The 57,391-nt window shown below is 37.6% G+C and carries 66 protein-coding genes and 1 other annotated feature (2 of these 67 running past the window's edge); of the genes, 24 read left to right on the top strand and 42 right to left on the bottom strand.

Translation table 11 applies throughout. The features are described 5' to 3' along the window. Positions 1-130: the end of an NAD(P)/FAD-dependent oxidoreductase gene (locus ABM34_RS09315; protein WP_048705241.1), read on the top strand. The gene continues 1,055 nt to the left of window position 1, outside the view; 130 of the gene's 1,185 nt are visible here — the last part of the coding sequence; the start codon falls outside the window, past its left edge; it ends in the stop codon at positions 128-130. 120 nt (positions 131-250) lie between these two features. Here the strand turns inward: ABM34_RS09315 and ABM34_RS09310 are convergent, their stop codons facing one another. Next, positions 251-1,153 carry a Gfo/Idh/MocA family protein gene (locus ABM34_RS09310; RefSeq protein WP_048705240.1) on the bottom strand — a complete coding sequence of 301 codons (903 nt, stop codon included), beginning with the start codon at positions 1,151-1,153 and terminating at the stop codon, positions 251-253. 462 nt (positions 1,154-1,615) lie between these two features. After that, positions 1,616-2,812 carry an ammonium transporter gene (locus ABM34_RS09305; RefSeq protein ID WP_048705238.1) on the bottom strand — a complete coding sequence of 399 codons (1,197 nt, stop codon included), beginning with the start codon at positions 2,810-2,812 and terminating at the stop codon, positions 1,616-1,618. 145 nt (positions 2,813-2,957) lie between these two features. On the opposite strand from ABM34_RS09305, the gene ABM34_RS09300 reads away from it, so the two are divergent. Continuing rightward, positions 2,958-3,740, top strand: a complete 783-nt coding sequence (locus tag ABM34_RS09300; protein ID WP_048705236.1) for a DUF1003 domain-containing protein — start codon at positions 2,958-2,960, stop codon at positions 3,738-3,740. 196 nt (positions 3,741-3,936) lie between these two features. Here ABM34_RS09300 and ABM34_RS09295 read toward each other — a convergent pair whose 3' ends face one another. Then, the gene (locus ABM34_RS09295) at positions 3,937-4,494 is read right to left on the bottom strand and encodes a cysteine hydrolase family protein (RefSeq protein WP_048706509.1); all 558 of its coding nucleotides are present in this window, start codon (positions 4,492-4,494) and stop codon (positions 3,937-3,939) included. A gap of 153 nt (positions 4,495-4,647) precedes the next feature. Then, positions 4,648-5,478, bottom strand: coding sequence for an alpha/beta fold hydrolase (locus ABM34_RS09290; protein WP_048705235.1), 831 nt, complete (start codon positions 5,476-5,478; stop codon positions 4,648-4,650). Positions 5,479-5,784: 306 nt separating this feature from the next. On the opposite strand from ABM34_RS09290, the gene ABM34_RS13360 reads away from it, so the two are divergent. The 4 genes from ABM34_RS13360 (at position 5,785) to ABM34_RS09275 (ending at position 7,862) form a co-directional block, all read left to right on the top strand. Next, complete coding sequence (locus ABM34_RS13360) at positions 5,785-6,210, top strand: hypothetical protein (RefSeq protein ID WP_064505414.1); 426 nt, start codon at positions 5,785-5,787, stop codon at positions 6,208-6,210. Between the two features lie 152 nt (positions 6,211-6,362). Continuing rightward, positions 6,363-6,938 (top strand): hypothetical protein, encoded by a 576-nt coding sequence (locus ABM34_RS12950; protein WP_053084467.1) that lies wholly within the window; start codon positions 6,363-6,365, stop codon positions 6,936-6,938. 166 nt (positions 6,939-7,104) lie between these two features. Continuing rightward, complete coding sequence (locus ABM34_RS13260) at positions 7,105-7,266, top strand: DUF5993 family protein (RefSeq protein WP_157023295.1); 162 nt, start codon at positions 7,105-7,107, stop codon at positions 7,264-7,266. 11 nt (positions 7,267-7,277) lie between these two features. Continuing rightward, positions 7,278-7,862 (top strand): disulfide bond formation protein B, encoded by a 585-nt coding sequence (locus tag ABM34_RS09275; RefSeq protein WP_048705233.1) that lies wholly within the window; start codon positions 7,278-7,280, stop codon positions 7,860-7,862. Between the two features lie 41 nt (positions 7,863-7,903). On the opposite strand, the gene ABM34_RS09270 is transcribed toward ABM34_RS09275, so the two are convergent. Continuing rightward, the gene (locus ABM34_RS09270; RefSeq protein WP_048705231.1) at positions 7,904-8,323 is read right to left on the bottom strand and encodes an ImmA/IrrE family metallo-endopeptidase; all 420 of its coding nucleotides are present in this window, start codon (positions 8,321-8,323) and stop codon (positions 7,904-7,906) included. 3 nt (positions 8,324-8,326) lie between these two features. Then, positions 8,327-8,668, bottom strand: coding sequence for a helix-turn-helix domain-containing protein (locus ABM34_RS09265; RefSeq protein WP_048705229.1), 342 nt, complete (start codon positions 8,666-8,668; stop codon positions 8,327-8,329). Positions 8,669-8,960: 292 nt separating this feature from the next. Between ABM34_RS09265 and ABM34_RS09260 the strand changes: the two genes are divergently transcribed. Beyond that, a complete protein-coding gene (locus tag ABM34_RS09260) occupies positions 8,961-9,773 on the top strand; it encodes a hypothetical protein (protein ID WP_048705226.1) in 813 nt (270 codons plus the stop codon). Position 9,774: 1 nt separating this feature from the next. Then, positions 9,775-10,452, top strand: coding sequence for an alpha/beta fold hydrolase (locus ABM34_RS09255; RefSeq protein ID WP_048705225.1), 678 nt, complete (start codon positions 9,775-9,777; stop codon positions 10,450-10,452). A 36-nt stretch (positions 10,453-10,488) separates the two neighbouring features. Here the strand turns inward: ABM34_RS09255 and ABM34_RS09250 are convergent, their stop codons facing one another. From ABM34_RS09250 to ABM34_RS09210, 9 genes are all read right to left on the bottom strand, one after another. Further along, a complete protein-coding gene (locus ABM34_RS09250) occupies positions 10,489-11,439 on the bottom strand; it encodes a hypothetical protein (RefSeq protein ID WP_048705223.1) in 951 nt (316 codons plus the stop codon). A 137-nt stretch (positions 11,440-11,576) separates the two neighbouring features. Beyond that, positions 11,577-12,233 (bottom strand): hypothetical protein, encoded by a 657-nt coding sequence (locus tag ABM34_RS09245; protein ID WP_048705222.1) that lies wholly within the window; start codon positions 12,231-12,233, stop codon positions 11,577-11,579. A 36-nt stretch (positions 12,234-12,269) separates the two neighbouring features. Then, a complete protein-coding gene (locus tag ABM34_RS09240; RefSeq protein ID WP_048705220.1) occupies positions 12,270-12,515 on the bottom strand; it encodes a hypothetical protein in 246 nt (81 codons plus the stop codon). A gap of 47 nt (positions 12,516-12,562) precedes the next feature. After that, a complete protein-coding gene (locus tag ABM34_RS09235; RefSeq protein WP_048705218.1) occupies positions 12,563-13,885 on the bottom strand; it encodes an Nramp family divalent metal transporter in 1,323 nt (440 codons plus the stop codon). After that, positions 13,885-14,826 (bottom strand): ferrochelatase, encoded by a 942-nt coding sequence (gene hemH / locus ABM34_RS09230; protein WP_157023293.1) that lies wholly within the window; start codon positions 14,824-14,826, stop codon positions 13,885-13,887. The genes ABM34_RS09235 and hemH overlap by 1 nt, the downstream gene beginning before the upstream one ends. Positions 14,827-14,924: 98 nt before the next feature. Next, complete coding sequence (locus ABM34_RS09225) at positions 14,925-15,767, bottom strand: hypothetical protein (protein ID WP_048705215.1); 843 nt, start codon at positions 15,765-15,767, stop codon at positions 14,925-14,927. 108 nt (positions 15,768-15,875) lie between these two features. Beyond that, positions 15,876-17,096 carry an ABC transporter permease gene (locus ABM34_RS09220; protein WP_048705214.1) on the bottom strand — a complete coding sequence of 407 codons (1,221 nt, stop codon included), beginning with the start codon at positions 17,094-17,096 and terminating at the stop codon, positions 15,876-15,878. After that, a complete protein-coding gene (locus ABM34_RS09215) occupies positions 17,089-17,985 on the bottom strand; it encodes an ABC transporter ATP-binding protein (RefSeq protein WP_048705212.1) in 897 nt (298 codons plus the stop codon). The genes ABM34_RS09220 and ABM34_RS09215 overlap by 8 nt, the downstream gene beginning before the upstream one ends. A gap of 186 nt (positions 17,986-18,171) precedes the next feature. Next, positions 18,172-18,447 carry a type II toxin-antitoxin system RelB/DinJ family antitoxin gene (locus ABM34_RS09210; RefSeq protein ID WP_048705210.1) on the bottom strand — a complete coding sequence of 92 codons (276 nt, stop codon included), beginning with the start codon at positions 18,445-18,447 and terminating at the stop codon, positions 18,172-18,174. A gap of 365 nt (positions 18,448-18,812) precedes the next feature. On the opposite strand from ABM34_RS09210, the gene ABM34_RS09205 reads away from it, so the two are divergent. Both ABM34_RS09205 and ABM34_RS09200 read left to right on the top strand, forming a co-directional pair. Continuing rightward, complete coding sequence (locus ABM34_RS09205) at positions 18,813-19,088, top strand: LasU family protein (RefSeq protein WP_048705209.1); 276 nt, start codon at positions 18,813-18,815, stop codon at positions 19,086-19,088. An 83-nt stretch (positions 19,089-19,171) separates the two neighbouring features. Beyond that, a complete protein-coding gene (locus ABM34_RS09200; protein WP_048705207.1) occupies positions 19,172-19,483 on the top strand; it encodes a thioredoxin family protein in 312 nt (103 codons plus the stop codon). 379 nt (positions 19,484-19,862) lie between these two features. Here the strand turns inward: ABM34_RS09200 and ABM34_RS09195 are convergent, their stop codons facing one another. The 3 genes from ABM34_RS09195 to ABM34_RS09185 form a co-directional block, all read right to left on the bottom strand. Further along, a complete protein-coding gene (locus tag ABM34_RS09195) occupies positions 19,863-20,231 on the bottom strand; it encodes a type II toxin-antitoxin system PemK/MazF family toxin (protein ID WP_048705206.1) in 369 nt (122 codons plus the stop codon). Beyond that, positions 20,232-20,480, bottom strand: coding sequence for a hypothetical protein (locus tag ABM34_RS09190; RefSeq protein ID WP_048705204.1), 249 nt, complete (start codon positions 20,478-20,480; stop codon positions 20,232-20,234). Between the two features lie 151 nt (positions 20,481-20,631). Further along, positions 20,632-21,201 (bottom strand): LOG family protein, encoded by a 570-nt coding sequence (locus ABM34_RS09185; RefSeq protein ID WP_048705202.1) that lies wholly within the window; start codon positions 21,199-21,201, stop codon positions 20,632-20,634. 188 nt (positions 21,202-21,389) lie between these two features. Between ABM34_RS09185 and ABM34_RS09180 the strand changes: the two genes are divergently transcribed. Beyond that, on the top strand, positions 21,390-21,638 hold the full coding sequence (locus ABM34_RS09180; protein ID WP_048705200.1) for a hypothetical protein: 249 nt from the start codon (positions 21,390-21,392) through the stop codon (positions 21,636-21,638). Between the two features lie 388 nt (positions 21,639-22,026). Here ABM34_RS09180 and ABM34_RS09175 read toward each other — a convergent pair whose 3' ends face one another. From ABM34_RS09175 to ABM34_RS09135, 9 genes are all read right to left on the bottom strand, one after another. After that, positions 22,027-23,859, bottom strand: coding sequence for a CocE/NonD family hydrolase (locus tag ABM34_RS09175; RefSeq protein ID WP_048705199.1), 1,833 nt, complete (start codon positions 23,857-23,859; stop codon positions 22,027-22,029). Positions 23,860-24,052: 193 nt separating this feature from the next. Next, positions 24,053-24,622, bottom strand: coding sequence for a Fic/DOC family protein (locus ABM34_RS09170; RefSeq protein WP_048705197.1), 570 nt, complete (start codon positions 24,620-24,622; stop codon positions 24,053-24,055). Further along, positions 24,622-25,104: a hypothetical protein gene (locus tag ABM34_RS09165; RefSeq protein ID WP_053084466.1), complete on the bottom strand. Its 483-nt coding sequence runs from the start codon at positions 25,102-25,104 to the stop codon at positions 24,622-24,624. The genes ABM34_RS09170 and ABM34_RS09165 overlap by 1 nt, the downstream gene beginning before the upstream one ends. A 104-nt stretch (positions 25,105-25,208) precedes the next feature. Next, positions 25,209-25,658 carry a hypothetical protein gene (locus ABM34_RS09160; protein ID WP_048705195.1) on the bottom strand — a complete coding sequence of 150 codons (450 nt, stop codon included), beginning with the start codon at positions 25,656-25,658 and terminating at the stop codon, positions 25,209-25,211. A gap of 22 nt (positions 25,659-25,680) precedes the next feature. Then, positions 25,681-26,157 (bottom strand): hypothetical protein, encoded by a 477-nt coding sequence (locus ABM34_RS09155; RefSeq protein ID WP_048705194.1) that lies wholly within the window; start codon positions 26,155-26,157, stop codon positions 25,681-25,683. Continuing rightward, entirely contained in the window at positions 26,144-26,356 is a 213-nt protein-coding gene (locus tag ABM34_RS09150; protein WP_048705192.1) for a helix-turn-helix transcriptional regulator, read from the bottom strand. The genes ABM34_RS09155 and ABM34_RS09150 overlap by 14 nt, the downstream gene beginning before the upstream one ends. A 111-nt stretch (positions 26,357-26,467) precedes the next feature. Continuing rightward, positions 26,468-28,393 carry a copper-translocating P-type ATPase gene (locus ABM34_RS09145; RefSeq protein ID WP_048705190.1) on the bottom strand — a complete coding sequence of 642 codons (1,926 nt, stop codon included), beginning with the start codon at positions 28,391-28,393 and terminating at the stop codon, positions 26,468-26,470. Beyond that, the gene (locus tag ABM34_RS09140; RefSeq protein ID WP_048705189.1) at positions 28,393-28,665 is read right to left on the bottom strand and encodes a cupredoxin domain-containing protein; all 273 of its coding nucleotides are present in this window, start codon (positions 28,663-28,665) and stop codon (positions 28,393-28,395) included. The genes ABM34_RS09145 and ABM34_RS09140 overlap by 1 nt, the downstream gene beginning before the upstream one ends. A gap of 13 nt (positions 28,666-28,678) precedes the next feature. Further along, positions 28,679-29,050 (bottom strand): cupredoxin domain-containing protein, encoded by a 372-nt coding sequence (locus ABM34_RS09135; RefSeq protein ID WP_048705187.1) that lies wholly within the window; start codon positions 29,048-29,050, stop codon positions 28,679-28,681. A gap of 232 nt (positions 29,051-29,282) precedes the next feature. Here ABM34_RS09135 and ABM34_RS09130 point away from each other — a divergent pair, with 232 nt between their 5' ends. Further along, positions 29,283-30,731 (top strand): DUF6056 family protein, encoded by a 1,449-nt coding sequence (locus ABM34_RS09130; protein WP_048705186.1) that lies wholly within the window; start codon positions 29,283-29,285, stop codon positions 30,729-30,731. Between the two features lie 121 nt (positions 30,732-30,852). Here the strand turns inward: ABM34_RS09130 and ABM34_RS09125 are convergent, their stop codons facing one another. From ABM34_RS09125 to ABM34_RS09105, 5 genes are all read right to left on the bottom strand, one after another. Next, the gene (locus ABM34_RS09125) at positions 30,853-31,032 is read right to left on the bottom strand and encodes a hypothetical protein (protein WP_048705184.1); all 180 of its coding nucleotides are present in this window, start codon (positions 31,030-31,032) and stop codon (positions 30,853-30,855) included. Between the two features lie 19 nt (positions 31,033-31,051). Next, positions 31,052-31,753 carry a type II toxin-antitoxin system death-on-curing family toxin gene (locus ABM34_RS09120; protein WP_048705183.1) on the bottom strand — a complete coding sequence of 234 codons (702 nt, stop codon included), beginning with the start codon at positions 31,751-31,753 and terminating at the stop codon, positions 31,052-31,054. Positions 31,754-31,817: 64 nt separating this feature from the next. Continuing rightward, positions 31,818-32,696: an alpha/beta fold hydrolase gene (locus tag ABM34_RS09115; RefSeq protein WP_048705181.1), complete on the bottom strand. Its 879-nt coding sequence runs from the start codon at positions 32,694-32,696 to the stop codon at positions 31,818-31,820. A 23-nt stretch (positions 32,697-32,719) separates the two neighbouring features. Next, entirely contained in the window at positions 32,720-34,048 is a 1,329-nt protein-coding gene (locus ABM34_RS09110; protein WP_048705179.1) for a replication-associated recombination protein A, read from the bottom strand. A gap of 158 nt (positions 34,049-34,206) precedes the next feature. Further along, entirely contained in the window at positions 34,207-34,806 is a 600-nt protein-coding gene (locus ABM34_RS09105) for a TetR/AcrR family transcriptional regulator (RefSeq protein WP_048705178.1), read from the bottom strand. A gap of 240 nt (positions 34,807-35,046) precedes the next feature. Here ABM34_RS09105 and ABM34_RS09100 point away from each other — a divergent pair, with 240 nt between their 5' ends. The 3 genes from ABM34_RS09100 to asnS all read left to right on the top strand — a co-directional run bounded on the left by ABM34_RS09100 (position 35,047) and on the right by asnS (position 38,947). After that, positions 35,047-36,474, top strand: coding sequence for a DHA2 family efflux MFS transporter permease subunit (locus tag ABM34_RS09100; protein ID WP_064505413.1), 1,428 nt, complete (start codon positions 35,047-35,049; stop codon positions 36,472-36,474). Continuing rightward, positions 36,474-37,163: a DUF4811 domain-containing protein gene (locus tag ABM34_RS09095; protein ID WP_048705176.1), complete on the top strand. Its 690-nt coding sequence runs from the start codon at positions 36,474-36,476 to the stop codon at positions 37,161-37,163. Before ABM34_RS09100 ends, ABM34_RS09095 begins: the two co-directional genes overlap by 1 nt. A gap of 52 nt (positions 37,164-37,215) precedes the next feature. Next, positions 37,216-37,447 (top strand) — a binding site (T-box leader). A 111-nt stretch (positions 37,448-37,558) separates the two neighbouring features. Then, the gene (asnS, locus tag ABM34_RS09090; protein WP_048705174.1) at positions 37,559-38,947 is read left to right on the top strand and encodes an asparagine--tRNA ligase; all 1,389 of its coding nucleotides are present in this window, start codon (positions 37,559-37,561) and stop codon (positions 38,945-38,947) included. A 293-nt stretch (positions 38,948-39,240) separates the two neighbouring features. Here asnS and ABM34_RS09085 read toward each other — a convergent pair whose 3' ends face one another. Then, positions 39,241-40,044, bottom strand: coding sequence for a hypothetical protein (locus tag ABM34_RS09085; protein WP_048705172.1), 804 nt, complete (start codon positions 40,042-40,044; stop codon positions 39,241-39,243). Positions 40,045-40,127: 83 nt separating this feature from the next. Continuing rightward, positions 40,128-41,198 carry a DNA glycosylase AlkZ-like family protein gene (locus ABM34_RS09080; protein ID WP_048705171.1) on the bottom strand — a complete coding sequence of 357 codons (1,071 nt, stop codon included), beginning with the start codon at positions 41,196-41,198 and terminating at the stop codon, positions 40,128-40,130. A gap of 101 nt (positions 41,199-41,299) precedes the next feature. On the opposite strand from ABM34_RS09080, the gene map reads away from it, so the two are divergent. From map to ABM34_RS09060, 4 genes are all read left to right on the top strand, one after another. Beyond that, on the top strand, positions 41,300-42,133 hold the full coding sequence (gene map / locus ABM34_RS09075; protein WP_048705169.1) for a type I methionyl aminopeptidase: 834 nt from the start codon (positions 41,300-41,302) through the stop codon (positions 42,131-42,133). Positions 42,134-42,262: 129 nt separating this feature from the next. Beyond that, positions 42,263-42,475 carry a hypothetical protein gene (locus ABM34_RS09070; RefSeq protein ID WP_048705168.1) on the top strand — a complete coding sequence of 71 codons (213 nt, stop codon included), beginning with the start codon at positions 42,263-42,265 and terminating at the stop codon, positions 42,473-42,475. Positions 42,476-42,708: 233 nt separating this feature from the next. Next, a complete protein-coding gene (locus ABM34_RS09065; RefSeq protein ID WP_048705166.1) occupies positions 42,709-43,299 on the top strand; it encodes a nucleotidyltransferase family protein in 591 nt (196 codons plus the stop codon). Positions 43,300-43,308: 9 nt separating this feature from the next. Beyond that, positions 43,309-43,623, top strand: a complete 315-nt coding sequence (locus ABM34_RS09060; protein ID WP_048705164.1) for a hypothetical protein — start codon at positions 43,309-43,311, stop codon at positions 43,621-43,623. Between the two features lie 40 nt (positions 43,624-43,663). Here ABM34_RS09060 and ABM34_RS09055 read toward each other — a convergent pair whose 3' ends face one another. The 4 genes from ABM34_RS09055 to mmuM all read right to left on the bottom strand — a co-directional run bounded on the left by ABM34_RS09055 (position 43,664) and on the right by mmuM (position 48,367). Further along, positions 43,664-44,311, bottom strand: coding sequence for a nitroreductase family protein (locus ABM34_RS09055; protein WP_157023289.1), 648 nt, complete (start codon positions 44,309-44,311; stop codon positions 43,664-43,666). A gap of 141 nt (positions 44,312-44,452) precedes the next feature. Then, a complete protein-coding gene (locus ABM34_RS09050) occupies positions 44,453-44,878 on the bottom strand; it encodes a MarR family winged helix-turn-helix transcriptional regulator (protein WP_048705159.1) in 426 nt (141 codons plus the stop codon). Between the two features lie 123 nt (positions 44,879-45,001). Further along, a complete protein-coding gene (locus tag ABM34_RS09045; RefSeq protein WP_048705157.1) occupies positions 45,002-46,423 on the bottom strand; it encodes an NAD-dependent succinate-semialdehyde dehydrogenase in 1,422 nt (473 codons plus the stop codon). 1,014 nt (positions 46,424-47,437) lie between these two features. Then, positions 47,438-48,367 carry a homocysteine S-methyltransferase gene (gene mmuM / locus ABM34_RS09035; RefSeq protein ID WP_335337487.1) on the bottom strand — a complete coding sequence of 310 codons (930 nt, stop codon included), beginning with the start codon at positions 48,365-48,367 and terminating at the stop codon, positions 47,438-47,440. 163 nt (positions 48,368-48,530) lie between these two features. Here mmuM and ABM34_RS09030 point away from each other — a divergent pair, with 163 nt between their 5' ends. The 5 genes from ABM34_RS09030 (at position 48,531) to ABM34_RS13255 (ending at position 52,285) form a co-directional block, all read left to right on the top strand. Then, positions 48,531-49,898: an amino acid permease gene (locus ABM34_RS09030; RefSeq protein ID WP_048706497.1), complete on the top strand. Its 1,368-nt coding sequence runs from the start codon at positions 48,531-48,533 to the stop codon at positions 49,896-49,898. A gap of 43 nt (positions 49,899-49,941) precedes the next feature. Next, positions 49,942-50,223 (top strand): putative quinol monooxygenase, encoded by a 282-nt coding sequence (locus tag ABM34_RS09025; RefSeq protein ID WP_048705154.1) that lies wholly within the window; start codon positions 49,942-49,944, stop codon positions 50,221-50,223. Positions 50,224-50,293: 70 nt separating this feature from the next. After that, the gene (locus ABM34_RS09020) at positions 50,294-51,229 is read left to right on the top strand and encodes a DMT family transporter (protein WP_048705153.1); all 936 of its coding nucleotides are present in this window, start codon (positions 50,294-50,296) and stop codon (positions 51,227-51,229) included. Between the two features lie 297 nt (positions 51,230-51,526). Next, positions 51,527-52,126, top strand: a complete 600-nt coding sequence (locus ABM34_RS09015) for a hypothetical protein (protein ID WP_048705151.1) — start codon at positions 51,527-51,529, stop codon at positions 52,124-52,126. A gap of 21 nt (positions 52,127-52,147) precedes the next feature. Next, positions 52,148-52,285 carry a hypothetical protein gene (locus tag ABM34_RS13255; RefSeq protein ID WP_157023287.1) on the top strand — a complete coding sequence of 46 codons (138 nt, stop codon included), beginning with the start codon at positions 52,148-52,150 and terminating at the stop codon, positions 52,283-52,285. 538 nt (positions 52,286-52,823) lie between these two features. Here the strand turns inward: ABM34_RS13255 and ABM34_RS09010 are convergent. The 4 genes from ABM34_RS09010 to ABM34_RS08995 all read right to left on the bottom strand — a co-directional run. Next, positions 52,824-53,360: an SLAP domain-containing protein gene (locus tag ABM34_RS09010; protein ID WP_048705149.1), complete on the bottom strand. Its 537-nt coding sequence runs from the start codon at positions 53,358-53,360 to the stop codon at positions 52,824-52,826. Positions 53,361-53,562: 202 nt separating this feature from the next. Then, positions 53,563-55,467 (bottom strand): tRNA uridine-5-carboxymethylaminomethyl(34) synthesis enzyme MnmG, encoded by a 1,905-nt coding sequence (gene mnmG, locus ABM34_RS09005; protein ID WP_048705147.1) that lies wholly within the window; start codon positions 55,465-55,467, stop codon positions 53,563-53,565. Between the two features lie 13 nt (positions 55,468-55,480). Next, complete coding sequence (mnmE, locus tag ABM34_RS09000; protein WP_048705145.1) at positions 55,481-56,869, bottom strand: tRNA uridine-5-carboxymethylaminomethyl(34) synthesis GTPase MnmE; 1,389 nt, start codon at positions 56,867-56,869, stop codon at positions 55,481-55,483. A gap of 133 nt (positions 56,870-57,002) precedes the next feature. Then, positions 57,003-57,391: the final stretch of a YidC/Oxa1 family membrane protein insertase gene (locus ABM34_RS08995; RefSeq protein ID WP_048705143.1), read on the bottom strand. It continues 466 nt past the right edge of the window; the window shows 389 of its 855 coding nt (coding positions 467-855); its start codon lies beyond the right edge, outside the window — the gene reads right to left on this strand; the stop codon is at positions 57,003-57,005.

Here is a 57,391-nt window from a genome sequence, read left to right as displayed (position 1 = left end):
TGGTATTGCTCAAGTTGGTTCACGTAAGTTCAAAGGTGTTACAGCATCTCTTATCAAGCATCTTGCTGCTGACAGAAGTTTCCTTGAAATGGGTGGTTTGAAGACCGCTCTTAAAAAGGGTTCACTTTAAAATTAGATTACTATTGATGAAACCATTCCTTGCGGAATGGTTTTTTTGTTTCCGAAAAAATTTAGATTCAACGAAAAAATGGTGTCAAGCTAGTCTATAAAAACTAATTTGACACCATTTTTATTTACATGAATCAGTACAAATTTTATGCGTTAAAATTGACGATTCGGGTGAAACAGGATTAGCACCATTAGTAATCACTGCGTCTAAAAATACTTTGATCATAGGTTCAAAACCTCGAGAATACAAAGTACTCTCCCAATCAGGACGTTGAAATTGTTGTCTAGAGTTACTTTGAATTTTATCAAGGGTAGTTAAATTAGTCACACTTTCACACACCGAATCCGTCTGAACTAGTGCTTGTTCTAAGTTAACCCCACTTTCCATATTAGTAGTGACATTAACACGCGTCATTTTAGTATCTAGAGTTAAATAATGTTGAGCTAAATTCCCATCAGCATCAGTAATAACACGTGAGTTAACATCTTCAATTGTCTGATTACCTAACAAATATAAGGCAGTATCAACAGAATGAATGGCCAGGTCAAAAATAGCATCCTTAGGAGTCTGCAAAACCTTCTCACGAGTCTTGGTAACGTTAATAATTCTCTTATCAACTAGTCCATGAAGTTCATCATAAAAAGGAGCAAAACGACGATTGAATCCGCAAGTCAACAGAAGTCCCTTAGCTTTAGCCAGATCATACAATTGAACAACATCATCGAAATTATCAGAAACAGGTTTGTCGACAAATACATTTATATTCTCATTCAAAAGACGCTCAATAATTTGCGCATGAGTACTAGTCGGAGTATGCACAAAAACAGCCAAAGGATGCACAGCAATCAATTCATCAAGAGTTTGATGATGTTGAGTAAATCCATACTGACGAACCAGCTTATTCCCCTTATCAACATTTCGAGTAGTCAAATGCCATTCAAATTGATCCTGTAAAGACGCCATAACAGGTAAATATGCCTTTTGAGCAATATTACCCAAACCAATAACACCAATTTTTTTCATCTTGAACCCCTTCAAATTACGATTTGTTTAATAAACCAAGTATAAAGAAATACCTAATTAATTAATAGCTTTGCTTTTAACCCACGATGGTCCGCAGGACCGAGCACCAAAAAATGGGATGATCAACAATCAAATCATCTCATTTATTTTTTTTAATGGACCTATTCAGGTATAGGAGTGAATACACGAAGTTTCCTGTCACTGTTGCAGTATAAGCAAGAAAATCAGTGAACAACCAACCCACACCCAAACAAAAAGTCATATACAATTCCTAGCCCGCAGGTCAGGTTCTTGGGTGCCCGAGCCGTGGCGTTGTCCTTAGCTTGGCATCGGCCAAGGTTAGGACAAAACCGAGTTTCAAGATTTTCCCGAACTTGGAAAAGCTTGAAATCGTGTTCACAGCGACCACGGCACCCAAGAACCTGACCGGAGGGCGGCAGTGAACATAACATCAAAACATTCTTAGGCATGTACATGACCCAAAACATCATGATGAATATGACTACGACTAGAACTTTCCTTAAACACTTTCTTCAAAACTTTAACAATAATAAAGTTCATAACAAAGATAAATGCGAAAGCAAAAACAACCGCGAAAGCTTGGAGACCAAACTGTTTGAATCCGCCACCTTCGAGTAAACCATTGTTTACAACAGCCGGATTGATTGATTTTGTAGCAAATAATCCTGTGGCAAGAGATCCGATGATACCACTGACACCGTGTGATCCGAAGATATCAAGGTAATCGTGAACGTGCCATTTTTGCTTCAAAACGTTGATGAATAAGTAACTACCTGCAGCTGAAATTAATCCAATGATTAATGATGCTGGGAGCGTTACAAAACCTGTGGCTGGTGTAATACCAACTAATCCGCAGATAACACCTGTACAAATTCCGTTCATAGAAATTTGTTTCTTAAAGTGATCCTCTAGCAATGCATATGTAATCATTGCTGCAACCGGAGCCATGGTTGTTGTGAAGAATGCTTGGATACCTTGAGCACTTAATGCTAAGGCAGAACCAGCGTTGAATCCATACCAACCTATCCAGAGAAGAACTGTACCTAATAGAACCCAGAATGCATTTCCATGTGTTCCATCGTCTGTTTCCTTGTGCTTTGAAACGGCGAATGTTGAAAGAATCAATGCTGTAACACCAGCATCAATATGAATAACCGTGCCACCAGCAAAATCAAGTACTCCTAATTTTGCGAGAAATCCCGTGCTAGACCAAACCATGTGAACCATTGGGTAATAGACCAATAGTGACCAGATGGCGACGAAAGCTACAATATATTTTGTAGATTTCTTTGATGCAATTGAACCTAAGAATAGGCCTGGTGTTAAAATTGCGAACATCATTTGGAACAAAATAAAGATTGAATTTGAAATCTTTGTATTAGGATATAAGGCAGTTAAGCTGTATCCCCCTAAGAAAATATGCTTGATGTCACCAATAATTCCGAAATTATTACCCAAGAATGATAATGGATATCCAATTGTGAACCAAAGAAGTCCGACAACTCCAAACATTAAAAATATTTCTAACAACATTTTTGTTCTATCTTTAGCCGGTATAAATCCGCCGTAGTATATGGCGATACCGGGAGTCATTACCCATACCAATAGAACTGACAAAATCATAAATGCACTATCCATGGACTCTATCTCCTTTTAATATATAAATTGTTGTGAATTATAGCACCGTCTTGACGAATGTATACCAATTAAGCTTTCTGTAAACGTTGCCTATCTTTCATTAAATGTCTTATAATGAAATCAAATGCCTATAGGAGCGAGCGTTATGCCAAGTGAAAAAAATAAAGTTTGCGTAATTTGTGGAAAACATTTTTCAGCCTCCGAAGGTTTGTTCCTTCGAGACTTAAATTCTCGATTGAAAGCTAAAATTGTTGCCCGAGCAGATTTTGCTCGAAATTCATCGTTCATCTGCTTGAAAGATCTTCAGGCTATTCGAATAGAAGATATGCAATCTATCATCGATCAGGACCTTGAAGCTGACCAGAAAATGAACGCTGAATTACAGAAGGAATTAGCAAAAGATACTTACGTCATTCGAAATTTGAACGATACGGTCAATGGGCAATTGACGCGGGGCCAAAAAACAGCCGACGCAGTAGCCAAGTTTGGCGGTAGCTGGGGATTCATCATCACTTTTGTAATAATTTTGATTGTCTGGATGACGATTAACGTCGTGCATTTATTCGGCGTCAATTTCGATCCCTACCCCTTCATTTTGCTAAATCTATTTTTAAGTTGTGTGGCTGCGATTCAAGCACCAATTATCATGATGAGTCAAAACAGATCCGCAGAACGTGACCGTTTTGACGCTGAAAATGATTATCGCACCAACACTAAATCTGAAATGGAAATTAGAATATTACATAAAAAAATTGATCAAATGAACGAGGTTCAATGGCCTCACATTTTGGATATGGAAAAGATGCAGATTGAAGTACTTAGTGAAATCCAAAATGAAATTCAAACTATTAAGCTTGAACAAGAGACTCTTAAATCCAATTCGCGGAATAAGCGACACCCCTCACGGGTCACACACGAACGATTTTAGTCTCAGCACCAGAAATGTTCTGGTTATGGAGATTATATGACCACTAAGTAGATAAACACAAAAGAAAAGTATTAGAATTATACAAATTTATTTTTAATTAAATGCGTATCTAATTCGGTAAAAATAGTTTCTTAAAAAAGAAAAAGCGATGCGAATCTCAAGTGAGATTCGTATCGCTTATTTTGTTAACTGACACCTATTTAACTACTTTCGCACCTAAAACTTTTTCAAAATGGTCTAATGCCCAATCTTGTCCTGCGGGATTAAATGTGGCAACGCAGGATTTGTGAATGACAATGTTGTACGCCAAATTATAGGCGTCAATTGCAGTATGTAGCACACAAATATCGGTGCAAACACCGACTAAATGGAGTGTATCAACCCCACGCTCACGCAAACGTAGGTCTAAATCTGTCCCTGCAAAAGCGCTATAACGTGTCTTGTCGAATTCTTTGACAGTATCCTTCGAGGCATTGTCAGCGAACCACTTACCAGTCTCACCGTACAATTCACGTCCCCAAGTATCACGAACATTGTGAGCTGGGAAAAGCTTTGATTCAGGATGATAGTGATCAAATGGACGATGCACGTCAGTTGGGAACCATACCCAGTCGCCATCCTTACGCATATTGTCGGCCAATTTGGCAATTCCCTTGTCGATAGCTTGACCAGGTTCGCCACAAGTAAGAGCACCCTTGTCTGCCACGAAGTCGTTAGTGTAATCAATAATCAGTAAAGCTTGATGTGATGCCATATCCATACCCGCTTTCTGTATCTAGTTGTTAGTTAAATTATTGATGTTTATGTGGGTTGTGTCAAATAAATGTTTACTCTCCCAATTAACTCATATTTGGACAACAAAAAAATCCATCATCCCTAATCAGGACAACAGATTCTAATTTAACTATTATTCGCCCTTAGCAGCTGTAACAACATCGTTAAACGAAACGATTTGTTCAACTATTACCTCTGGCTTCTCTAACATTGCGGCATGGCCGGCACCTTCGATATCGAGAATCTTAACATCAGGCACACGCATTAATGATGCTTTGGCATCTTTAACTCCGGCTTCTGTTAGGATTTGGTCTTCATCACTATACAAAATGAGTGCTGGCTTTGGAATGGCGCGAAGGCGCTTGTTCAAAGCACTTGTTTCTAAGTATTCTGGAGCAATCTTTTGTAATTGTTTTGAAGTTTTGCGTTCGACTTTTTTCGAAGCTTCTTGAACGACTTTGGGATTAGGCAATGTTGATTGATCAAATTTTTTGGCAAAATACAATTTGGCTTTTACTTGGGAACTGGATACCATTCCACCTAATACAGATGTGTTTGTGTGGACGTGTGCATATTTCTCGTTGGCTGGTGTGTTTAGCATAACTAATCCTTTGACTGCGATGTCGTGCATTTCTGTCATACATGCCACGATCAAGCCACCAATCCCGTATCCGAACAAGATGACAGGTTTTACTACTTTCAACTTGCCGAGTGCTTCCCAAACAGCCCATGCTTCACTATCCATTTGATAATTTTCGTTTTTAGCAGGGGCAGATTCGCCATGTCCCAACAAATCAACGGCAACAACCGAATAATTTTTTTCGAGATATGGTGTGATTACGTCAAAGTATTCTAGTGATGCATCGATCCCGTGAACAAGAACAATAACGTCCTTGTCGCTTGATAGATCGCCAGTTACTTTAACATTTACTTCGCCATTTGATGTAATAAATTTTTGTTCCAAAGTTTTTTCCTCTTTAAAATTCAAACTAAATGTTGAATAGACTTTTCTTCATATATCTAATTTTAGTATACTTCTGCCAATTTCTAAACGATTTCACAGAAAAATCACATTTATAAAGGAAATTTCATATTAAATACTATACAATTTATGATTATCTTATCCTTATTTTGAGATGCTTGGGCAACATAATCGCTTAACGTCAACGATAACTCTAACATTCGTAACATATCTTTAAGTTTTGTTTATTATTCCTCGATTAATATAATCACCAGCATACGAGATATGCAATCAAGGAGGATTTACTACATGAAAAAATCTAGAAAAGCATTACTTATTTCAACCGTCGCAATTTTAGGATTGGCTCCAGCAGCAACTCTTGCTGTTACATCAAATGCTAACGCTGCAGTTCAACAACCATCAGCCCAAAAAGCACCTGGTCAATCACAACCAGCTAAGAAAGTAACTCCAACTGCTCCAAAAGCACCTGCTAAGGCCGCTACACAAGCTCCTGCTAAAAAAGTGACTACACCTGCACCAAAGGCACCTGCTAAGGCTGTAACTCCAGCTCCTGCCAAGAAAGTAACTACACCTGCACCAAAGGCACCCGCTCAACCTGCTAAGGCCGCAACACAAACTCCAGCAAAACAGCAAGCAGCTGCTCCAGCTCCACAACAAAACCAAGGTCAACCTAACAACAACCAATCATCACCAAAAACTGGCTTAGCTAGATAATAATTGAATAATATTCTACCTCAGGATCGTACGATCCTGAGGTATTTTTTTGGAGAAAAGCGCCTGTAATATATTTTTAAGTCCCATTTAACTTTTGCCAGTTAATATAGCTACATAGCATAAGAGATATGCAATCAAGGAGGATTCACTACATGAAGAAAACAAGAAAAACTTTATTAATATCATCAATCGTTTTATTGGGATGGATTCCAACAGCAACCATCGCCGCAAATTCAGCTTATACTGCACAGGCTGCTGTCGTAGGTAGTAGTAATAACGGTGGCAAAACTAACAACAGTCAGCCATCAAACAATAATTCAAATAACAACGTTCCATCTAATAACAATTCAAATCCAACAAATAACTCAAATAACAACGTTCCATCTAATAACAACAGCAATAATAATAATCCATCAAACAATAACAACAATATTAATAGCAACAACGGAAACTCCAACCCAGTTGGAACTAATAACAGCTCCAGTCAAAGTTCCGGCTTAACTAATATCCAAGAACTATCTTCTGGATCAAACACGGTCACACTTGCTGGTCCTTCTGGATTCGTATACTCACTTTATTTATCAACTGGTGCTAAGGCATCTCGTGGCCTTGCTGGCGACACTGCTTGGTACACTGACAAGAGTGCCCAAGACAGCTCTGGCAGTACTTACTACCGTGTTTCAACCGATGAATGGGTAAAAGCTGATACTGGTGTTTCCCTCGGCTAAAAAAAATTTCAAATTTATTTCCCCCCTCTAAAAAAACCTCTGATTACTGAAATCAGGGGCTTTTTGAATATATTTGACTGATTGAAAATCCATTTTCGATAAATGAATGTGTTCACATTTGCATTCATCTCTGGTAGAATTTTTTCTTGGGAAAGGAAGCGATTTCATGGACATTATCATAATGCTAATCATCACATTTATGTTCTTAAGGATGATTATTCGGGGAAAAGTGACAAAAGCTGATTTTGCAATGTGGGTAGTTACTGCAGTATTAGTTTTAGTCCTATTCAAATTGCACGCAACAAGCACTTTACCAATTAGTCTATAGGGGGAGAAACAATGAACGCACAAAGAAGTACTGTTACCTCAAAATTAGGCTTTTGGGGAGCAAACTTATTCTTATTTGCATATAACTTTGTATTGGCAGGAGGATTTTTCTTTCAATTCGCATTACACGAATTTCCATGTCCTCTTTGCATGATTCAAAGATATTTCATGATGTTGGCCAGCTTTGGTCCGCTATACATCATACTTTCAACAAAAAACGGCACCATCAATCCACAAAAATTTATGCGAGGCTATGGATTGTCAGTTTTAGCTGCCTTCATAGGGGCTACAGCTTCTACTAGACAAATTCTATTACACATCGCACCAAATGATCCTGGATATGGTTCAGCCGTCTTAGGGCTACACACATACACTTGGGCACTAATCAGTTTCTTAGTAGTCATCGTATTTTGTTCATTTATGATGATTTTTTCAAAAGAACTGTGTCCTTCAGGTAGCGAATACAATGTCATAGCCACAATTAATATTTGGATATTCGCAATATTAATCATCGCCAACCTATTCGCAATTATCGCTGAAGAAGGATTCCATTTCTTACTTCCAAGTGATCCAACTAAATATCTATTATTCCAGTAAATTAAAGAAGCCTTCCGATTTTATTTCGGAAGGCTTTTTGATTACTCAGCTATTGATTCGGACGAGTCCAAATTGAATTTACTACGGATTAAAGCTTGAAACTTGTCAGGAATGTCAAATTCATTCATAAATTCTAGTGGATTCTCAATTTCATTGTCGGTGAATCGACAATATTTCAATAATAATTCAATCGCAAACTCGTTAGCTTGCTTCTCACATTTCAACTTTACGGTATTGGAAACATTAGATTGAGGATAATCCTCATTACAGATCATATGACCAATTTCATGTGCAACTTGAAATGGCAATTCATTTTGATTAGCGATATTTCTATTAATAAAAATAAGACCACTGTCTGGAACTGATACAGATGGCCAGTTAGGTTTTGCATCCTTCATCATTACAAACCCAATACCGTGATCAATTGCATAGTTAAACAGGAATTCTAAAAGTTCATCCATCTTTTACTTATTCTTCCCTCCATCCAAAATACGTCTGATAATTTCCAATTCTTCTGGTGGAATCTGTTTACCATCCCAACTCATCATAGTGTGTTCACTATTCATGGCATTTTTCAGATCAATCTCCTTAGTTTGCTCACTAGAAGATTGATCCTCTGCTGTTCCCAAAAGATAGTCCGCTGATATATTTAGAGTTTTCGCAACCTTATTTAAATTTCCAATACTAGGGTTTTGAGTCTTCCAATGATAGATAGAATTTCTACCTATGCCAGACTTCTCGGCAACTTGTTGTAGACTCATTCCTCTTTTTTTTGAAATTTCTTTAGTTCGGTCAAAGACTGTCATATCAATACCTCAATATAAATTTATATCGCCTGATTATCTTTTTGGATAAATTAACGTTGACAATTTTCACCAATCGGATTATTATCAATTTGTATTCTAAATCAGCAACAAACACTGGCATGCCAATTCTTGAGTTTGAGGGCCTTCAAACTCAATACATTGTTTATTTATTATACATCATTTTTATCTTATTGGATAATATATATTCAAAAAGCTTTATTTTTCATCTTATTGAGTAAACTGCGAAGTGTTTGAAATATATTATTCAAAAAAATTTTACGGAGGAAATAAAATGATTAGAACATTTCATTTAGATTCACCAGGAATATTGAACATCACTTCAGACAGCAATGTTCCTTTATATAACCTACTTAGTAATCAGTTTGTACTAGCTAGCAGAAGTCTAGCCGCTCACTCAAGTTGGCAATTTGCAGATTATGCTTATGACGAAGACAATAATTACAAATATTTTGCAGTTGATGGAAGTGAGTGGGTTAAATTTGATTCAAACGAGCTAAATATTACAAGAGACTTTAACTCACTTGATGGTGATTATACAGTCACTATCGATAGGGATTTTGATTTTTTGAATGGAAGTTTATCAATTTGGCCCGTTAGTATCTGGAGTTCACAAATAGATTTCAATAATATTCCAACTACTTCATATCAAGATGGTACGGCATTTATCACAACTGGAGGAATTGAAATCGGTCCTCAAATACCTACTTATACATCCAGCATCGATTATTATGCCTGGAGAACTGGCTATAAAGTTGATCCTGAAGAATATTATGATGACCACGGTGTTTTTGCAAATTCTAAGTTAACCATTTCATCTGGATCCATCCCAAATGAAAACGTTACTTCTATTAATAAAATTATAAAGATTGATAGTGTTGCACCTGATTATTTTGACAAAGATGGTAATTCCATTTCAGGAATCGATTACAATTTAGGACATCAAATTCAATCTGACGGTATCTATAACTCAAATAAACGTACAGGATTTAAAATTGGCGACAATCAATATGTCAATATTGGCGATGCAACTGCAACGCCATTAATGTACGGTGGATTTTATCCATCAAGAAAGGGAGTAAACTAAAATGCTAAATGTTTTTGTAGGAGGTTCTGGTGTAAACGATGATTTCATCACCGGATATCTAAAAGGATTGGACATGCCTTTAGCTAACTATTGGGGTGCAAACACAAATGACTTTAAAACAATTCATATTAATAAATATGGAGTTCCATCATTTACTGATTTTAAATCGGGATGCAAAAATGCAAAAATCGTATTCGCGGAAAACAAGTATCTAGAAACTGATATCGAAGATATGGCTTTTGCGCTTGAAAATGCGATTCAGTTATTCATGGATTATGCAGGTCGAGACCAAATTAATATCTATGGACACTCAAATGGTGGAAACATTATCACTAGATGGCTAGAAACATATAAGCCCAATTATGTCCACAATATTTTAACAGTTGCTACACCGTACAATGGGAAATCTGTAAGTGTCACTCCAACAGGATTTCTAAAAGAAGCAATTGCTAATAAGGATAAAATTTCATACTCTGGTCAAGTTGATATGATTGTTGCAAGACTTGATAATCAACAATCTTATCCCTCAAATATTCCTAGTGATGGTGTTGTTGCCTATGATAGTGCACAATGTGGCACGCTTATTTATGGCAACAGAATGTCTGTTGTTGATGGATATAATCACAACACTGCCCAAGCATCACCTTTAGTTTCCAACCTAATTTCAAAATGGTTCTAAAATAATAGTCTCTGCACGTATGTGCAGGGACTATTTTTAGATATATGAGACTTGTGGGTTATTTACTCGTACCCATGCATTTGTTGATACTTGGTAGTACAAAAATCCATTTTGGTCCGTAGCAAATGCCGTTGTTTGCCAATCCGAATCGGTTGGCAATGTGTAATTCCAAACGCTTCCATCAGACTTGTATAAGTTTTCACCGGCAAATGATTTTCCAGTCACATGATATGTTGGTCTTAAGCCTTCAAACGGTGACGTTTTAAGATGTATATCTTGTTGATCATCCGATTTAATCGTCACATCTCCTTGCAACCATTCTGATGTTGATACACGATACTGATAATTGCCATTATTCAAATTTAGCTCCATTTTATCTGTGTACCAACCTGTCTCAGGAGCAACCGAACGGTTACTTTTACCATCAGCATTTGCCTCATCAATTAATGGCGACAGTTTATCATTATTGATAACTGTTCCTTTGAATTCGTGTACAGTCTTATTATTCAAAGTAACGTTGATTCTTGTCGAGGCCAAAATTTTATCCCCATCGGAAACGAAAAATTCCAATCCATCCTGAAGATGTGAATTCCCAATATTATTTACATCGGTTATTGGTTCCTTGGTCTTAGGATTCAATCTGTAAGCACCAAAGTTCAAATTATCATAATACTTTAAGTATGAACTATTTGTATAATCTTTAATTAAATATTCCGTAATACCATTCTTGTAAGAATCATTATATGCACTAAGTAACTTTCCACTCGTATAATAATTGTTATTTATGTTTCTTAAACTTAAGTCACCATTAGTAACTGTGATGTCTTTATTAACATAATTATCAACAAAGTCTTGGGCAGCCTGTTGATATTCACTTTGTTGGCTGGTCGTCGAATCTGTATTATCGGCTTGAGCAACGTTTTGTACTGTAAACGGAACAATCATTAAAAAAAAGGCTCCGATTATAGCAATTATTTTTTTATTCATATATGTATCCCCCCCTATGGTGAAATTATACATCCTAAATGGATTTGTTTAAATCACAAAAAATAATTGAATAACAGCGAAAAGCAATCTTCAAACATGAAGATTGCTTTTTGCTGGTTAAATATTAATACATTAAATTATTCCACTCTTACCCACGCGTCATTAGATACACGATAATACAAAAATCCATTATCATCAGTTCCTGTTGATGTGGCTTCCCAATCTGTGTCATTAGGAAGTGTAAAATCCCAAATATCACCATTGGATTTATATACAGTTTCACCTGCAACAGCATGGTTCTTAACATGATAGATTGGATTATTTGAAATAATATCATAAGAATCGCCATATATCTTTATACCGGTATTGTTACTAGATTTTACTGTAACATCTCCTTGCAACCATTCAGACGTGGATACACGATATTGATAATTTCCACTGTTAAGATTCAATTCAACTTTATCGGTATACCATCCAGTTCCTGGAGCTACAGACCGATTACTTTTACCATCAGGCTGAGATTCATCAACTAGTGGTGTTAAATTCTCATTATTTATCACAGTTCCTTCAAAAGGATGAACTGATTTATTATCCAATTTAACGTTAATATGAGCTGTAGCATATATTTTATTTCCGTCATCAACAAAGAATTCAAGTCCATCACTAAGGTTTGTATTCTTGATATTATTTACATCAGTAATAGGTTTCTTAGTTTTAGGATCTAATCGATATACCCCTAAATTTAAATTTTTCAAGGTGCTTAAATATTGATCATTGGAATAATTTTTAAACAAATACTTATCAAACCCATCGCCATCAGTCCCATATTCTTAATGGCCGTCAAGTGTCATTCCTGTCGTATACCAATCACTCAAACTTCGTATACTAAAACTACCATCTGTAACTGTGATGTCCTTATTAACATAATTATCAACGAAGTCTTGGGCAGCCTGTTGATATTCACTTTGTTTGCTTGTAGTCGAATCTGTAGTATCGGCTTGAACAACGTTTTGTGCTGTAAGTGGAACAATCATTAAAAGAAATGCTCCGATTATAGCAATTATTTTTTTATTCATATATGTATCCCCCTTATGGTGAAATTATGCATCGTATATAACCTTGTTTAAATCGTTGAAAAAATTAATTGTAGATTAAGGATTGTTATTATGCTGGCTAATATTAATCCGGTTATCATTACTAATTTGTTGTTAACGTGTTTTCCCATTAGTTTCTTGTTGCTAGTTAAGATAATCATCGGAAATAGTGTAAATGGCAGTGCAATGCTTAACGCAATTTGAGCATAGACTATCATATCTTCGAAATCTTGTTCTTTGAATCCAACCATGAACCCAATGATAAGGATCGGAATTAACGTTACGAATCTTGTTAGTAAGCGTCTTTGCCACAAGGGGAGGCGAATATTCAAGTATCCTTCCATAACAATTTGACCTGAAAGGGTACTGGTTATTGACGATATCATTCCGGTCAGTAGCAAGGCAAAGGCAAACATCCAACTCATTGCGGGGCTGGCTAGGGTGCCGACGATATTTGTATTTTTCAGGCCATCGAATACGTTTTGAAAGCTTGCTAGCTGTCCGTTGGTATGGAAAAATAGTGTGCCCCCGAGTACTAATAACAAGGCGTTGATAATGAAGGCTGCGATTAGATGAACATTTGAATCCCAGTTGGCAAATCTCAATGCTTCATTCACTTGAGCAGGATTATTGTAATCATAGCGTCTGCTTTGGGCCAAGGATGAGTGTAAATAAATATTGTGAGGCATAATTGTGGCACCCATTATTCCTAAACTGATAACCAACTTCTGGTGATTTTGGAAAATATCTGCCGTCGGTATGACGCCTTGTAAGATTCTGACAATTGGTGGATGCGCACGAAATACTTCAATTCCAAAAATCACTCCGACTATTAGAATTGCTGACAAAACGATGAACTCAATTCTCCTTATTCCAAATCGAAGGAATAGTAGGACGATAAGGACATCGAATACTGTCAGCAAAATTCCATAAACCAGTGGTAATCCGAACAATAATCTCAAGGCAATTGCTGTTCCGACCACTCCGGTTAAATCAGTCGCCATCATTGCTATTTCATTTAAAATCCAAAGAAAATAGCGGACGGACTTCGGTACTTTTAAAGCAATTGCTTGAGCTAAATCTTGCCGTGCGACCACTCCAAGTTTTATAGAGAGTGACTGCATGAACATCGCCACGATAATTGAAATGAGCAATACCGACAGTAACTCGTATCGATATTGGCTACCACCTGACAACGATGTCAACCAGTTTCCCGGATCCATGTATCCAACAGCCACCAAGGCACCCGGCCCACTGTATGCTAAAAATTTCTGAACAAATGAGCTTTCGTAGACACTGGGAACTTTAACACTCTCATTGATGTCATCGAGGCTCTTTTTAACATCGGTCATTATTGAACCTCATTTCTAACCGCAAGATCTGCCAGAAACTGACTAAACCTTTTGTCATCATTCATGGGTGGAACTAACTGGAATACATCCCCACCACTGGCTTTGAAAGTCTGATAGTTTTGAACATAATCCTCTTCCAGTGTCTCCAGACAGTCTGCAACAAATGAAGGTGTTGCAATCAAAATCTTACGCACACCCAGTTGGACCTCCTGCATCAGAGTATTTTTCAAATAAGGCTTCAGCCAAGGCATCGGACCAAATTTAGATTGAAAGACCATTTTGATTTTGTCATCGGGAATATTAAGCTGTTTTGAGACCGCGTTTGTGGTGTCAGCACACTCAGTAAGATACGGGTCACCATGTTTTACCATAGCTGTAGGAATACTATGATAGCTAATTAGCAACTCGTCGTAATTCCCCTGATCCCACGACTCCTGAATTTTAGCAGCCAGAATTTTTTGATACACAGGCTCTTGGTAAAAATCTTTAATGATGGTCAAGTCGACATTGGCGGACTCAGCTTGTTCGATTATCGATTTAGTCGTGCTCTGTGTGTACTGCGGAAATAGTGGCAACAATATTATGTTGTCGCAGCCGTCTTGTTTCATCTGTTGCAGAGTCTCAACAATATCAGGATGCTTATAAGTCATTGCCATTTTGACATTCCAGTCCGGCAAAAGTGCTTGTACCTGATTAGTGATTATTTGCGTGTAGACAATTAATGGCGAACCACTTTTTGTCCAAGAGTGCTTGTAAAAAGTAGCTGAACGCCAAGATCTCATTGGTAAAACAATTCCTTTCAAAATTGGTTGCCAAACTGCCTTTGGCATCTCAACTACATTTTGATCACTTAAGAATTCTTTTAAATAGCTCTTAACGTCTTTGGTTTCCGGAGAGTCTGGTGAACCTAAATTTACTAAAAGTAACCCCTGCACAAAAATTCCCCCTACTTAAATCTATTATTATCATTTTATCACTTTCGATAAATGAAAATGATTGTAAAAAAAGAGAGCTATTTCAGCTCTCTTACACAAATTCTCTATTTTTCTATCACAGGTGGTTTCATCTGTACATGCAACAAATCCCAAGCCTGCTCTTTTGGTGATCCTTTACCCTTATATAGAGTGAAAGTCTCTCCGGTTTCAGCATCTTGGAGTTTGTCCTTACCAATCTTACTCAAGGTAGTATATTTTTCATCATTTCCGTCGTCGTTGAACAAATTATAGCGACCCTTTTTGGCAACCAAATGATTGTATCGTTCCATAATCGACTCGGTCCCATCCGGGTTGATTTGCCACAATACATATGAAGCATAGTTACTACCTGCAACATCAAAATCATAATATCGAGTAAAATCATCGTCTGATGTGTAATAAGTATTATCCAAATCTGAAGGTGATAATCCAAAAGTGACATCTGGTTTATGATGATAAAATTCAGTCATATCTTCTGAATTGACGGCGTCGTCATAACGATTGAATTCATGGGAAATTTCAATATTACCTGACTTAGTTAGGATGACTTTGTTGTAGCGATCCCAATAATCTTGAATAATATAAACCCCTTTAGAAATCTTGTGGGAATATAACTTAGTCCCCTCAGACTGGGTTCCTTTGACACCATACTTTTTGATAAAAACGTCATTTTTATCAATCGACAATTTATAAAATTCATCGTCGGAGAACTTACCAGAGGATAATTCTGATCGATAATAAGTCCCTTGTATTTCTTTGGGTAAACCCGGTTTGAATGAAAAAGTCAATTTTGCGGGCGCACTAAAATGAGCACCTGAAACTCCACTTGCTTCACGAGAACAACCAACAATCAGCAGACCAAATAATGCGATGGAAAGAAATTTAATTAATTTATATGCAACTGTCAATCGTGTCTCCAATACTGGTATTTTTCGCCAGTTTAGCACATCAGCAATGTCGCAAGCTAACTAAATACTCGGATATATCAAGAAACAATATTCCTTTATTAACAGGGGTTATTTATAGCGAATTCCCGCTTTTAAACTACTAATAAATCCGCCACTATCTGTTTGAAGCATAAGACCCTTATACATTTTTCCAATGTAATATGAGGATAAAATTATTGTCGCAATTAAAATTACCAGTGAAATCATAACTTCGACTGGGCTGGCATTATTATTGATGATTCTCATTGGCATAAAGTAAGACGACAAAAATGGTACGTAGGAACATACTTTTACAAATACCGCATCGACATTATTCTGGAATGGGAACGTCGCAAAGAACGCTAGAATACTAAGCATTATTGACGGCTGTGCTGCCTTCGACGCATCTTCTGCTTTGGAGACCAAGGCGCCACTTAACGCTGCTAGAATCGTGTACATGACTACCCCAAGAAGTAGGAATAGCAAGTTAACATTCAATAGATTATGAACTATGTCGTTGACCAGTGAGCCATATTGATGCATGAAATCCTTTGTGGCACTTGCTTGCTGAGCATACATCAGACCAAGCTTTCCACCGATGATATAAACAAGAATCTGCGTCAAAATAACTAGCATTACTCCGGTGATTTTACCTATAAAATATTTCACAGCGCTGGTACTTGAGAATATAATCTCCATAATCTTGGTACCTTTTTCAGAGGCAATTTCTTGTGCCGTAATCGTCGAGTAGCTAATCAAAATCATGTAGACCATAACGACCAAGATCCAGAATGAAATTTGTTTGGCGGTATTAGATTTACCAGTATCCTTTTTGATGTGCTGGTCGAAGGAATATTTATTCTGCAGAGTTGCTAACTGAGTTCCAGTCATCTGTGAATTCTTAACGTTCAAACCTTGTTGTACCTGATTCAAGTACAAATTAACGTGGCTCTTCATGTCACCACTAATATCGTCATTTCCGTAGTACTCAGCCTTAATTTTAGTAGCACTTGTACTCAAAACTAGGTATCCAGCGATTTTGTCACCTTTTAAGGCTTTACTGGCGGCAGTTTCAGAAGTGTAAACCTTGTTCACATCGTCTTTATTCTGCCTGATATATTGCTCACGCAGACTGTCTTCAGAACTAATAACCGCAATCTTATCGTGATCACTACCGGAATTTGCACCAATGTAACCAATCCCAAATCCGACCCCTGCAAAGATAAACGGCATCAGAACAAGCATCACAAAGCTCCACGACTTAACTTGTCGCAAGTAGGTTTGACCAGCCACAATCCAAAATTTACGCATGAACCTCACCCACTTTCATTCTAAAAATTTCGTCCAAAGTAGGTGGTCTCTGACTAAATTCCTCAATGTAATGGCCATCAGTTAATTTGTCGAAAATTGATGGTCCAGCTGACTCATCATCTAGTTTCAACATATAGTGGTTAGCATGTTGATGTTCAACTTGGTTAACGTGCTCCAACTGCCCAAGCTTCTCAACTGACCAATTAGTTGTCACATACAATTCGGTCTTCCCAAAATGATTACGAACATCGTCGATACCGCCGTTCAGCACCACTTCTCCAGTACGAAGCATGACCAATGAGTCACAGACTTCCTCGACGTTAGACATATCGTGACTAGAAAAGATGATTGACGCACCATTTGACTGAGCCTCAACAACAGCTTTTTTCAAAAGATCCGAATTAACTGGATCGAGTCCACTGAAAGGCTCATCCAAAATTATGAGTGACGGCTGATGAATGAGTGTACAAATTAGTTGAACTTTTTGCTGGTTACCTTTTGAGAGGTCCTTAATCTTGTCGGAACGCTTTCCTTTGACGGCAAATTTCTCCATCCAAGCATCGATTTGTGGCTTGATTTCCTTGGAAGTTTTGCCTTTGAGACTTGCTAAATAAACGATTTGTTGTTCAATCGTCATCTTGGGCATCAGACTTCGTTCCTCTGGTAAGTAACCGATTTGGTCAAAAACATCCTCAGTAATTGGATTCCCGTTCCAAAGAATTTTCCCGTCATAATTTAGGAAATTCAAAATACTGTGAAAAGTAGTCGACTTCCCTGCACCATTTTGTCCGATAAGTCCCATGATCTCACCATCATGGACTGTAAAACTTACATCATTAAGTGCCTGAACATCCCCAAAGTTCTTAGAAATGTGCTCAATTTCTAACATCACACCGCCCCCTTTATATTTGATTCTAAGTATACAGGAACTTAAAAATTAGTAAAAAAAATAGGGACATTTGAGCCCCTGAATGTAAATCAAACATTATTTTTATAATTTAGAATGCGAACCTGTATCGGCTAATATCAACACAAGATCTTCTTGAATCTTTTGAAATATTTCGTATAGCGTACTCTATTCTTTATCTTGGCCATCAGTAAGATCTTTAATTAATTCTTCATGATTAGTGTGCGCCTTACTGATGTTGCCTTTTTTTATGTCCTCAATTGCCATCTCTAACTCGGTTTTGGTCGACGGCTTGAATGGTAATTCATGATCCTTGTCTAATCGAACGAGAAACATGGTAATTGCAGTGGATAAATCCATTCCCATATCCTCGCTCACCTTTGATGTTCGTTCTTTTAAGTCTTTATTGATTCTGAAGGTCATGGTCGTATCTTTATTTAACATGTTAGTCACCTCATGTACATTGTAAAGCATATTAAATACATTTCAATTATATAGCTCATTTAAATTGAGTTCACTGCCGCCTCCAGGAGCAAGAAAATTTAGGTTGCTGTGGGGAACGGTTAGAGCCTCAGTGCGGTCTCTAGCCTCGAATATGAACTTTGAGAAAATCGCTCAAATTTCATATTCGTCCCGTGGTGTAAGGGCTAAAGCCCTAACTACACTTTCACTGCTACCTAAATTTCTTGCTCCCTCCGGCTGTTATTTTCGAATGATATTTTGTAGTAAACCATGTTTTATTGTCATCCTTGTTCATAATATCTTGGTCCACATGATACACTTGAGACAAATTCTAGGGGGATATGATCATGATAAAGAAAGATACTCTGATTTTAGTGCCGGATATCGTTCTACTTATTATTGTAATTGTTGGGATGGTTTTGAATGTCTCAGATTACTTGGCAGCTGGTATTGCTGGGGGATTTGCTTATTCGATTTTTGCTGCGTTTATTTATACTTTATCGAAAACATTTGGAAATAAGGATACTAAGACTCCGACTGTAAAATTTATTATGTGGTCATTTGTTGTATTCTTGGTAATTTTTATTGTTCTGGCGATGATTCTGGGTGCAATAAAAAAATAGTTGCGGGCACCAAACAAGATTTATGTCAGCACTTGTATTAACATATTAATATTAAATATTATTTAGAGAATCGAGTTATTAATATGATTGAACCTTTGACTGAATCTACTTTTAAAAACCGAAATAATCGTGGTGTCAACATTCTCAGCTTCAGCAATGAATGGTGTCCTCAATGCTATATGGAGAAGCCAATTATTACTAAGATTGCTGACGAGTATGGTGATCGGATTAATTTTTATGAGATTAATGCTGATGAAAATCCTGAGCTTGCTAAGAAGTATGATATTTTGACTGCGCCTTCTCTGATTATTGAGAAAGATGGCGAGTTGGTTTACCGATTGGGTGGGTTTATGGATAAAACTCAGCTTTCCAATTTAGTGAAGTATTATCTGTAGAATGGAGGTTTCCGGTGAAATATGCCGCCTCCAGGAACAAGAAAATTTAGGTTCCTGTGGGGAACGGTTATAGCCTCAGTGCGGTCTATAACCTCGATTTTGAACTTTGAGAAGTACGCTCAAATTTCAAAAGTCGTCCCGTGGTGTTAGGGCTCTCGCCCTAACGCCACTTTCACTGCTACCTAAATTTCTTGCTCCTTCCGGCTGGTTTATTTGCTGGATTGTTTTTATGATGTGTAAAGTAGGTTCATTCTATTTTTGTTTTATTGCATATTTGTTGTTGATCACTTAATGATTAAAACTCGATTTTTTCAATCAAAAATATAAAGGGCACTCAATCGACTGTTATTCATCGGTTGGGTGCCCCTTTTTAATTGTTTTACATTTCATAAATATCTCGTGCAGACATCAGTAATTCCTTAAGCATTCGCCAAGAAACTTTCCCTACTACTTGCCCATGTCTCGCGCGGTAATCATAAGATGGTAAATACCACTTAATTATAGTTCCTTTCACTCCACTGCTCATATCAAGTATCTTCGAATATAAATGTTCAGGTGCTCCTGATCTATCTCTAGAGGTTATTAACATCCCACAGACAAATCCAGTTTTCTGGTTATATTTTGTTGAAGATAGTACGATCATTGGACGTCTAATATTTCCCGATCTCGAGTCATGTCCACCAATTTCATGTCCAGCATGTGGCTCACTATCAATAAAGATAATGCTTCCTTGTTGAGGATAATCCATTTACATTTTCTCCCGCCCCTTGGCTTTTGAATCTAAATCAAATTCGAAATCCTCAACATCTTTTTTGAAATCATATGGTTTCATACCATTCCACGGATTTTTATGAGAAGTTGAATATAATAAATCACCATTTTTTTCTTGAATAACCATCAACTCCTGATTTTCTTTAATTCCACTATCTTTTGGAATAGCAATACTTAATGAATTTCCGCTCATTTTAGCTTTATATGTTCCTAAAATTTTTCCCATAAAATCACCACCATTGAATGAAATATTGTACTTTCATTATATATGCAAAGCATAATATATACACCCATTTTAAGTTCAGATTGTTGAATAAGATTAAATTGTGGAAGAAAGCAAACATATATTTACTGAAATCAAGTTTTAAAATAAAAAGCTATTTAGCATATTCACGAATCTTTGGTGGAATGTAGCAACTCATGAATGTTCCGATATTTTCTAATGAGTTTGAGAAGAATAATTTAGAACGATCTTTTCGTGTTAGGAAACCTTTGTCTGTCATTAAATCAAACATATGCTTTAGGTCATCATAATATCCTTGGACATTGTACATGACGCATGGATTATTATTATCACCCAATCGTGCCCATGAGAATGCTTCGATGATTTCTTCGAGTGTTCCTGGACCACCGGGTAATGCAATACAGCCGTCTGACAACTCTAACATCATTTCTTTTCGCTCGGACATATTTTCAACGATACGAAGATCAGTTAGTCCGTCATACGAAGCTCCACGGTCAACCAATTCCTTTGGCATAATCCCGATAACTTTTCCGCCACGAGCAAGAACTTCAGAGGCTAAAAGACCCATTAAGCCAACGCCCCCACCGCCGTATACCAAGTTCAAATCGTTATCAACTAACCAGTGAGCCAATTCAATCGTAGCATCACGATAAGCATCGTCGTTACCTTCAGATGCACCGCAATATACAGCAATGTTCTTCATAAGAAATCCTCCTATTATGTTGTGACAAAATCGTAGCATACATAGAGGATATATAATCATTTGAATTTTCATATAAAATATGAAAATTCAAATAAACGCCAAATTCGGTAACCCAAGTTCAAACCCTTCGCAAAAACTTCGTTTTTGTCAGCAAACTCCTGAAGTCAAAAGACAGAAGGAGTAAGATTATGAAACTAGACGTAAAGCTATTCGTACCAAACGAAGAAGGATACAAATTTGCCTTTGCAAAATCAATCAAAGGATTGGAAGTAGGAGACACATTTCAAACAACGGTATTGGGAATGGATGTGACATTTAAGATATTGCTAAAAGCTGATATTAAGGATTTTGAAAGTATTATGGATAAAAATATGGATCTATTTGCTTTGGTTAATAATGAAGTGCCAGAGGTGTTTATGGTTATTGAAGAAGTATAAGAAAAGAGGGAAAGTGGCGGTTTTCGCCACTTTCCCTCTTTTTTCCACAAAATCAAGATTTCAATATAGAAGTCGTGTGCATATTACAATATTATCACCTTGTAATATGAGCACATTATCAATAAACAACAGAAAAAAAACAGCCCCACTCCGAAAAGAAGTGAGACTGCACTAGACTATAAGTTTAAATGTTAACCCCGCACGGAGGTAAGGTTCGCTGGGTGTCCAAGCCGTGGAGTTGTCGTTAGCCTGCCATCGGGCAGGGTTAGGACAAAACCGAGTTCCAAGACTTCCCCGAACCTGGGAAGGCTTGGAATCGTGTTCACAGCGACCACGACACCCAGCGAACCTTACCGTAGTGCAGCAGTGAACATCCGAAACTAAATGTTTAGGCTACCGCTGCAGTTTTAGCATCTGCATTAGTAACTTCAACATTAACCTTCAAATTATTAGCCTTATTAACCTCGTCAATAAATGCTTGAATATTAGCTTGATACTCGTTAACAGCGTTGTTAGCAGAAGCATGTCCACCAACATTACCATCCAATACCCACAACTTCTTAATAGCCGAGTTGTTAGCATTATACATGGCAACACTTTGAGAATCAGGAATAAATGCATCATCTTCAGTAGTAATAAAGTAAGCAGGTAGTGTAGTCTTTGCGGCTGACACGATACCTGAAACATCATCTAAACTGAAGCCTTGAAGGAATTTATTAATCTTATTTACACTCTTCATAATTTTGTCATATGGCAAAAATGGAATGTTATCGAAATGAATTGGAATGATCAATTTACCTAATGGGCTGTTAACTGTTGATAACGCCTTGTTGTAAAGTGATGCACCTAAAGCTGGCAATGTTGAGTATCCAGCATCAGCCACAACGGCTTTAACATTCGGAGCCAAACCTTCTTCAGAGGCGGCTTCAAGTGCAGTGTTAGCACCTAAAGATTGTCCATAAAAGACGATTTCACCGTCATCACCATTCATTGTATTAACTTTATCAACTAGACTCTTCCAGTCAGTTTTGTCGTAATAACCGAATGAGAGCAAATTACCATCACTGGCAAATTGACCACGTTGACTTGGCATCAACACGTTGTAACCCATGTCGTACCAAACTTTTGAAACTACACCGATCCAGTCGGGACGCTCTGTCCAACCTTGACCGATGATAACTGTTTTCTTTGAATCTGGGTGTGCGACATATGTGGCGCGAATTTCTTTATTGGCGTTGTTGTAATAAGGAACTGAAACATCTTGTTTAACAGCTTCAGTGTTCCACCAATTTTGAGCAACAGTGTAATATGCCTCACTGTTAGTTGGATCATATTGTGAATCCAAGTCTGTCCATGTGTTTGAAACATCATAACGGCTAGGGTTCAAAAGAGTTCTGAAATCTGACAAAGCTTGTGTACCAAAGCGACTGAACAACAATGGGTAACCCAATGCCGCTGCGACGCTCGAAGTCACATCGGTAACTTTATCATCGATAAAACCAGCAATCTTTCCTAAGAAAGTTTTGTAAGTTTTGGGTGAAGCGTTGTCGATATCTTCCATTGATAGCTTGTCACTATCAGTAGCAGTAACGTTTGGCTTGTTGATTACGTCAGCAACTTTGTCATCAGCCTCTTTGACTGGGTCAGTTGTTGTTGTGTTATCAGCCGTATCACCAGTTGTGTCAGTGTCTTTGTCGACATCTAGCAAACCGTCAGTATCAGTTGAAGTTGTATCTGATTCAGTCTTGTCAGCGGCGGTTGTTGCTACATCTGAATCAGTTTTAGTTTCGTCTGTTTTTGAATCTTGTGTTGAATCAGTTGTTGCATCTTTTGTGCTGGCTTTTTCGTCGGTCGAATCAACGTCCGATGTTGTGGCAGCAGCATCCGTGGCAGATTTATCAGCTACTGTATCATCAGATTTCTCTGTGGTAGTCAAATCTGACGCAATATTTGCATCTGTTTCTGTATCAGTTTTTTCAGGATCAACTGCGGCGGCAAAAGCTCTTAAATCAATGGTATCAGTACCTTTGAGTGTAACTTTTCCGTTTTGTTTGACCTGGTCGATGGCGTATTGAGTTTTGTCAACGTCGCTCGTGGAAGTGGCTGATGTGGCATCAACCGTAGCGGCGAAAACATTCCCAGCAGGTGCCATAACAGTTCCCGCTAAGAATAAAACGGCAAGACTTGTGTAATACCGTTTCTTAATTGTCTTATTTTTCATGTAATATACCCTCCCCTTGTAGGCGAAAATAAATATATCATATGAAAATGGACAAATTTGCTAATTGTGTGGTTTGTAAACTAAATACAACATTATCGTTATCTGTACGTTATGAGATACATTTTCTTGAAAAATTATTGTCGGAATACGTTCAAATTTAGTTTCATTTTGATAACAAAAAAGACGGATGATTTTATTCATCTGTCTTTATTGAATCGATCAATACTCTTGCCATTAACTCTTCGTCATCATTTACTGATGCTTTCATATAGTCATCATATTGTTCAAATGGTGGAGTTATATGTATAAGCAATCCATTTTGTTTAGCTAGCAGAGTAATAAACTTCCTCTGCGTTCTGCCGTTACCCTCTCTAAAAGGATGAAAGTTATTTAAATCTATTAATAGTTTTGCCAAATCTGTTATTAACAACAACTTATGAGCATACTTTGTATCATTGATATGCTTGATTTGCTGATCTAAATTAGGAATTGCGATTGAAAACCTAGAACGGGGGAAAAAGTTAGTATTCCCTTTATAAAAATCGCCTTCTCTGAACTCACCAGCCCAATCATACAAATCTTTAAATAGCCATCCATGAATCTTTTTCAAATCGTCAATACTTTGTATTCTAGGCACCAGAATAGATTCACCTTTCAATGTGGTGATTTCATATTCTAATTTAGCTAATTTATTGCCATCACTAATACCTAACTTATTTTTTAATACTCCATTGGGTTGAAGTGTTTCTTCAATCCAACTCATTAATTTTCACGGTATTCTTTCAACAAGTCTGAAACTAATTGATCCACGGGGACGTGTTTCTCTAATAATTCATAAGAGTTAATTACACTTTGTTTTGAAGGATGAAATCCTTCATAAATATTATTCATAATGTTGTCACGTGCAGTCCAATAGTTTTCTTTCGAACTAAACTTTACCCCCATGATAGTTAAATCATCCAAACTTGTTTCCCTAATGAAATTTAGTCCTTCTTCTTTGGGATTTAATCTTTTATTACTTATATGCTCTGCGACTGTGTCTAATGAAATCTTATTTGCTTTGAGAATTTTGGTCGCTACACCAAAAGAGGTTTTGACGATTGGCCTTTTTAACGCATCATTAACGGTGCTTCTGGATAGCTTTGTTGTGGACACTAATTTCCTTGGGTCTGGTTTAGACCCTGTTAATTCAACAATAACTTGATTCAATGATTGGTTGCTTGTTTCTGAATACTTCTCTTCCATAATGTCCACCACCTTGTAGGAAAATTATAACGCTTTGGCGTAATAATGTCCGCTATAACGCATTGAAATTAAATAATTTATTCTTTAAAAAGACTAATTGAATCTCACGTGATATCATATTTATCCCACAACAAGTAATATCTCATATTGAAAAAATACAATGCCAAGACCAACATAACTACATTTACGATTCCAAATTGCTTGGTCGTCAAATTGTAGGTGTTGGCGACTACTCCAGTGATTGCAACCATCCCTACCAAAACATAAGTCATCGATTTAAACAGTTCCGATGTAACTCGATTCGAGATATCTCTTTCTCGCTCATCATCGGCGAAATAATATTGTTCTTTTAAAGATTTCACTCCTAAGTTGTTTCGGAGATATCGAATCTGATAAATCACAATTCCTGTGCCTAAAACCGTGGCGAGTGTTAGGTACATGAAACTTGTTTGAAGTTTTATTGCAAAGGTCAAAATGTATATCAATGCTAGAAAGAAGTACATTAGGTTATTGGTCCAGAAAGTGAATCTAATAATCTTTCTTGATCTGCTCATTGGTGCCCCCAGTATTTGATTTTTATTTACTTAGATGATTAAAGCCAAAGAAGAAGCTCCATTGTTGAACTAACAAAATTGCTGCTCCAAAAATTCCAAAACTTGTCGCATTGAAAATGTTCTGAGATGCCATCGTGAATCCAAAGAAATCCCAAAATTTTCCATTATAAAAAGCTGCCACTAAAGCCATGATGAGAATTACAAATGTGATAGTGATCCGTGCGCTGATGAAACTTGCCACAGCGGCGTTTCTAGCTTCAAGCTCATCGTCATGTTTTAATCCAATTGAGTAACCCTCAGAATCTGTTTTGAATGAGTTGGTGTGCTCCAATCCTGCCTTCTTGTTAATCCTACTGGAGTAAACTGCGAGAACAATTATCAAAAATACATATAACCCACTATTATTGTGCGCCGCCGTCATTAACCATACGGCCACAACAATCGCCATAAAAGTAATCATAATTGCTCTTTTTAGAAAATATTTCTTAGTATTGGTCATCACGCTCATCTCCAAATATAAATAACTGATCAACTCGAATATGTAATATTGCTGCCAACTGGAATGCCAGTTTCAACGACGGATCATATTTTTCGTTTTCAATAGCATTGATAGTCTGTCGAGTAACACCAGCCGTGTTAGCTAACTCTTCTTGTGATAGTTTAAGCTCTTTTCTTTTCTCTCTAATTAGATTTTTCATAGTAACCTCATCAACCAAATGTAAAACATCTTTTACACTTAAAGTAAAACATGTTTTACATTTTTATACAAGAAAAAAGACGGAAATCGTTCGATTTTCGTCTTAATTTGTCTATGCAGCTTTTACTTTCGCAGTAATTTTAGCTTTGTTCAACAGCATAGAACTTGTTACAACTGACAATGAACTGAAGGCCATTGCTAGTCCTGCTAATTCGGGACTAAGTGTCAATCCAATTCCATAGAAAATTCCGGCAGCAACTGGAATTCCTAAAACGTTGTAAATGAAGGCCCAGAACAAGTTCAATTTGATTCGGTTGAAAGTTTTCTTGCTCAAAGCAAGTGCTTTATCAACATCCCTCAAATCATTTTTAACGAGGACGATTCCACCAGATTCGATGGCAATGTCAGTCCCTGAACCCATGGCAATTCCGACATCTGCGACCGTCAATGCTGGTGCATCGTTGATACCATCACCGACAAAGGCAACTTTTCCTGATTCTTGTAGTGATTTAACATGATCTGCTTTGTCACTAGGTAAAACGTCAGCAATAACTTCGTCGATTCCAACTTGTTTGGCAATTGCTTCAGCGACTAATTGGTTGTCTCCAGTTAACATAACTGTCTTCAAGCCACGTGCCTTCAAGTCGGCAATAGCTTCTTTTGATGTTTCTTTTGGCGTGTCTTGGATGGCAATTAGTCCGATAACTTTGTTATCAATACCTACGAAGACGACTGTTTTTGCTTCTTCTTGAAGGGTGGTTACTTGTTGTTTCATTTCTGAATCAATCTCGACATCCTCAAGCAATTTGTCATTTCCGACAAAAGCTTTTTGTCCGTTAACTTTGGCTTCGACACCCTTACCCTCAATTGCTTGGAAATTACTTACAGCCGGCACAGAAATCTTATTTTCTTCGGCTCTTTTAACGATTGCTGAAGCTAGAGGTTGTTCGGAAGATTGTTCCAATCCCGTGGCTAACTCTAAAACAGCTTTTTCATCACCAATAACGTTAGTTACTTCAGGTTTTCCAACGGTGATTGTACCTGTCTTGTCGAATACGACTGTTTTGACGTCGTTAACGGCTTCGAGAACTTCACCATTTTTGATCAAAATTCCCATTTTGGCAGAACGACCAGTTCCGACCATCAAAGCTGTTGGAGTTGCCAATCCGAGTGCACAAGGACAGGCGATAACGACGACCGCAACGGCGAAAATTAGGGAGCTAGCTAATGTAGCCCCGAGGAATACGTACCAAATCATGAAGGTTAAAATTGCGATAATTAAGACCGCTGGGACGAAGATGTCCGAAACTTTGTCGGTCAAATTTTGAATCGGAGCGTGACTGTTTTGAGCCTTTTTGACGAGTTCAACAATTTGAGAAAGCATCGTGTCGTCGCCGACCTTTTCAGCTTTGAACATGAACGTTCCGTTACTGTTGATTGTTGATCCAATTACCTTGTCGCCAGACTTCTTCTCAACTGGCATGCTTTCGCCTGTGACCATTGATTCGTCGACAGTTGAAGTTCCTTCAGTAATTTCGCCATCGACTGCAATTTTCTCACCAGGTTTAACACGAATAACGTCACCAACAACGACTTCTGATAAAGGAAGTTTGACGAATTTTCCGTCACGCATGACATCTGCTTCTTTAGCTTGTAAGTCGACCAATTTACTAACAGCGTCCGATGCATTATTTCTCATACGTTCCTCGAAGACCTGTCCAAGGAGCACGAAGGTTGTTACGAAGGCGGCACTCTCGAAATAAACTGGTTGGTGTGTTGCCATTGCGTAGATACTATATATGTATGCGACTAGTGTACCAATTGCAACTAACGTATCCATATTTGAGTGATGCTTGGTGAACGATGCCCAAGCACTCTTCCAAAATGGGACAGCTGAAACTGCCATTACTACGGTTGTTAAGAATAATTGAAGCCAATCTCCGCCCGGAATCATGAATCCCATTGGCATCATAATCATGTTAGCCAACATTGGTAATGAAAAAATTAATGATATCCAAAAACGTTTCGTGATCGACATTATTCAATCACCACTTTTCCAAAGAACATGTCCATTCCGCAACTAAAGTCGAATTCTCCTGCTTTGTCAGTAGGTATATCAACTGTTTTAGTCACATTTATAGGTAACTCTTCTTCAAATCCTAGTGTCTTAGAATGTACGACATCTAAACAACCTTGGTCGTTAGTGCGGGTAAATGAAATTTTTGCTGGAATACCTTTTTTCAAAGTTACGACGTTTGGTTTGTATCCACCGGCTACTTCTACTTTTGCTTCTTGTGTGTTTTCTGTCATGATTAATATCCCCTTATTTAATTATTAATTTCCCATGGAACATATCCATACCGCAGGCCCATGTATATTCGCCGGGCTTGCTGGTATCTATTTTGATTTCTTCTTTTTCATTGATTGGCAAGGCTTGGTTGATTCCGAAGTCGGAAAAGACGACTCGGTCCAAACAGCTTGATTGATCATTGCGGGTAAAGTTGAGAATCGCTGGCACACCCTTTTTCAAAACGACCTTTTCAGGTGAATAACCACCATTGACCTCAACGTCAATTGTCTGCAAATCTTCAGTCACATCAGCTGAAACTTCAGCGGCCTCATGCTTGCCAAAGAACCACCAAACGATGAAACCAATCACCGCAATACCTATAACTAGTACTAAAATCTTAGCCAAATGAATCCCCTCACTTTTCTGTTTACGTTTGTAATCGATAAACAGATAATATGCTCATCGTCTACAAATGTCAACAAGGGAAATTACTAAATTTTTTTGGAGATTAAAATACCCACATCTAAATTGATAGGTGTGGGTATATAATTTATTCAACAATTCATCAATATATTAATTTCAAAATTCCTTTTTTAATAATGACAATAGCTCTAGGACCTATGATAAACTAGCATTTATGACAGTTAAAGTTAACTTTAAAAGAGTACAAATACTCAATACGCTTATTTTTGCAGGATATTTTATTTACTTCGCCATTTTTCGTGATTTCGTAATACCGTCCGCTGACGACTACTTTTGGTATGGTCCCAAAGGAGCCTACCTTTTACGTCATTTTTTCTATGGACCCCAAGAAATTTACGGTGGCAGCAGTAACGGACGTTATTTAGGAAATCTTTTCGAGATTGTGACCATAAGACACCTTTGGATTTCAATGATTGTTTTTGCCGTTTTCTGGACACTCTTGGTCTGGTGTATTTGGCAATTATCTAATAAAAGTAATACAAGTCTGTGGTTGTCATTTTTATTCATATTCACAATGCAAACCGCTTTTATGAACAACTTGCTTGTTTGGAATGCAGGTTTCGTTAATTACGTTCCACCTATTGCATTATTACTTTTCTATCTAGTAATTCTGTTTAACACTGGAGAAAAAATTCAAAAACTCAAAGTATTACCTTGGATAACATTGGGATTAGGACTGGTTACCGGTCTTTTCATGGAATCAATCACTATTGTTCAATTACTAATCGGTATCGCAACAGTCTTATTTTTACGAAAAAACATAAAATCATTTCACTTAACATATTTATTGGGGTCGATTTTTTCAATCATACTTATGTTTTTACATCCCTCATATCGCGACCATCAAACTTATCGAGCTACTACTACTGATCTAAGTGATATTTGGAGAATATACTCCGATATGACACATTTTTGGTTAATAACTTTCAATCTATTTTTATTGATGATTATTTTGGTAGCAATCGGAATTATAATTATCAAATCAAAGATGAATGTATTTGCTAAAGTGCCACTTCTTGCTTCTACAGGATTCTTCTCACTATATTATTTATTCATAAATTACGATTTAAGAAAAAATCCAATGAGCTATTCTTATACATTTAACGATTTAGATAAACACATCTCAAATCCGGATGCAATAATAAGTATAATTTTTGTCGTATTTATTGGACTTTGTATTGGTTTATTTTTCAAAAAAGATGTCGTTATGTGGAGTTTTTATTTACTGGCGGGTGTATTTACAGCAGAAATGTTACTAGTTTCATCACCAATTAGTAGCAGGCCATACTTCTTCCCATATGTCTTCATGTACTTAATTGGTATTAGGTTCTTTCACGTGGCACTTTCAAAAGTTCGTATCAAATCTATTCATATAAATTTTGCTTTAGCTACAATACTGCTACTTTTTTCGATCAATCATCAACATAAAATGGTTACAAACTATCAAGCTAACTTGATTCGAGTAAGCGAACAATCATTCTTTGAAGGTGGAATATTAAAAGACCACTTACCTCACCGAAAATATGTGTACGTTAACGATGAGTTTGATCAACAGTCCGGTTCATACTGGAAAGAATTTTTAATTAGCAGAAAATTATTATAATACGAGAACAAAAAGCATGCCTCAAATACATCGAGACATGCTTTTTACATAAGGTTTATCTAATTATTATGTATCCACTTTTTAAAACAATCACAAAGATGGATTGTTCTTTATTTACTGTCTAAATTTTCGAAAGTTTTTCAACCACTGATGCAATTTCAGGGATCTTTAACATTTCAGTAATATTTTTTTCAACTTTGGTTGTATCATTATAGGATTGGCCTGAAAAACGAGTTGAAACTTGTTTTGCTATTTCGTTTGCAGACATAGGACGTTTTAAATTTTTAGCTGGCATTTCCATGTTAAAACCCTCTTTCGTATTAATGTAGTATACTATCTGAATTTTTAAATTCAAGTGATATAAAAGAATCAAAATCTTTGTTTTCAAATGTATTTTCCATATGCTCATATCCCAAAGATACATGCCCATTAATAAATCTTTCAATATACTTAATGTTTATTTCATTATTCGCTGCAGCCAATGAAATATCATACATTCGTTTAACATCTTTAACATCAAAAGTATAATAATTTTCAGCTAATAGATATATTGCGGACAACATCGCTGTTCGTTTATTTCCATTATTAAAAAACTGGTTTGTAGCTATTTTATACCACAATGCTGCAGCCTTTGCCGTAACTGTAGGATAGGGTTCATATGATCCAAACCCTCCATAGATAGAATTATTAATTCGATCAAGCCCATTTTCATCCTTAATACCGTAAAAACTTTCTTCACGAAACATTTCCTCTGACTTTTTATTAATAATACGAAACGTCTCAATTGAAAGTTTCACAGACTCTATTTGAATATAGAATCTACCAACAAGCTCCTTATTTACTCTTACATCCAGAGAATATGATCGATTATCATTTGAATATTTTCTCATTTGAAGATACTGTTCTTTTTTTGAGATGTGATTCAAATTATCCATGGCAAAAATTCTTTTGAATTGATTGATTTGTTTTCGTGAATAACCAGGACAAATTAAAAAACCATCAAATTCTTCAGGAATATTCAAAATGGATTTCCTCCAATAGTCGTAGATTTCAACACTATTAATACTATATTGTCACTAATTAATCTTATTTAAACCACTCAGCTGCAGCAAGTGCCACATCCCTTGGACGTTCACGTTGAATGAAGTGACCACCGTCATCCCAGAATTGTTGCTCGAATCTGCCGGTGAAATAGTCACCCATGTCGGATGCCATTTTGTAATCGGTGCAGGAATCAGATTTTCCAATGATATTTAGTGTTGGCACAAATATTTCTGAGGTAGCATCCAAACTTGCTTGTAGGTCAGCGTATTCTTCGTCAAATGGATCATATCCCCAACGTTGACGATAAGTATCTAGTGTTACTTCGGCCCAGTCTGGGTTTTGGAAATAGCTAGTCAATACAGTCGCCTTTTGAGCAGTCATTTGATATTTTGGATCCCATTGCTTCCACATAAATAAAGCAAACTCACTTTGACGTTTGCGGACGTATTCCATACCTTGTGGGGTCGTCATATACCATTGGTACCAATAATTTTTGACCTGCTCCAAAGACAATCTTCCAAATATTTTCCAACCCTCAGATAAAACCACTTCGGATTTAACCAAATCAGTACCATACAGACAACTTAAGTTCATTGCTGTACTTGCACCCCAATCTTGTCCAATGATGTTTACAGGGGCCAAATTTAAGGCATCAATGAATTCCTTAATGTCGGCAGCAAAAGCTAATGGCCCACCAGTTCTTCTAGCATCATCATCTAAAAATTTTGTGCTACCAAATCCACGAAGAGTCGGTACATAAGTCCGATATCCGCGATTGTGCAAATGAGGTAAGACCTCGTCCCATGTACGTGGGCAGTCAGGCCAGCCATGTAACAAAACAACCGGTTCTCCATCTTCCGGACCAGTCACCTCGTAAGCCATATTGAGTTTCTTCGTCTTAACAAATTTTTCGACAACCATAGTCTCCACCCCAAATAGTTTAATCAATCCTCATCATGCTTTTCGTGCCATTCCTTAATGTATTCCAAACGATTCTTGAAACGATCCTCATTACCTTGAGTAGTAGGGAAATAATACTCGTGACCCTCAAGTTCAGGAGGCATCGTCTTCATATCCGTCAACTTGTCCTCAGTATTATGAGCATATTGGTAGTCCTTACCGTAGTTCAAATCAGACATCAACTTCGTCGGCGCATTGCGAATCTGTAAAGGAACCGGCACATTCCCAGTCTTCTTCACATCAGATTTCGCCTTACTAATAGCCTCGTACACCGCATTCGACTTCGGAGCCAACGACAAATAAATCACACACTCCGTCAAATGCACATTGCATTCAGGCATCCCCAAGAACTGACACGCTTGGAAAACTTCGACAGCCAAGGATAAAGCTCTGGTGTCAGCCAGTCCAATATCCTCACTGGCAAATCTGACGAGGCGACGAGCGATATAAAGTGGATCTTCTCCACCTTCAAGCATTCGTGACAACCAGTAAACAGCAGCGTCAACGTCACTGTTACGCATTGATTTGTGCAAAGCTGAAATGATGTTGTAGTGTTCCTCGCCCTTTTTGTCATAACGCAAAGATTTGGTATTCATGAGTTGCTCCAAAGAACCAGCCTCAACTTCGACCTTATCAATTTTACGATTACCATTCAAAACAGCCATTTCCAAAGTATTCAACGCCATTCTGGCATCTCCATTGGCAAATGCTGCAATCGAGCGAATATCATCCTCACTGATTTCGACCTTGTAATCAGGAAATGCCTCTGGATTTTTGAGGGCATTATGAAGCAGCTCGACGATATCATCGATAGTTAATTGTTTGAGAACAAACACCTTGCAACGTGACAGCAAGGCAGAGTTGATTTCAAATGAAGGATTCTCTGTCGTGGCACCAATTAAAGTAATACTGCCACGCTCAACAAAAGGTAAGAAAGCATCTTGTTGGGCCTTATTGAATCGATGGATTTCATCAATAAAAACAACCGTCCGCTCACCGATTTCACGGTTTTGTTCAGCTTCTTCCATAATTTCACGAATCTCTTTAATACCACTAGTAACAGCACTAAAAGTAATAAACTGAGATTTGGTTTTGTGAGCAATAATTTCGGCAAGAGTTGTCTTCCCAACCCCGGGAGGTCCCCAAAATATCATTGATGACAGCTTATCTTGCTCAATCAAGTCACGCAAAATTTTCCCTTTACCTATTAAGTGTTGTTGACCAGTGAATCCATCAAAATCTTTTGGGCGAACACGATTTGCTAATGGACTATCTTGTTGAACTTGGTCATCAAAAATCGATCCTTGCTTCATTTAAAAACCCTCCCTTTCCGAAAAGTAACACCCGAAACCTCATGAGGTTGTAAGTGTCTGAAACATTGTTTCACATGAAACGTGACGTAATTAACGTAAAATAACATTATATCTGACGTTGTATTTATCTATACGAACATACGTTCTTGTATATCATATTATTGTGCCGCAAACACTGGAATTAGTATCTTTTCAACAAAAAATAGGACAGTTGACTGATCATAATCTTCCTCACTAACAATTCGAGATATCAGCAACATAATTGGCATATTTTTAACTGTATCAGTGAATTTCTCCGGCTCAGTTTTTATCTCGCTGCGGCGATAGGCATTCTTCAAAATAGTCATCAAACTCTTCGTTAAAATATTATTGTCAGTCATCTTTCGATAATTAATTGCATTTGCCTTCGAAATATTAGGTAAAGCATCACGTAGCGCACCCTTAATATTTTTCAAACCAATCGGCTTAATCAAAGTCAGTGGAATATCCATTAATTCAACCAAGTCATCATGCAAATTACCGTTGTCCGGAGCTTTCATAGAAGCGAAAACCTCCGAGACAGGCGAGAATTTTTTTATTGCCTCAACCGTAACCTCAAGCTTAGTCTTCCAACGACGATAAATAGCATTCTTGTTAGTCTTCGCCGTATTCGCAATGTCATCCATCGTCATTTCACTGTAACCAGTAGTCTGTAATAACTGCCAAGTAGCAGTCAAAATAGCGTCCTCAAGCTCTTTACCACGACGTCTCTGTGCCATAATTGTTCCCTTCTAAATAAGAAATTAATTAACTTTATAGTGAATGTTTTAATTAGCTATGTCAACTATTTAAGGTACGGATAAATTCTTATTAGAAAAAATTTTATATCACATAGAACCAGTCCCAAACACGTGTCAGATAGTTAGCCATAGCAAGTAATGAGACAATTCGTTGACAACTAGATAAATCGTGCTATTATCTTTTCAAGTACTACAAGTACCTTAAAAGGAGAAATAATTATGGCTCAACAAATTAGTTCGCAAGCTACAGTTGATAAAACCAAAACTTCATCAACTATGAAGAACGCCATGATCTTAGTTTTAGCAATGATAGTGCCAATGCTAGATACAACCATGACTAATATTGGAATCAACACTATTTTAAAAGACCTCAATTCCACTGTGAACACAATGCAGTGGATTACAACCGCCTACGTTTTGGCATTAGGACTAGCAGTCCCCTTTGCCGGCTGGGCAATCGATAAAGTTTCGGGAAAGTTATTAGTTGAAATCTCACTAGTAGTATTCTTAGTCGGATCCATCATGTCAGGTATATCAAGTTCAGTTGCAACTTTAATGATCGGACGTATTATTCAAGGTGCTGCCGCGGGAATCTTAATTTCAGCAGCACAAACGCTGATCGTTCGCGCTGCAGGAGGTAAGAATCTTGGAAAAATGATGGCTACAGTTGGACTTCCAATTGTCTTCGCACCAATCATCGGACCAACGATTGGTGGTGCCCTCATCAAATTCTTAAATTGGCACTGGTTGTTTTACATCAACATTCCCGTCATCATAGCAGCGCTATTTTGTGTCATGATGTGGCTACCAAAATTCGATGCCAGCAAGTCTGACAAAAAGTTCGACTTCATCGGATTTGCCTTACTAGTCGGACTTTTCTCAGGTTTAGTTATTGGAATTACCAATTTTAGTACTGATGATGTTTTTGGAAAAATGGATGTATTATTACCTATTTTCATTGGAATTGATTGTTTAGTTTTCTATATTATTTATGCTTTCAAGAATTCGAAAAAAGCTTTAGTACCACTGTCCTTATTCAACAACACTAGATTTTCAGCTTCAGCAATTTTATTGTTTATGACTGGTTTAATGTCAAATGGTGTCATGTTCGTTTTGCCACTATATTTGCAAAATATCCGTGGTCTATCAGTCATCTGGTCAGGGATTTACTTAATTGCTATGGGACTTGGCATGCTGGTTACCAGAACTATTGTCGGCAGATTGACTGACGATTATGGAGCTAAGTGGATTGTCATAATTTCTCTCATTGCCGGATTTCTGACGACCATCCCCTTCGCATTCTTCACTAAGTCAACGCCAACTTGGTTGTTAGTTGCCGTCATGTTTTTGTTAGGCTTGAGCAGAAGTGGAATAATCCCTATCATGACTGACAGCTACAGCAATGTTCCAACAAAACTCATCCCTGAAGCAACTGTCTCAACTCGGATGGTTCAAAACATTGGGGGGTCAGTTGCCACTGCATTGTTAGCTGCCGTCATCGCCAGTTTTACCGGCACAAATATTGCTACAACAACAATGATGAACACCGCCTACTCACAAGCCTTCATTTGGATATCCGTTGGAACTTTAATTGGTATCATACCGGCATTTTGGCTCAGTGTTACACATGAAAAGAAGGTGGCATAATGTTAATTTTATTGACAATAATCTTCGCAATTCTAGGAGCCTGGGCTCTTTTTAAAAAACGCAATTTTCTGGGAATCTCAGCCTTAGTCGTCATGCTTTTATGCCAAGTGTTTATCTTATTAGATGCCACTCAACACTTTGGTACTAGCACTTACACAACATCGCATGTTGAAAAAATTGCACCCGTTACTGACATCAAGGGCAATCAAATTATGATTACAGAAAAGATCAAACAAGGTAAAACTGAGTTTCTGGCATATGCTACTAAGAAGCCTGGAGAATCAGAGGTTCATACAGTTTTGAACAAACATAAATCTGTTAAAGTATTCTCCGACCATCCAAAATATGCTTACAAAGAAACTTCCAATAACAAGTATCGTTATAACAGCGCTTTTTACCAGTTCTTGTTTACAGGCATCACTAATAGTGGCCAGCAAAAATCACAAACCATTACGTATCATCTGACTTCATCCTGGCATGCACTTTCTAAAGATCAGTTAAAACATACCGGTAAGGTACTAAAAGAACCTAAAACGCAAGCTACTATTAAGTCAGAAGTTGCTTCCGTTGTTCAAAACCAGATAAAGCAAGATCCATCCCTAAAACAGAATGACACACGTTTGAAAAATTTAGAGGATAAAGCTTTATCCCAAAGTGTTGGTAAGATTCTTGAACAGTCGAAATCCTAAATTGGTCTTTACAACTACTGAATTAACGTGCTATTCTTTTTTTAACTTAATACATAGGATTTTAAAAAGAAGAAGTACTATTTACTCAATTCTCAGTGAGTTAAGGACAGTGCAAACTTAACATGCGGGTATTTACGAATAACATCTTTTTACTTCGGCCTGAACTAACAGTAGGGTTTGACGGAGCTGACACGTTATAGTCAGTAAGCATGTTTGTGCTTGTAGAGATGTTTTCGTATGAAAACAATTTGGGTGGTACCGCGGAAAGACCTTTCGTCCCTTTTAACCAAGGGAGTGGAAGGTCTATTTTTGTGCCCTGCGGTCACAAAGATCGTGATCTTCTTAAAATTATGTTCCTATTGTAAATTCAAGATTAGGAGATTAATAAATACATTATGCAAAAAGTTTTAGCAAAAGATTTATTTACTAAAGAATTCAAAGATGGCGAAGAAATCACCATTGAAGGTTGGATCAGAACTATTCGTGGTTCAAAGAAAATTGGTTTTATTGAGGTTAACGACGGTTCATTCTTGAAGAATGTTCAAGTTGTTTTCAGCAATGACCTTGAAGACTTTGATGACATCAAGAAGTTCCCAATTAGCACTACTATTGAAGTTATTGGTGAACTAGCTTTGACACCTGGTGCTCAACAACCATTTGAAATTCACGCTACTTCTGTTAAAGAATTAGGCGCTTCAGACAGCGACTATCCTTTACAAAAGAAAGCTCACACTTATGAATATTTGAGAACAATCGCTCACCTGCGTCCAAGAACAAACACATTCTATTCAATTTTCAGAATTCGTTCACTAGCAGCTTTTGCCGTCCACGAATACTTGCAACATAACGGTTTCAACTACATTCACACACCAATCATTACCAGCTCAGATGCTGAAGGTGCGGGTGAGATGTTCCAAGTGACAACTTTGGATTTAAACAACGTGCCAAAGAACGAGGAAGGCGCAGTCGACTACAACGAAGACTTTTTCAAAAAGGAAACGAACTTGACTGTTTCTGGTCAGCTTGAAGTTGAGGCATTCGCCCTAGCCCTTAGAAACGTCTACACATTTGGACCAACTTTTAGAGCAGAGAACTCTCATACTGGACGTCACGCTTCCGAATTCTGGATGATCGAGCCCGAAATGGCTTTTGCTGACATGCAAGATGAGATCAATGTTTCTGAAGAGTTGCTTAAATATGTTGTTCAATACGTGTTCGACAATGCCAAAGAAGAAATTCAATTCTTGAACGACAACATCGATGAACACTTAATCGAACGTCTATCAAACACTGTTTCAGAAAAATTCGCCGAAGTTACATATACAGAGGCTATCGATTTACTTGAAAAAGCTGATGTAGACTTCGACGTACCAGTTAGCTGGGGACTTGATCTTGAATCAGAACACGAACGTTACTTGAGTGAAAAAGTATTCAAGAAACCTGTTTTCCTAACAAACTATCCAAAAGACATCAAAGCTTTCTACATGCGTGCCAACGACGACGGCAAAACAGTAGCCGCAGCCGACTTGTTAGTTCCCGAAATTGGAGAATTAATCGGTGGATCACAACGTGAAGAAAGACTAGATTTACTAGAACAAAAAATCAAAGACTTGAAACTAAACGAAGACGAATACAAGTGGTATCTAGAACTCCGTAAATACGGCGGCACAGTCCACTCAGGCTTCGGAATCGGATTCGAAAGACTTGTTATGTACCTAACAGGTATGAAGAACATTCGAGATGTGATTGCTTACCCTAGAACACCAGGTAATGCAGAGTTTTAAAAAACAGAGCGCAAAATCACACGCCCTTGAGACCGGAGCATAAGACGGCCATAGCAGAGTGGGGCGCGTAACGCCCCCGCAGCTCTGGACGACTTATGCAGTAGGTCTCAGTGTGATTTTGCGCGTTTCCGCTATAAATGGGGCAAACGTATTCGACCGATGGCAGTGAACCCCAAACAAAATAAATCCAAAACAAAAAGAGACCGAAAGGTCTCTTTTTTTGTATTAATGTTCGGATTCTAACCCCGTCGATTTCGACGGGGTTAGAATTAACCAACAATGACTGTTAAAAATTAATAACCACTGTTATTAATTCGATCTTCATCTGCTTGAGAACTGTAATTACCGTCCTGATCAGTAGCATCACCGTTATAACCAACAGTACCACCAGATTCACCATTAACAGTAATAGTATATCCACTACCATTATCAGTTGCTTGTATATCATCTGCAGTCCAGTCACCATGTGCTCTTCTAAATCTATCTGCGGCAGCATTAGTGTCCGCAATACGACGATTAGAAGTATCAGGAGCAGCATTAGCAGAACTATTATCTTGTCCCGAATTTTGATCACTATTTGAATCCTGAGTAGTAGCTGCACTATCATCAGAATTACTGTCAGTGTCATTATCTGAACTGGTCTCTAACTTAGGACTAGCAACAACATCATCCTTATTCAAGTATGCAATTTGAACTTTAACTCCGTCCAATTTTTCAGCAGAAACATTTTCAAACAAGTCATCAACGGTAAGATAATTTCCTGCTTTAACTGTCACGTTGCCATCGGCTGATGAACTAAATTTCTTAACCCCATCAACCGTAAGCATAAATTTAGATTTATCAAATTTAACAGCCTTGTTACCCTTATTTTGAATCTTCAAAGAAAGAGAATAATTCTTATTGCTGTTCTCTTCACCCTTGATAACTTTAAACTTGATACTCTTTTGAGCATTGCTGCTCAATTTTTGATACGCAGTGGCTTCTTCAGTTTTAGTAGTCTTAGTTGCACTATCATTACTACTATTTGAGTTGTTATTTGAGCAACCTGCAAGAAGCACGATCGATAACATCCCTACAAACCAGATTAGTTTTTTCATTGAAATTCCCCCAAAAATATAAATATATTTATATTTGAATTGTATCATAATTGCGAAGATTCCGAAGAAAAAACCGTAATATATTATATGACCGTACAACCGTCATATTCTCGATTTAAAAATTTTGCAATCTTATGAAAATTTTGTTCCAGTTGGCGACTGTTAAATTGGCTCCATTTTTCGACTTCAAATTTAATCTTTTTATTAGTCAAATTGTAATTCCACTTGCCTGCGACTTTACCGTGCGCAATAATTGGTGCTTTGAGAAGCCCATTAACTGACCACATCTTCTTTTGAATATCCGGATCAACAAACCAACTTTTATCCAGATAACCAGTCATTAGTGAGCAAAAACCTGCGGCAATAACAGTTTTAGCAGAAACCATTTCTTCTATCTCAGCAAAAGTAGTAGAATCAATCTTTTGATCCATCCACAAAGTTTGGTCACGCCACAATATAGGACAAAATTCAGATTCAACTTTCTCCCAAGCTGGTCTTACATTAGAGATCCTTATCCCAGACCATTTGACAAAATCATTGATTGAGGCTGGTCCAAAGCCATGAATATATCGCTTAATCAACTCGGTCGTGGCAGTCAGTTGATCCTGTCGAACAAAATCAGCTTGGTATATTAATGGCATTCCTTGTTGTGAATGATGAGGATTGCTGGCCAACTTTCCTTGAGCTGTTAATATTTGAAAAATTGTGTAATCAGTATTGTGGGGACAATCCTTGTACCAGTCAAACTTACTCATCATTGATTTCTGATACTCACCACGAGTTAGCTCTTTTTGGTCTTCTAAAACGGAAGAAATGTAACTAACCGCTTCATGAATTTCATTAGGAATGCCGCGAAAGTACATATTAGGAAGTTTTTCATTTTGTCGGGCGTTAATCACCAACTGCCAGTCATCATGGGTAAATAAGTGGACCGTCCATCTTTGTCCCCAAGCTCTCACAATTTTGTCAGAATCATAAAGATTATTCAATTTCTCCATTGTACTACCGGTTTGTAGTGCCACATTTAATTCAGCAGCGCGCTGATTTTGTGCCTGAATCCCTATTATTCTGGTAAATGGGGTTAAAATGTCAGACACCTGACTCACCAATCCATGTTTGAATATTCGATATGCAAATAATTCTGAATCATTCAAAGCAATCACCACCTCATTTTGTATTCAAAGTATAAACCAAACCATTGTCATAACAATTTTTTGGTTTACAATTATTATGTTAGGAAGGAAAACAATTATTTATGATTACATTAAAATCAGAACGAGAAATTAAAGGTATGCGTGAATCTGGTAAAGTTTTGGCAGGAGTTCACTTGGGACTTCGCGACATGATCAAACCTGGTTTGACAGCATACGATATTGAAGTTTTTGCTAATGACTATATTCTTGAACATGGAGCAACTCCTTCAGAAAAAGGCTTTGAGGGCTATAAATATGCCACCTGCGTCGATGTTAACGATGAAGTGGCTCATGGTACTCCACGTCGTAATTTAATCCTTAAAGACGGCGATATCGTTAAAGTCGATATGACTGTTAACAAAGATGGTTACGAAAGTGATTCTTGCTGGAGTTACGCTGTTGGAACTCCTAGTCAACAAACAAAAGACTTGATGGATGTTACTAAAAAGTCATTGTACCTAGGAATTGCCCAAAGTGTCGTTGGCAATCGCTTAGGTGACATCGGTTTCGCCATCCAAGACTTCACAGAAAACAAACATGATTATGGCGATGTTCGTGACCTAATTGGTCATGGAATCCAGCCAACAATGCACGAAAAACCTGACGTTATGCACTATGGTCAAAAAGGCAAGGGACTACGTCTTAAAGCTGGAATGACAATTACCATCGAACCAATGATCAACGAAGGAACATGGGAAATTGCTGACCGTGAAGTTAAAGACGTCAACGACCCTTGGATCTATTACGTTTCAGCCGATGGTAGCTGGTCAGCTCAATACGAGCATACACTTGCTATTACTGACGATGGTCCAAAAATTTTAACATCACAAGATGCTGAAGAAGACGAAAAAATGTTAGCTTGGGCACGTGATTATATAAAAAAGAATAACTACTAAAAATAGGCGACTAACAATCTGAGATTGTTAGTCGTTTTTTTCAAATTCGTTCAGCACTGACATAACGTCGTTACATATATCTGTTATACTTGGCACATTAAGATTGGACTGATAACGACGAAAAAATATATGCATTTTATTGTATTAATTGATGTAGATAAACAGTCTTATGCATACCATGCTTCGAGTTTAAAACAATCAGATATTGATGCTGTCGAAAAATCACTGTTTGATAAAATTTCACAAGTGGAAAACAGAAAGCCTGTCGGATTGCATGACTTAACTACGGACAGTCCAACATTTCACTCAGTTCAAGTTATGGATCAATACTTACAAATATAATTCCTATTGAAAGTGAGGATGAATTTTTTAAATATTATCTTCAATACGTAGATAAGTTTGATTCTACGTTTGAAAAATTAAGTAAGAGAAAGTATCTTGATGACTAGCAAGTAAATTGATAGGCATATTATCCAAATATATATAACGATTTACACTCATTCTATTGGAAGAACTTGAGACGTTTTTGCGTAATTTATTCTAACGAATTAAATTACGTGAAGGAGCTAGTTCATTTGAATGACTCACTATTAACAATCGAACAATTGGTTTTAGATTTAGAAGATGAATATTTAAAATTTACAAAGTCCTATTATGCAACTGTTGACGGAATATATAACTTGAGAAAGCTAACTATTGACGAAGCATTATCTGACGATAATTTTTCCAATCATACATTGCCAACATATTTAACTGATCTGGGAGATTATTTCGGTTCAGATAATAACGTACTTTCAAAATATGAGTCTTTATATAACTTCAGATACAGAATAAAAAAATGGGAATCGATAAATCGTAAATTGAGGCATAATCTTTTCAAACACAAATATGTATCAAAAACATTGAACGATTTTTTTGCCGCTCGTATAATACTAGACAACATCGAACCAGATTATAATGACATTTTTGACCTGCTTGACCGGTTAAAGGAATCTTCAATTCTTTATAAGTTCTATTACAGAAACGATGGAAACTATCATGCAATACACTGCTACTTTCAAGATTCAAACAAGCATTTCCCTTGGGAATTGCAAATATGGGACACGCAAGACATGATTCAAAATTATTCGGAACATAGTCGCCATGAACACGAACAACTTAACTAGGAGGAAATTATGTACTTTCATTTAATTATTTTATTTGATTATAATGGTATTGAGTATGCGTACCACAAATCCAGTGACAGGCTAGACGTTACTGAAGACTATAAAAAAGATCTGTTCAACCGAATAGCTGGAATGCCAAACTATTTCGGAGCACACATGTTAAAGACCAATTCACCAACTTTCAAATCCGTACAAGATATGGATCCTTATTTCAAAAATATGAAGGTCATTAACGATTTAGATGAGTTTTACAAAATTTATTCTGAATATATTCAAAACCCGGTTTTAATGCAGAATAGACATTCAGCAAAATTTTCCAAATAAAAAAGGACGAGAAAATCTCGTCCTTTTTCCATCTAAATTTTTACATAAAGTCTGTGATTTCATTAACTGGATAACGTACAGACTTAGTATAGTCACCATCTGGTTTACCAATAGCAATGGCTGTAACGGGGATAAAACGCTCACCGTCTAAACCGAATGTTGGTGCTACTTGATCAAAATTGTAACCTGACATTGGGTTTGCTTCGTATCCGTGGGCACGGGCGATTAACATCAATTGCATGGCGATAATACCACCATCAATAGTTGCATCCTTTTCCAAGAATTGGCGATCAGCATGTTCATATAATGGCAAGAATGTCTTGAATACCTTGTCACGTTCTTCAGGTGTGATTTGTCCATTGTCACAAGCCTTGTTCCAAACATCACGATACTTATAATGTGATTGTGTGTCACCTAAAATGAAAATGACAACTGAACTTGAATCAGTCTGTGGGTAGTTGAATGGCATCATAACTGAATGAGCTTTTTCCTTACCTTCAGCGTTGTCACAAACAACAAAGTGCCATGATTGAAGGTTACATGCTGAAGGGGCTGTAGTAGCTTCCTCAAGCATTTCTGAGATCTCTTCTCGAGAAATCTTTACATCACTCTTGAATTTTCTATATGAGTGACGGTTCAACATAATATCAGCGAAATCATTGTTAACTAAATTCTTTGTAGCATCCATAATTACATCTCCCAAAATTTTATCTAATCAAATATTTCAATTGACGTGTCAACTGTTAACAGGTCAACCTTAACACGTAAGCGTTTGCTTGTAAATATGTTCACAAACAATTTTAAAAAAATAGAGCCTCTTTGTAGAGACTCACTTAAGTTCTAAATCACTCAAACGCTGCAATAATTGTGATAGTTCAACAATCTCAGCTGGAGTAAATTCTTGAGATACTAGCTTTAAAAATTTTTTTGCAGCGGGGGTTTTGCTACAACTAGCAATTTCCCCTTCGGCCGCTGAAGTGATATTTACCATAACCTCACGATTATTCTGAGGGTTACGAACACGTGTTACAAAGCCCTCTTCTTCAAGGTTCTTCAAGTGGCGAGTGATAGCAGAACTGTTGATCTCCAACTTGTTCTGAATGTGAGTCTGTGTCATTTCTCCACCATGCTTCAAGTACAGCAGCATCGCATATCGCGTTAAATTAGAGTTCGTTTGAGATTTGAACATCTCACTCATATTCAAGTCCGCCAACTTCAACCGGTAGAGTACATCGATTAATTCGTCGATCTCCATAATGACACTTCCCTTCGCTTGCTAACATTTCACATCAAGGATACATCATAAAGCTTGATAAAATCAAAAAAACTCGAAATCCATTCAGATTTCGAGTTTAGTAATAAATTATGCTTACTTATATTATTTACCGCCAAAGACGGCAAGTCCACCAGCTGGATTTCCCCAGTCAGGTGTCTGTGATGTTACGACAAGCTTGTCATTTACGAAGGCATTGAGTCCTAATTGACTCATTTCACGGCCGTAACCTGATCCCTTAACACCACCGAATGGAAGCTCTGGCAATGATACTAGGAATGAGTTTACGAAGACCATACCTGTTTCAATCTTGGCAGCAACGGCTCTACCATGTGCAGGGTCGCCTGAAAGTACGATACCACCCAAGCCAAGCTCAGAGTCGTTAGCAAGGTCAATAGCTTCTTGGTCGCTACCCACCTTGAATACTTGAGCAACTGGTCCGAATAATTCGTCGTAGAATTCAGGGTTATCTTTAGAAATATCTGTCAAAATCGTTGGTTGAATAAACTGACCAGGTAAGTCTACTGGCCCGTTTCCGAAGGCAACTTTTGCGCCGCCCTCAATAGCCTTATCGATTTGACCTTGTAGTTTAGCCTTGGCACGAGCTGAGTTCATAGGTGCATATGTAGTTGAAGGATCCATAGGATCGCCTGGTTTCAACTTAGCAAAAGCATCTTTTAACTTAGCCAAGAATTCATCGTACAAATTATCAGCGACGATAAATCTCTTGTTTGAAGTACATACTTGACCATTGTTGTAGATACGAACTCTCCAAGCAAGGTCAACAGCAGTATCTAAGTCGGCATCAGATAGCACAACAAAGGCATCTGAACCACCCAATTCCATCGAATTCTTTTTCAAATTTTGTCCAGCAACAGCAGCGACTGATTGGCCACCACGTTTTGATCCAGTTAGTGCAACACCTTGAACACGTTGGTCTGCAATGATGTCACTAACTTGATCGTAGCTAGCGAACAAGTTTGTCAAACTACCATCTGGGGCACCAGATTCTTTAACAATCTTTTCAAAAGCTGCAGCTGATCCAGGTGTATTTGAAGCATGTTTCAAAATCATTGGATTACCAACGATAAAGTTGGGTGCAAACACACGCATGATTTGGTAATAAGGGAAATTCCAAGGTTCAACCATCATCAAAACACCAGTTGATTGGTGGAGAATTTCAGCAGCACCAGTTGCTTGAGTAGAAATTGGTGTTGGTTTCAATAAGTCTTCACCGTTGTCAGCATAATAGTCAGCGATAATAGCACACAATTCAACTTCACCTTTTGATTCATTCAAAAGTTTACCCATATCAATCGTGGCAATCTTTGCCAATTCATCTTCATTTTTTCTCAAGAGGTCGGCAATCTTATGCAAAATTTTCGCACGGTCAGCAATTGGTTCATCTCGCCATTGTTTATATAATGCGTGTCCCGTACTTAATGCCTTTTCAATCTCCTCGGATGTAGCATCAGGGTATGATTTCACAAGCTCATTGTTATATGGATTAACTGTTTTGTAAGCCATTCTAATTCCTCCTAAATCTTAAAAAAATAAAAATAATAATTGTGTTTGAGTCACGCTTTCATTGTAACTTAACAGTTTATTTTTACAATTATTTCAACTCAAACGCTTACATTTGTCAAATGAATTATTAGAAATTTATTAGGCAGATTGGACTTTTTCACATTTTATTTGTGAATTTTTGTTGGTGCTATGCTGTTTGCGTTGTATAGACCAGATTGGTAATTATTTTTATTTTTTATCTGTTTTTAGGGTAGACCTTCGAGTGTGGTCTAAGGCAAGTGTTTGTTTTGGTTGTTTTGTTGAGTGGGTTCACTGCCTCCCTGCGGTCAGGTTCCGCGGGGGCCGTGGTCGCTGTGAACACGATTTTGAGCTTTTCGAAGTGCACGAAAATCTCAAAACTCGGTTTTTTACTAAGCTTGCCCTTTGGCAAGCAAAGGAAAACGCCACGGCTTGGGCCCCCGCGGAACCTGCCCTCCGGGCTATATCTGGTCAATACATCTTCTTTTTGTGTGGGGTGGCTGCTCACTTTAGTTTTGTTGAATATTATTTTATTAGTCTGATTTTCTTTGTATTAACATCTCACCTTAGCCTCAATGAAGTTCAAGAAACTTAGGTTCAAATTCTACTCTTGATGATGTTTTTCTCTACTCTTCTGTTTGTTTAGAAATACATTCATAACTAGTACGTCTAATTACTTCGTAATTAATCCGCGGGTCATTGAGGATCAAATTCATGGTATAAAAAAACACCCCTTGTTTTATGGGTGTTTTAGGTCAAGTTGGAATATTTCGTAATAAAAAAAGAAGAGAGAGTTTGATAGCAAATACCCCTGACCATCGATAACGCTATGTTTTAATCATACTGGATTATGAAAAATATCGATACTTCAAATATGATATATTGCGATATTGATTGTTTTATATGATTAGTTTGCTAACAATGTTTCATGTGGAACATATTGTGGGAACGTATGGTCTAAACACTATATATTGGGTTACTTATTGATATAGTTTGCTACTTGTTGTATGTCTTCGGGTGTTGTTCGACAGCACCCCCGATTAGTTGAGCACCTGCATCTAGCCACTTTGGTGTTAGGTCGGTAAATGTTTCTGCTTGTCTATTTGCCTTCCAAGTTTTTGTTTCTGGATTATAGATATCTCCATTGTTTGGATATACTACGATTGGTTTCTTAGTTACTGCACGAATATTTTTGATTGCTGGTTCGATGTTTTCTAATGTGGTGCAGTTTACCCCAATAGCTGAAATTTGGTCAAAAATATTGAAGTACTTAATTGCTTGTTGTAACGGTGTTCCATCACAGAGTGTTTCTGGATCCTTGATGCTAAAGCTCATCCATGCGTGTTGATCTGGAAAATCTAGTTTCAACATATGCGCTAAGGCTTTTGTTTCGTCAAAGTTTGGTTGTGTCTCAAAAGCAAACAGGTCCACTCCTGCCTTATCTAATAGCTGCATTCTTGATCTATGGAAGTCGAAATACTCTTTTTCTGAAAGTTGATAATCTCCTCGATATTCACTTCCATCTGCCAGATAGGCTCCATAAGGCCCAACACTTCCTGCAATTAGTGGGTGGGCAGCTCTAACATCCCTATCCTCTTTGTGTAGTAAACGGAAATAATCGACTCTTGCCTTATTTGCCAATTTAACGGCCTTGATTATCAGATCTTGACCTTCTTTTTTGGTCATACCCATTTTCATGAATTCTGAAATGTTAGCTTGGTACGTATTTGTAATAGCAATGTCTGCACCAGCTTGAAAATAACTTTTATGAACAGCTGTGATAGCTTCTGGATTTTCAATCAAAGCTGTCGCTGACCATAAATCATTGTTTGTATCAACTCCACGCTTCTCTAGTTCAGTTGCCATGGCACCATCAATTACTAAACCGGTTTTATTTTGTAGGTTTTCTGAAATTAAATCAGTCACTTTCACCGCTCCTCCGTCTAAAATGTTGTCTTGCGATAAATCTTTATGAAGTATATTGTAAACATTATTAACTTTTTTTAATAGTATTTTAATTTTAAAATTTCAAGTAGGGTGAATGTAAGTGGAAAATGAAAACAATGAACATATTAAACTAAAACGAAATATGGAATCTCGCCACCTGCTAATGATCTCTCTTGGTGGAGTTATTGGTACTGGTCTTTTTCTAAGCTCAGGTTACACAATCCACGAGGCAGGACCAATTGGAACTATCCTCGCATATGGGATTGGAGCAATCGTGGTTTATTTAGTCATGTTATGTCTAGGTGAATTATCAGTTGCCATGCCTGAAACTGGTTCATTCCACGTTTACGCCGATAAATTCATCGGACCCGGAACTGGTTTTACAGTAGCTATCTTATATTGGCTAACTTGGACCGTTGCTTTGGGGTCTGAGTTCACTGCTGCTGGATTAATCATGCAACAATGGTTCCCACACTCACCCACATGGATTTGGAGTGCTGCTTTTATGGCAGTCATCTTCATTTCAAACGCTCTTTCAGTCAGATTCTTCGCCGAAACAGAGTTCTGGTTCTCAAGTATAAAAGTTATCGCGATTGTCCTTTTCATAATAGTTGGTTTCCTAGCAATCTTCGGAGTCATCCACATTAAAGGTTATTCTCATGCTCCAATGTTCACCAACTTGTATAAAGATGGACTATTTCCCAATGGATTCAATGCCGTCTTCACGACAATGTTAACAGTTAACTTTGCCTTTTCCGGAACAGAACTGATAGGTATCACTGCTGGAGAAACTAAAGACCCAGCTAAGAATTTGCCTCGTGCAATTCATACAACCTTGATCCGATTGGTCATCTTCTTTATAGGAAGTATCGTTGTCATGTCAGCCTTAATTCCTTGGCAAAAAGCTGGTGTTAACCAAAGTCCATTTGTTCTCGTCTTCAAGAGTATTGGCCTGCCCTTCGCTGGGGATTTAATGAACTTCGTCGTCTTAACAGCAATCTTGTCGGCAGCAAACTCCGGACTATACGCCTCAACAAGAATGCTATGGTCCTTGGCACATGAAGGCATGATTCCACTTAAATATGCTAAAACTAATTCGCACGATGTGCCTATGATAGCTTTATGCGTCAGCATGGTCGGAGGAATTCTAGCACTTGTTTCCAGTGTTGTAGCAGCTTCGACTGTCTACTTGGTACTAGTATCAATCTCCGGATTAGCAGTTGTTATCGTCTGGATGGCAATTGCCTTGTCAGAAATCAATTTTCGTAAACAATTCATTAAGTCTGGACATAAGGTTTCCGAATTAAAATTTAAAACTCCTTGGTATCCAGTCGTGCCATGGGCAGCTTTTATTATGAGTTTACTGTCATGTTTCCTCATCGTCTTCGATCCAAATCAGCGTAGTGCCCTGTTCTACATGATTCCGTTCATCGCAATTTGCTACGGTGTATATTATGGAAAAACCGCTCTGAAAAAACGTCGTGAAGTTAGTGAGAAAATTAACGATTAAAGCGATATACTAGACTTAACAATTAAAATGAGGAGTGTGTGGCATGAAAGTTATTAACGTAAGCTTGTCAGTTAAACCAGGAAAAGAATCAGAATACGAAGCATTTATCGATAAATTAGTCCAAGGTTCACTAGCAGAAGCTGGTAACCTAGATTACGGACACTTCAAAAAACTCGGAACAGATGATGAATACGAAATCATCGAACACTGGAAGGATGCCGCAGCCGTTGAATCACATAATGGCACAGCACATTTCCAAGAATTTTTAGCACACGTTGGAGATTATGTAACCAAGGATCCCGAAATAATCCGTATGGATAACTAGAAAAAGACCTCGACAAGAGGTCTTTTTTTTGCGCTATACTGAAATCACTTGAACATATTGAGGTGAAAAAATGTTAGCAGTAATTATTGGCGTAATAATCGGAATTGGTCTACCCATGCAAACCAGCATCAACGCAAGACTAAAAGTGTCATTAGGATCACCATTTTTAGCATCATTAACATCGTTTGCTTTGGGAACAATTTTTTTAGCATTAATAACGTTATTTATTAATCACACAATATTTTTTTCATCAAACTTATTTAGTAGTCAGCCCATATGGATTTGGATAGGAGGCTTCCTAGGCGTAATTTACCTAACCTCTAACATCTTACTGTTTCCCAAATTAGGAAGCGTACAGACGGTAATTTTTCCCATATTAGGCCAAATAATCATGGGACTAGTAATAGATAACTTCGGATTATTCCAATCAAAACAAGCATCCCTCACAATCACAAGAACCTTCGGAGCAATCTTAGTAATCCTAGGAGTAATTTTTATCGTGGGAATGGACACCATAATCCGTAAATTCCACAAACAAAACATCGACGAACCAAAGTCACAAGGACTCTGGATCTGGAGAACGTTAGGAATAGTAGCAGGAATGTTAGGAGCCTCCCAGACAGCCATCAATGGACATTTAGGAGTAGTCCTAAATTCCTCAGTAAAAGCAGCCTTCATCTCATTTCTAGTAGGAACCTTGACCTTAATAGTATTAAACCTAATCCTGCATCCCAAACTACAAATACAAAAATCAACAACCGGAAATCCATGGTGGATGTGGATAGGAGGCATAATAGGAGCCTTGTTCGTATTCGGAAATACCTACCTAGTACCAATCCTAGGAACTGGCCTAGCAGTAGTAATAATCTTAGTAGGCCAAATGACCGGAAGTCTATTAGTAGATCAATTTGGATTATTAGAATCAAACAAGAACCCCATAACGCCAATACAGATAATTGGAATATTAGTCATGATAGCAGGAGTTAGTTTGATTCGATTGTTTTGAAAATTTATATTGGAACTTTAATCTGAAAATCTAAAAAGTATGTGAATTTTAACGTCTAATTAGCCATGAAACAGACCAAAGAAATTCATTCACTATACTCATTTATTTATACCTATTAACATTGTCGGTAAAGATGTAGCTTGGATTTACATAAACTTTACAAAAATGTTAAAGTTTGATTTAACTTTTAATGATATACTAATTATCGAAGTTAATAATAAATTGACTTCACAGTTTTTGTAACAATTGCTCTGAGGTTCTATCAGGATTTTCAAATACATATTCTTGGGGGATATTATGAAAAGATCTATTGAGAAATTAGGCGTTGGTTTAGCAATTGCACTTACAGTTGGAAGTGTGTCAGTAAATGCAATAAACGTTAAGGCTGACGAGATACCTACCGAAAGAAGCATTAAGAATACAGAACTACAGGACAAAGAGATTAGCAAACACGTAATTTTTGATTCAGCTTCAAATAGTTATTCTGTTAGTCAAGGATATTTGAATACATTATCAGTAAAAGTCGCAGATTACATAAAAGAGAACATTGCATTAACCAACGAAAAAATTCAGGAAACTCAAAAAGATTCAACCATTGGAACTGTTACCGCAGTGGATGGACAAGGAATAAGCCACTCAATCAAGCAGAACATTGCAAGATCAAATGGTAAAACCGATATCAAGTTTTACTGGAACTATGCAAGAGTTTGGTTATCAAAAGATACACTACATCAACTTGGTTTAGGAGTAGCTATTGATGGATTATTTGTTCCAGAACCTATTGTGTCTAAAGTTTGTGCAGGATTCGGTTTAGTGGCAGGAGCAGCTAAAAGTGGGATTTGGTTTGATTATAATTACTTTGCGGGAATATGGACTGGAAATGCTGGTTGGCAATAGTTCACATTAAGGATGAAAAGAATGAATGAAAAACTCCACTTTGTGATTGTTGCAATCATTTGCTCACTAATTATTCTGATTCCAACTATGTTTTTGGGATCAGATTACCTTTGGGCTTACATTCTAGTTGCCTATTCAGTTCAGTACATGTTGAAATAATAATTTTATCATTATTAGAATCCTCCTTACCCGTCATTGCTTAACATGAGACACAAAATAACAACCATCATTAGGTGAGTTATTAAGAGCAAACGGCGACAACCTCTAAACTCAACAAAACAAATGGATAAGCGAAACGGAATCCATAAAACAAAACACAAAATGATACAAAAAAATAGATATCTCAAAGCCAACAGGCCAAAGAGATATCTATTTTTGTTTTTACCAGCCAAATAAAAAACACAAATGGCTGCATTAAATTTAAAAAATAAAAGAAAAGAATATCCACCAAAACAGGAGTCCGCAAATGACTGCATCCAACTAAAAAAAAGATGGAGGGGTATTTGAATTAACTCAACCCCAGCATGGATGTGGAGTACGACGGGCGAGCCAGCCGTGAAATTTCACTTAGCTCGGCCATAAAGGCGAGGTTAGTGAAGGGTTGTAAAAGTAGACCGCACTTTGGCTACTTTTCAACCCATGGCGTTCCGCCGCCCGTCGTACGGAACATCCATGCGGCAGTGAACCACAAACCATCTTACCCAGCATAATACCCAGTAATATAATCAGAACTAATATAGCGATTAGGTGATATCTGATAAAAAGTAGAACCGTTCTCAATATTAATAACCTGTTTGTTAGTAAACCAAGAACCATCACCCTTAACTGACTCACCATCAACCAAAACACCATTACCATCATAAAGAGGAGTATCTCCAGCCTTAGTAGTAACAATAGAGCTAATAGAGTTAACGACAAGATTTGGAATACCAGGAAGAACTTCTTGTGAACTCAAATATTGATTGTCAGCAATTTTGTAGAAAACATTACCACTTGTAGTATCACGACGTGCAGAAGTTGATGCAAAGTCTTTATTTGGAGTTACAGTTGCATTTGGAATCACATTTCCATTTGCATCATAGATCGATAAACCTGAAACATTTCTAGAATGAATTGTTACGTTTAGTGCTGTGTCAGTCCAGGCTGCTTGTGCATCAGTTGTACTGTACAAACTACCAAGAACTGGGAATATGAGCGCCAAAGCTAATAATAGGCTCAATATTTTGTGTTTCATAAATCCTGCCCCCTAAAAAAATTGAAAATGATCATCTGATATTTGTTCGCTAAATATATAGTGAGAAAGCTGATTGGATGCTTTTCCACGGATACATATATCATAACATTTTACATGTAATTTTATAATTTTTTATATTAAATCATCACTTTATACGAAAAAATAGTCAATCATTTAACTAAAATGATCGACTACTAAATCTTTACATTGCTGTCTTAGCAATTTTTCCTTGTTCAATATAAACACTCAAGATACCAATGTCAGCTGGGTTAACACCACTAATACGGCTAGCTTGGGCAATTGTTTCTGGATTGATCTTGCTGAGCTTTTGAACAGCCTCAGTTGCCAATCCATTAACCTTCGTATAATCAAGACGTTCTGGAATCTTCTTAGATTCCATCTTCTTAAGACGGTCAATCTTCATTTGTTCTTTCTTAATATAGCCGTCATATTTAACTCGAATTTCTACTTGTTCCTTAACACGACGATCAACATCGGCTCCACCTTCACCAATCATGGCAACGATATCAGCGTAATGTACCTCTGGTCTTCTTAGGAAACGATCAGCGAGAATTCCATCTTTTAAGCCTTTCAATCCCAATGAACTCAAGAATGGTTCGGCCATTTTTGGCGTAATCATTGTTTTTTCAAGACGATGCATTTCATGTGTAACGGCGTCCCACTTATCAACAAATCTTTCATAACGGTCATCGTTAATCAATCCTAAGTCATGACCGAGCTTTGTTAATCTTTCGTCAGCGTTATCGTGGCGGAGGATCAAACGATACTCAGCACGACTAGTTAATAGACGATATGGCTCATTAGTACCCTTCGTTACAAGGTCATCAATCATAACGCCGATATAGGCTTGATCACGACGCAAGATGAATGGATCTTTATTTTGGGCACGTAATGCGGCGTTAATACCAGCCATAATTCCTTGTCCAGCAGCTTCTTCATATCCAGAAGTTCCGTTCATTTGACCAGCAGTAAATAGGTTTTGAATAACTTTAGTTTCCATGTTTAACTTCAATTGCCAAGGTTCAACAACATCATATTCAATTGCGTAGCCTGGACGCATCAATTGTGCATTTTCAAGTCCGGCAACCGAATGAACCATCTTTAATTGAATTTCTTCAGGCATTGAAGTTGAGAAATCACCGACATAATATTCTTGAGTATCGCGACCTTCTGGCTCCAAGAAAATTTGGTGACGAGGCTTGTCAGCAAAACGGACAACCTTATCTTCAATAGAAGGGCAGTAACGAGGTCCAACACCTTCAATGACACCTGAAAACATTGGCGCACGGTCGAGATTATCGCGGATAATCTTGTGAGTTCTGGCATTGGTATATGTCATCCAACAAGAAATTTGATCCTTCAAATATTGAGCATCTGGAGTCTCAAATGAGAAATGATTAGGTTCTTCATCCCCAGGTTGTTCTTCTGTTTCATCGAAATTGATAGTGTTCTTGTTAACACGTGGAGGTGTACCAGTCTTGAATCGAGCTAACTTGAAGCCATGTTTTTCCAAGTCTTCTGAAAGCTTGATTGAAGGAATTGAGTTATTGGGGCCTGATGAATACATCAACTCACCAATAATAATTTTTCCACGTGAGGCTGTACCAGCTGTTAAGACAACTGTCTTAGCGTGATATTTAGCACCAGTTCCAGAAACAACACCTTTACATACACCGTCCTCAACGATAAGTTTCTCCACGATTCCTTGGCGCAATGTTAGGTTGGGCTCTTGTTCCAGAGTATCCTTCATCACACGGTGATACATGTTCTTATCAGCTTGGGCACGTAACGCACGAACGGCAGGGCCTTTACCAGTGTTCAACATTCTCATTTGAATGTATGTTTTATCGATATTCTTACCCATTTGACCACCAAGTGCATCGACTTCACGGACAACGATACCTTTAGCGGGACCACCAACTGAAGGATTGCATGGCATAAATGCTACCATGTCTAAATTTATAGTGATCAAAAGTGTTTTTTCACCCATTCGTGCAGCAGCAAGAGCTGCTTCTGAACCAGCATGTCCGGCACCGACAACGATGACGTCATATGTTTCTGAATCAAATTCCTTAACTTCTACCATTTACGTTTTCCACCTATTTTCCTAAACAGAATTGTGAGAACAATTGTGTAATTAATTCATCTGGGTAGCTGTCACCAGTGATTTCCCCAAGTTTGTCCCAACAAGTTGTCATATCTATCTGAACTAGGTCAATTGGCATCCCTGCCTCAATTCCTGAGATTACATCATTTAAACTTTGCTTAGCTTGGCGCAAAAGGCCAGCTTGTCTAGCACTAGTAATGATCACATCACTGCTACTGTCTTCGATTCCGGCGTTAAATAGCTTGCCGATTGTATCCTTAATTTGTTCAATACCGTCATTTTTGATAGCGGAAGTAATCAAGATAATATCGTCGGACTTCAATTGTGACACCTCAACGGGGTGTAATTCTGGCATCAAATCATTTTTGTTAAAAATTACGATTCGGCGCTTATCACTTGTAGCATCAAGCAATTGAATATCTTCTTCTTCAAGTTTTCTACTTGAATCTAATACTAAGATGATTAAATCTGCACTATCGATAGCTTTTTTAGAGCGCTCGACACCGATTTTTTCAACTTTATCCTCAGTATCACGAATACCAGCAGTATCAATCAACTTCAAAGGAATTCCGTCGATATTGACATATTGCTCAACTACATCACGAGTCGTACCTGCAACATCCGTCACAATGGCCTTATCTTCATCAAGCAGGCGATTAAGCAAACTAGACTTACCAACATTAGGCTTCCCGATAATTGCCGTAGCGAGCCCATGTTGCAATATCTCACCACTGTCAGCAGTCTTCAACAGCTCATCAATACTTGCGCCGACTGTTTTGGCTTTTTCCAGCAGCATCTTAGTAGTCATTTGTTCAGTATCGTACTCCGGATAGTCGATATTAACCTCGACTTGCGCCAATACATCCAGGATCTCTTGGCGCAAACTACTAATTAAATGTTCCAAGTTACCATCAAGTTGATTAACAGCGACTTGCATAGCTTTATCAGTCTTAGCTCGGATCAAATCCATAACAGATTCCGCTTGAGTAAGGTCAATTCGGCCATTTAAGAAAGCACGTTTTGTGAATTCTCCAGGCTCAGCCATGCGGGCACCGGCACCAATAATAAGTTGTAAAACTTTATTAGTAGGCACGATTCCACCGTGGGTATTAACTTCAATAACATCTTCTCGTGTGAATGTTTTTGGGGCATGCATCACTGATACCATGACTTCATCGACTAAGTCGTTAGTTGTTGGATCAACGATGTGGCCATAATTGATAGTGTGACTGGCAACTTTTTCTAAATCCTTGCCTTTGAACACTTTTTTGACGATTGAAAAAGCTTGATCTCCTGAAACACGGACAATAGAAATTCCGCCTTCCCCGGGTGGGGTAGAGATGGCAGCAATCGTATCATATTCAGTAACTGTACTAGGCATAACGATTCCTCCTAATTTTGGGCACAAAAAAAGTGCATAATCCGCCACTTGGACGGAAAAGCACTTTGACTACTTTTCAGTATTTAATAATTTCTAGGTAATATTAACGACATTTACAGAAAATGTCAATCAATTACTTCCGACGTTTATATGCACGTTTCTTAGCACGACGGATTTGACGTTGTTTTTCTTTTTCTTTTTCTTCCTTCTCGCGTTGTTTACGACGATACTTGAAGGGATTTTGAAGAATAAGTGTCTGGACAACTTGGAACGCGTTAGTTACAACCCAGTATAGGGTAATAGCTGATGGGAAAGTTAATGCGGGAACGAAGATGAATAGTGGCATGATCCATGTCATCATCTTTGTCGTAGCATTTTGGTTTGGCTGTGACAAACTTGAAATATATGTTGAAGCAAATGTAAGTAGGGCAGCCAAGACAGCCATAATGTAGTATGGATCGGCCTTACCTAATTGCATCCAAAGGAATGAACCATTTCTCAATTCAGAAGTCTTGTAGATTG

The sequence above is a fragment of the Companilactobacillus ginsenosidimutans genome (genome assembly GCF_001050475.1).
In the GTDB taxonomy this organism is placed as follows: domain Bacteria; phylum Bacillota; class Bacilli; order Lactobacillales; family Lactobacillaceae; genus Companilactobacillus; species Companilactobacillus ginsenosidimutans.
Note: the sequence above shows the minus strand (reverse complement) of the source record. Positions and strands in the feature narration are given on the sequence as shown.

Coding starts and splice junctions, on each gene's coding strand:
- ABM34_RS09190 (WP_048705204.1), bottom strand. CDS start 20,480: ATGGGAAAAATTTTAGGAACATATAAAGCTAAAATGAGCGGAAATTCA.
- ABM34_RS09240 (WP_048705220.1), bottom strand. CDS start 12,515: ATGAATAAAAAAATAATTGCTATAATCGGAGCATTTCTTTTAATGATT.
- ABM34_RS09160 (WP_048705195.1), bottom strand. CDS start 25,658: ATGAGCAGATCAAGAAAGATTATTAGATTCACTTTCTGGACCAATAAC.
- ABM34_RS09070 (WP_048705168.1), top strand. CDS start 42,263: ATGCATTTTATTGTATTAATTGATGTAGATAAACAGTCTTATGCATAC.
- map (WP_048705169.1), top strand. CDS start 41,300: ATGATTACATTAAAATCAGAACGAGAAATTAAAGGTATGCGTGAATCT.
- ABM34_RS09195 (WP_048705206.1), bottom strand. CDS start 20,231: ATGGATTATCCTCAACAAGGAAGCATTATCTTTATTGATAGTGAGCCA.
- ABM34_RS09130 (WP_048705186.1), top strand. CDS start 29,283: ATGACAGTTAAAGTTAACTTTAAAAGAGTACAAATACTCAATACGCTT.
- ABM34_RS09300 (WP_048705236.1), top strand. CDS start 2,958: ATGCCAAGTGAAAAAAATAAAGTTTGCGTAATTTGTGGAAAACATTTT.
- ABM34_RS09265 (WP_048705229.1), bottom strand. CDS start 8,668: ATGACAGTCTTTGACCGAACTAAAGAAATTTCAAAAAAAAGAGGAATG.
- ABM34_RS09105 (WP_048705178.1), bottom strand. CDS start 34,806: ATGGCACAGAGACGTCGTGGTAAAGAGCTTGAGGACGCTATTTTGACT.
- ABM34_RS09235 (WP_048705218.1), bottom strand. CDS start 13,885: ATGACCGATGTTAAAAAGAGCCTCGATGACATCAATGAGAGTGTTAAA.
- ABM34_RS09050 (WP_048705159.1), bottom strand. CDS start 44,878: ATGGAGATCGACGAATTAATCGATGTACTCTACCGGTTGAAGTTGGCG.
- ABM34_RS09185 (WP_048705202.1), bottom strand. CDS start 21,201: ATGAAGAACATTGCTGTATATTGCGGTGCATCTGAAGGTAACGACGAT.
- ABM34_RS09045 (WP_048705157.1), bottom strand. CDS start 46,423: ATGGCTTACAAAACAGTTAATCCATATAACAATGAGCTTGTGAAATCA.
- ABM34_RS13260 (WP_157023295.1), top strand. CDS start 7,105: ATGGACATTATCATAATGCTAATCATCACATTTATGTTCTTAAGGATG.
- ABM34_RS09145 (WP_048705190.1), bottom strand. CDS start 28,393: ATGTCGATCACGAAACGTTTTTGGATATCATTAATTTTTTCATTACCA.
- ABM34_RS09180 (WP_048705200.1), top strand. CDS start 21,390: ATGAAACTAGACGTAAAGCTATTCGTACCAAACGAAGAAGGATACAAA.
- ABM34_RS09025 (WP_048705154.1), top strand. CDS start 49,942: ATGAAAGTTATTAACGTAAGCTTGTCAGTTAAACCAGGAAAAGAATCA.
- ABM34_RS09015 (WP_048705151.1), top strand. CDS start 51,527: ATGAAAAGATCTATTGAGAAATTAGGCGTTGGTTTAGCAATTGCACTT.
- ABM34_RS09215 (WP_048705212.1), bottom strand. CDS start 17,985: ATGTTAGAAATTGAGCACATTTCTAAGAACTTTGGGGATGTTCAGGCA.
- ABM34_RS09140 (WP_048705189.1), bottom strand. CDS start 28,665: ATGACAGAAAACACACAAGAAGCAAAAGTAGAAGTAGCCGGTGGATAC.
- ABM34_RS09205 (WP_048705209.1), top strand. CDS start 18,813: ATGATAAAGAAAGATACTCTGATTTTAGTGCCGGATATCGTTCTACTT.
- ABM34_RS09250 (WP_048705223.1), bottom strand. CDS start 11,439: ATGAATAAAAAAATAATTGCTATAATCGGAGCCTTTTTTTTAATGATT.
- ABM34_RS09100 (WP_064505413.1), top strand. CDS start 35,047: ATGGCTCAACAAATTAGTTCGCAAGCTACAGTTGATAAAACCAAAACT.
- ABM34_RS09310 (WP_048705240.1), bottom strand. CDS start 1,153: ATGAAAAAAATTGGTGTTATTGGTTTGGGTAATATTGCTCAAAAGGCA.
- ABM34_RS09020 (WP_048705153.1), top strand. CDS start 50,294: ATGTTAGCAGTAATTATTGGCGTAATAATCGGAATTGGTCTACCCATG.
- ABM34_RS13255 (WP_157023287.1), top strand. CDS start 52,148: ATGAATGAAAAACTCCACTTTGTGATTGTTGCAATCATTTGCTCACTA.
- ABM34_RS09125 (WP_048705184.1), bottom strand. CDS start 31,032: ATGGAAATGCCAGCTAAAAATTTAAAACGTCCTATGTCTGCAAACGAA.
- ABM34_RS09275 (WP_048705233.1), top strand. CDS start 7,278: ATGAACGCACAAAGAAGTACTGTTACCTCAAAATTAGGCTTTTGGGGA.
- ABM34_RS09270 (WP_048705231.1), bottom strand. CDS start 8,323: ATGGATGAACTTTTAGAATTCCTGTTTAACTATGCAATTGATCACGGT.
- ABM34_RS09155 (WP_048705194.1), bottom strand. CDS start 26,157: ATGACCAATACTAAGAAATATTTTCTAAAAAGAGCAATTATGATTACT.
- ABM34_RS09010 (WP_048705149.1), bottom strand. CDS start 53,360: ATGAAACACAAAATATTGAGCCTATTATTAGCTTTGGCGCTCATATTC.
- ABM34_RS09110 (WP_048705179.1), bottom strand. CDS start 34,048: ATGAAGCAAGGATCGATTTTTGATGACCAAGTTCAACAAGATAGTCCA.
- ABM34_RS09175 (WP_048705199.1), bottom strand. CDS start 23,859: ATGAAAAATAAGACAATTAAGAAACGGTATTACACAAGTCTTGCCGTT.
- ABM34_RS09260 (WP_048705226.1), top strand. CDS start 8,961: ATGATTAGAACATTTCATTTAGATTCACCAGGAATATTGAACATCACT.
- ABM34_RS09060 (WP_048705164.1), top strand. CDS start 43,309: ATGTACTTTCATTTAATTATTTTATTTGATTATAATGGTATTGAGTAT.
- ABM34_RS09085 (WP_048705172.1), bottom strand. CDS start 40,044: ATGAAAAAACTAATCTGGTTTGTAGGGATGTTATCGATCGTGCTTCTT.
- ABM34_RS13360 (WP_064505414.1), top strand. CDS start 5,785: ATGAAAAAATCTAGAAAAGCATTACTTATTTCAACCGTCGCAATTTTA.
- ABM34_RS09220 (WP_048705214.1), bottom strand. CDS start 17,096: ATGCGTAAATTTTGGATTGTGGCTGGTCAAACCTACTTGCGACAAGTT.
- ABM34_RS09030 (WP_048706497.1), top strand. CDS start 48,531: ATGGAATCTCGCCACCTGCTAATGATCTCTCTTGGTGGAGTTATTGGT.
- mnmE (WP_048705145.1), bottom strand. CDS start 56,869: ATGCCTAGTACAGTTACTGAATATGATACGATTGCTGCCATCTCTACC.
- ABM34_RS09200 (WP_048705207.1), top strand. CDS start 19,172: ATGATTGAACCTTTGACTGAATCTACTTTTAAAAACCGAAATAATCGT.
- ABM34_RS09305 (WP_048705238.1), bottom strand. CDS start 2,812: ATGGATAGTGCATTTATGATTTTGTCAGTTCTATTGGTATGGGTAATG.
- ABM34_RS09115 (WP_048705181.1), bottom strand. CDS start 32,696: ATGGTTGTCGAAAAATTTGTTAAGACGAAGAAACTCAATATGGCTTAC.
- ABM34_RS09055 (WP_157023289.1), bottom strand. CDS start 44,311: ATGGATGCTACAAAGAATTTAGTTAACAATGATTTCGCTGATATTATG.
- ABM34_RS09095 (WP_048705176.1), top strand. CDS start 36,474: ATGTTAATTTTATTGACAATAATCTTCGCAATTCTAGGAGCCTGGGCT.
- mnmG (WP_048705147.1), bottom strand. CDS start 55,467: ATGGTAGAAGTTAAGGAATTTGATTCAGAAACATATGACGTCATCGTT.
- ABM34_RS09295 (WP_048706509.1), bottom strand. CDS start 4,494: ATGGCATCACATCAAGCTTTACTGATTATTGATTACACTAACGACTTC.
- ABM34_RS09150 (WP_048705192.1), bottom strand. CDS start 26,356: ATGAAAAATCTAATTAGAGAGAAAAGAAAAGAGCTTAAACTATCACAA.
- ABM34_RS09165 (WP_053084466.1), bottom strand. CDS start 25,104: ATGGAAGAGAAGTATTCAGAAACAAGCAACCAATCATTGAATCAAGTT.
- asnS (WP_048705174.1), top strand. CDS start 37,559: ATGCAAAAAGTTTTAGCAAAAGATTTATTTACTAAAGAATTCAAAGAT.
- ABM34_RS09170 (WP_048705197.1), bottom strand. CDS start 24,622: ATGAGTTGGATTGAAGAAACACTTCAACCCAATGGAGTATTAAAAAAT.
- ABM34_RS09255 (WP_048705225.1), top strand. CDS start 9,775: ATGCTAAATGTTTTTGTAGGAGGTTCTGGTGTAAACGATGATTTCATC.
- ABM34_RS12950 (WP_053084467.1), top strand. CDS start 6,363: ATGAAGAAAACAAGAAAAACTTTATTAATATCATCAATCGTTTTATTG.
- ABM34_RS09210 (WP_048705210.1), bottom strand. CDS start 18,447: ATGTTAAATAAAGATACGACCATGACCTTCAGAATCAATAAAGACTTA.